At 35.8% G+C, this 43407-nt stretch carries 45 protein-coding genes and 1 pseudogene; 34 read left to right on the plus strand and 12 right to left on the minus strand.

The window, feature by feature from the left end:
- Positions 1 to 238: pseudogene (locus CCZ01_RS10405) on the plus strand (hypothetical protein); the annotation flags it as partial.
- A 136-nt stretch (positions 239 to 374) separates the two neighbouring features.
- On the opposite strand, the gene lgt reads toward CCZ01_RS10405, so the two are convergent.
- From lgt to CCZ01_RS06670, 5 genes are all read right to left on the minus strand, one after another.
- Positions 375 to 1286, minus strand: coding sequence for a prolipoprotein diacylglyceryl transferase (gene lgt / locus CCZ01_RS06650; RefSeq protein WP_112052443.1), 912 nt, complete (start codon positions 1284 to 1286; stop codon positions 375 to 377).
- Entirely contained in the window at positions 1286 to 1594 is a 309-nt protein-coding gene (locus CCZ01_RS06655) for a hypothetical protein (RefSeq protein ID WP_112052444.1), read from the minus strand. Before CCZ01_RS06655 ends, lgt begins: the two co-directional genes overlap by 1 nt.
- Before the next feature lie 18 nt (positions 1595 to 1612).
- Complete coding sequence (locus tag CCZ01_RS06660) at positions 1613 to 3211, minus strand: methyl-accepting chemotaxis protein (protein ID WP_112052445.1); 1599 nt, start codon at positions 3209 to 3211, stop codon at positions 1613 to 1615.
- 67 nt (positions 3212 to 3278) lie between these two features.
- The gene (locus CCZ01_RS10755; protein ID WP_112052446.1) at positions 3279 to 5081 is read right to left on the minus strand and encodes a methyl-accepting chemotaxis protein; all 1803 of its coding nucleotides are present in this window, start codon (positions 5079 to 5081) and stop codon (positions 3279 to 3281) included.
- A complete protein-coding gene (locus CCZ01_RS06670; RefSeq protein ID WP_112052447.1) occupies positions 5065 to 5982 on the minus strand; it encodes a cytochrome-c peroxidase in 918 nt (305 codons plus the stop codon). The genes CCZ01_RS10755 and CCZ01_RS06670 overlap by 17 nt, the downstream gene beginning before the upstream one ends.
- Positions 5983 to 6186: 204 nt before the next feature.
- Between CCZ01_RS06670 and cmoA the strand changes: the two genes are divergently transcribed.
- The 20 genes from cmoA (at position 6187) to CCZ01_RS06770 (ending at position 23485) form a co-directional block, all read left to right on the plus strand.
- Positions 6187 to 6912 (plus strand): carboxy-S-adenosyl-L-methionine synthase CmoA, encoded by a 726-nt coding sequence (gene cmoA, locus CCZ01_RS06675; protein WP_112052448.1) that lies wholly within the window; start codon positions 6187 to 6189, stop codon positions 6910 to 6912.
- 12 nt (positions 6913 to 6924) lie between these two features.
- On the plus strand, positions 6925 to 8040 hold the full coding sequence (dapE, locus tag CCZ01_RS06680) for a succinyl-diaminopimelate desuccinylase (RefSeq protein ID WP_112052449.1): 1116 nt from the start codon (positions 6925 to 6927) through the stop codon (positions 8038 to 8040).
- A complete protein-coding gene (locus CCZ01_RS06685) occupies positions 8040 to 8828 on the plus strand; it encodes a 3'-5' exonuclease (protein ID WP_112052450.1) in 789 nt (262 codons plus the stop codon). The genes dapE and CCZ01_RS06685 overlap by 1 nt, the downstream gene beginning before the upstream one ends.
- Positions 8829 to 8836: 8 nt before the next feature.
- Positions 8837 to 9742, plus strand: a complete 906-nt coding sequence (locus tag CCZ01_RS06690; RefSeq protein WP_112052451.1) for a PDC sensor domain-containing protein — start codon at positions 8837 to 8839, stop codon at positions 9740 to 9742.
- A complete protein-coding gene (gene hisH, locus CCZ01_RS06695) occupies positions 9739 to 10383 on the plus strand; it encodes an imidazole glycerol phosphate synthase subunit HisH (protein WP_112052452.1) in 645 nt (214 codons plus the stop codon). The genes CCZ01_RS06690 and hisH overlap by 4 nt, the downstream gene beginning before the upstream one ends.
- A complete protein-coding gene (gene hisA, locus CCZ01_RS06700) occupies positions 10380 to 11120 on the plus strand; it encodes a 1-(5-phosphoribosyl)-5-[(5-phosphoribosylamino)methylideneamino]imidazole-4-carboxamide isomerase (RefSeq protein ID WP_112052453.1) in 741 nt (246 codons plus the stop codon). The genes hisH and hisA overlap by 4 nt, the downstream gene beginning before the upstream one ends.
- Before the next feature lie 40 nt (positions 11121 to 11160).
- The gene (locus CCZ01_RS06705) at positions 11161 to 11538 is read left to right on the plus strand and encodes a chemotaxis response regulator CheY (protein WP_112052454.1); all 378 of its coding nucleotides are present in this window, start codon (positions 11161 to 11163) and stop codon (positions 11536 to 11538) included.
- A complete protein-coding gene (locus tag CCZ01_RS06710) occupies positions 11528 to 12391 on the plus strand; it encodes a 50S ribosomal protein L11 methyltransferase (protein WP_112052455.1) in 864 nt (287 codons plus the stop codon). Before CCZ01_RS06705 ends, CCZ01_RS06710 begins: the two co-directional genes overlap by 11 nt.
- Positions 12392 to 12401: 10 nt before the next feature.
- A complete protein-coding gene (gene ftsH / locus CCZ01_RS06715; protein WP_112052456.1) occupies positions 12402 to 14339 on the plus strand; it encodes an ATP-dependent zinc metalloprotease FtsH in 1938 nt (645 codons plus the stop codon).
- Positions 14326 to 14958: a phosphatidylserine decarboxylase gene (locus CCZ01_RS06720; protein ID WP_112052457.1), complete on the plus strand. Its 633-nt coding sequence runs from the start codon at positions 14326 to 14328 to the stop codon at positions 14956 to 14958. The genes ftsH and CCZ01_RS06720 overlap by 14 nt, the downstream gene beginning before the upstream one ends.
- Positions 14958 to 15686: a CDP-diacylglycerol--serine O-phosphatidyltransferase gene (gene pssA / locus CCZ01_RS06725; RefSeq protein ID WP_112052458.1), complete on the plus strand. Its 729-nt coding sequence runs from the start codon at positions 14958 to 14960 to the stop codon at positions 15684 to 15686. The genes CCZ01_RS06720 and pssA overlap by 1 nt, the downstream gene beginning before the upstream one ends.
- A gap of 148 nt (positions 15687 to 15834) precedes the next feature.
- Positions 15835 to 17553 (plus strand): hypothetical protein, encoded by a 1719-nt coding sequence (locus CCZ01_RS06730; RefSeq protein ID WP_112052459.1) that lies wholly within the window; start codon positions 15835 to 15837, stop codon positions 17551 to 17553.
- A gap of 264 nt (positions 17554 to 17817) precedes the next feature.
- Positions 17818 to 18120: a type II toxin-antitoxin system RelB/DinJ family antitoxin gene (locus tag CCZ01_RS06735; RefSeq protein ID WP_112052460.1), complete on the plus strand. Its 303-nt coding sequence runs from the start codon at positions 17818 to 17820 to the stop codon at positions 18118 to 18120.
- Positions 18113 to 18349, plus strand: a complete 237-nt coding sequence (locus tag CCZ01_RS06740; RefSeq protein WP_112052461.1) for a Txe/YoeB family addiction module toxin — start codon at positions 18113 to 18115, stop codon at positions 18347 to 18349. The genes CCZ01_RS06735 and CCZ01_RS06740 overlap by 8 nt, the downstream gene beginning before the upstream one ends.
- Positions 18334 to 19770, plus strand: coding sequence for an ATP-binding protein (locus tag CCZ01_RS06745; RefSeq protein WP_112052462.1), 1437 nt, complete (start codon positions 18334 to 18336; stop codon positions 19768 to 19770). Before CCZ01_RS06740 ends, CCZ01_RS06745 begins: the two co-directional genes overlap by 16 nt.
- Positions 19771 to 19934: 164 nt before the next feature.
- Entirely contained in the window at positions 19935 to 20282 is a 348-nt protein-coding gene (locus tag CCZ01_RS06750) for a restriction endonuclease subunit S domain-containing protein (RefSeq protein WP_112052463.1), read from the plus strand.
- Between the two features lie 23 nt (positions 20283 to 20305).
- Positions 20306 to 21067 (plus strand): restriction endonuclease subunit S, encoded by a 762-nt coding sequence (locus tag CCZ01_RS10845; RefSeq protein ID WP_112052464.1) that lies wholly within the window; start codon positions 20306 to 20308, stop codon positions 21065 to 21067.
- A 1-nt stretch (position 21068) separates the two neighbouring features.
- On the plus strand, positions 21069 to 21938 hold the full coding sequence (locus CCZ01_RS06760; protein WP_112052465.1) for a hypothetical protein: 870 nt from the start codon (positions 21069 to 21071) through the stop codon (positions 21936 to 21938).
- 2 nt (positions 21939 to 21940) lie between these two features.
- On the plus strand, positions 21941 to 22390 hold the full coding sequence (locus CCZ01_RS06765) for a hypothetical protein (RefSeq protein ID WP_112052466.1): 450 nt from the start codon (positions 21941 to 21943) through the stop codon (positions 22388 to 22390).
- A gap of 378 nt (positions 22391 to 22768) precedes the next feature.
- Positions 22769 to 23485 carry a sugar O-acetyltransferase gene (locus CCZ01_RS06770; RefSeq protein ID WP_258436943.1) on the plus strand — a complete coding sequence of 239 codons (717 nt, stop codon included), beginning with the start codon at positions 22769 to 22771 and terminating at the stop codon, positions 23483 to 23485.
- A 23-nt stretch (positions 23486 to 23508) separates the two neighbouring features.
- Here the strand turns inward: CCZ01_RS06770 and CCZ01_RS06775 are convergent, their stop codons facing one another.
- Positions 23509 to 24099 (minus strand): hypothetical protein, encoded by a 591-nt coding sequence (locus tag CCZ01_RS06775; protein WP_112052467.1) that lies wholly within the window; start codon positions 24097 to 24099, stop codon positions 23509 to 23511.
- A gap of 259 nt (positions 24100 to 24358) precedes the next feature.
- Between CCZ01_RS06775 and CCZ01_RS06780 the strand changes: the two genes are divergently transcribed.
- The 5 genes from CCZ01_RS06780 (at position 24359) to CCZ01_RS06800 (ending at position 31085) form a co-directional block, all read left to right on the plus strand.
- Positions 24359 to 28513: an N-6 DNA methylase gene (locus CCZ01_RS06780; RefSeq protein WP_112052468.1), complete on the plus strand. Its 4155-nt coding sequence runs from the start codon at positions 24359 to 24361 to the stop codon at positions 28511 to 28513.
- 229 nt (positions 28514 to 28742) lie between these two features.
- Complete coding sequence (locus CCZ01_RS06785) at positions 28743 to 28985, plus strand: hypothetical protein (protein ID WP_112052469.1); 243 nt, start codon at positions 28743 to 28745, stop codon at positions 28983 to 28985.
- Between the two features lie 16 nt (positions 28986 to 29001).
- The gene (locus tag CCZ01_RS06790; protein WP_112052470.1) at positions 29002 to 29391 is read left to right on the plus strand and encodes an HNH endonuclease signature motif containing protein; all 390 of its coding nucleotides are present in this window, start codon (positions 29002 to 29004) and stop codon (positions 29389 to 29391) included.
- Positions 29392 to 29394: 3 nt separating this feature from the next.
- A complete protein-coding gene (locus CCZ01_RS06795) occupies positions 29395 to 30021 on the plus strand; it encodes a hypothetical protein (RefSeq protein WP_112052471.1) in 627 nt (208 codons plus the stop codon).
- Positions 30022 to 30479: 458 nt separating this feature from the next.
- A complete protein-coding gene (locus tag CCZ01_RS06800) occupies positions 30480 to 31085 on the plus strand; it encodes a carboxymuconolactone decarboxylase family protein (RefSeq protein ID WP_112052472.1) in 606 nt (201 codons plus the stop codon).
- Between the two features lie 9 nt (positions 31086 to 31094).
- Here the strand turns inward: CCZ01_RS06800 and CCZ01_RS06805 are convergent, their stop codons facing one another.
- Genes CCZ01_RS06805 through CCZ01_RS06830 form a run of 6 tightly spaced genes read right to left on the minus strand, consistent with a single transcriptional unit; the run spans position 31095 to position 35938 of the window.
- Positions 31095 to 31670: a ComF family protein gene (locus CCZ01_RS06805; protein ID WP_112052473.1), complete on the minus strand. Its 576-nt coding sequence runs from the start codon at positions 31668 to 31670 to the stop codon at positions 31095 to 31097.
- Positions 31671 to 32876 (minus strand): multidrug effflux MFS transporter, encoded by a 1206-nt coding sequence (locus CCZ01_RS06810; RefSeq protein ID WP_112052474.1) that lies wholly within the window; start codon positions 32874 to 32876, stop codon positions 31671 to 31673.
- A 2-nt stretch (positions 32877 to 32878) separates the two neighbouring features.
- The gene (locus CCZ01_RS06815) at positions 32879 to 33856 is read right to left on the minus strand and encodes an NAD(P)-binding domain-containing protein (protein ID WP_112052475.1); all 978 of its coding nucleotides are present in this window, start codon (positions 33854 to 33856) and stop codon (positions 32879 to 32881) included.
- Positions 33840 to 34079, minus strand: coding sequence for a cbb3-type cytochrome oxidase assembly protein CcoS (ccoS, locus tag CCZ01_RS06820; protein WP_112052476.1), 240 nt, complete (start codon positions 34077 to 34079; stop codon positions 33840 to 33842). Before ccoS ends, CCZ01_RS06815 begins: the two co-directional genes overlap by 17 nt.
- A 42-nt stretch (positions 34080 to 34121) precedes the next feature.
- Entirely contained in the window at positions 34122 to 35294 is a 1173-nt protein-coding gene (locus CCZ01_RS06825; RefSeq protein ID WP_112052477.1) for a glutathionylspermidine synthase family protein, read from the minus strand.
- A gap of 2 nt (positions 35295 to 35296) precedes the next feature.
- Positions 35297 to 35938 (minus strand): UPF0323 family lipoprotein, encoded by a 642-nt coding sequence (locus tag CCZ01_RS06830; RefSeq protein ID WP_112052478.1) that lies wholly within the window; start codon positions 35936 to 35938, stop codon positions 35297 to 35299.
- 131 nt (positions 35939 to 36069) lie between these two features.
- On the opposite strand from CCZ01_RS06830, the gene CCZ01_RS06835 reads away from it, so the two are divergent.
- The 8 genes from CCZ01_RS06835 to CCZ01_RS06870 all read left to right on the plus strand — a co-directional run.
- Positions 36070 to 36738: a trimeric intracellular cation channel family protein gene (locus tag CCZ01_RS06835; RefSeq protein WP_112052479.1), complete on the plus strand. Its 669-nt coding sequence runs from the start codon at positions 36070 to 36072 to the stop codon at positions 36736 to 36738.
- 242 nt (positions 36739 to 36980) lie between these two features.
- Positions 36981 to 37328: a ribosome silencing factor gene (rsfS, locus tag CCZ01_RS06840; protein WP_112052480.1), complete on the plus strand. Its 348-nt coding sequence runs from the start codon at positions 36981 to 36983 to the stop codon at positions 37326 to 37328.
- A 13-nt stretch (positions 37329 to 37341) separates the two neighbouring features.
- Positions 37342 to 38358 carry an N-acetyl-gamma-glutamyl-phosphate reductase gene (gene argC, locus CCZ01_RS06845; RefSeq protein WP_181566354.1) on the plus strand — a complete coding sequence of 339 codons (1017 nt, stop codon included), beginning with the start codon at positions 37342 to 37344 and terminating at the stop codon, positions 38356 to 38358.
- On the plus strand, positions 38348 to 39100 hold the full coding sequence (locus CCZ01_RS06850) for a UDP-2,3-diacylglucosamine diphosphatase (RefSeq protein WP_112052481.1): 753 nt from the start codon (positions 38348 to 38350) through the stop codon (positions 39098 to 39100). Before argC ends, CCZ01_RS06850 begins: the two co-directional genes overlap by 11 nt.
- Positions 39101 to 39145: 45 nt before the next feature.
- Positions 39146 to 40042 (plus strand): chemotaxis protein CheV, encoded by an 897-nt coding sequence (locus tag CCZ01_RS06855; RefSeq protein ID WP_181566355.1) that lies wholly within the window; start codon positions 39146 to 39148, stop codon positions 40040 to 40042.
- Positions 40043 to 40059: 17 nt separating this feature from the next.
- A complete protein-coding gene (locus CCZ01_RS06860) occupies positions 40060 to 42435 on the plus strand; it encodes a hybrid sensor histidine kinase/response regulator (protein ID WP_112052483.1) in 2376 nt (791 codons plus the stop codon).
- Positions 42432 to 42923 (plus strand): chemotaxis protein CheW, encoded by a 492-nt coding sequence (locus tag CCZ01_RS06865; protein WP_112052484.1) that lies wholly within the window; start codon positions 42432 to 42434, stop codon positions 42921 to 42923. Before CCZ01_RS06860 ends, CCZ01_RS06865 begins: the two co-directional genes overlap by 4 nt.
- 23 nt (positions 42924 to 42946) lie before the next feature.
- Positions 42947 to 43407, plus strand: a 461-nt coding sequence (locus CCZ01_RS06870) for a chemotaxis protein CheW (protein ID WP_146745227.1), incomplete at its 3' end; no start/stop codon positions are given.

Raw genomic sequence — 43407 nt, forward strand, 5'->3', positions numbered from 1 at the left:
ACTTTCAGCAAAACCATTACCTAAAGATTCTTTGATTGGAAATCTACAAGAAGAACACGAAGAAAATCAAAAACCCTTTAAACCTATTCAAGGAGAAAGCGATAATACAGAAACCTATCAAGATGAATTTAAAAAAACATTCTTTGAACGTTTCTTAAAAGTAGAACAAGAAAAGGGTAATGACATTACAGAAATCTTGGAACAACTTTCTAAAATAGGGTATAAGTTTTCTGGGTAATTCTATAGAAAAGTAAAATGTTTACCTTGATTTATCTCATAAATTTTTTTAAAGATTTATCCTGCAATAAATACACAGATGAGCATAGAAATCTCAAGCCATATGCTAAAGTATTCTATGTGTGAATGTTTTGTATTTATGATGAAGCGGTATGTGGGCAGAAAAAACGTGGATTTTTCATTTGGGCTATCAATAAAATTACCGCAGGAATCGCCATTGCAAGACATAGAATTTGCCCCATAGAAAATTGCACAAATAAGAAACCGATATGTGAATCTGGCTCACGAAAAAATTCCGCACAAAATCGTGCTAAAGAATAAGCAATCATATATAGACTTCCAATTTGTCCACAAAAAGGAATATTCTGCTTGAGCCTATAGCGGTAAAAAGCATATACAATAATAAAAACAAGCGGACCTTCTAAAACTGCCTCATAGAGCTGACTCGGATGTCTGAGTACACCATTCACATAAATCCCCCAACTTACATCTGTTTCTCGTCCAACTAATTCTTGGTTTAAAAAATTTCCAATTCTGCCAAAAACATATCCAACAGGCACACTCAAGCCTACCAAATCCATAATTTTCCAAAAATGAACACCGCGTTTGCGGTGAAATCTTACAAACAGGATAGAGCTAAGCAATGCACCCACTAAAGCACCATGAAAACTCATTCCGCGAATTCCAACAAATTCACCATTCATAAAGGGGTTAAACATTTGCCATGGTGCACTGAGGTAATAGACTAAACTTCCTTCTTCATAGGGGATAATGTAAATTAAAATATAACCAATTCTAGCACCTAAAATAACCCCAATCTCAATCCAGAAAAAATAACTCATCAGCAATTCTTTATCTAAAGAAAAGCGCAAATCTCTAACATTAGCAAGTGTGTTGAGAGCCTTTTTTTCCTGAATAACAAAATGATAGGCAATATATAAAGCACTAAGGAGTGCAGTGATATAGGCAAGAGCATACCAATGAATCTTGAAGCCAAAGAACTCAAATGCAACGGGATTAAATGTGCTATAAATTTGCGACCATTCCATCAATAATCCTCAGGATTCATTAAGGTAACATTAAAAGTGCCTAAAAGTTGTACATCGCGTAAATAGATACCTAATTTTAAACTCATAATATCCATAACAATATTTATTTTTTGCTGGTTGTGGATTTTAATAAGAAAACCAATGATTGATGGGCTAATTTCGTGTGCATCTAAGATATTAAAATGGATTGTTTCTCCATTTTGTAATTGAATTTCCCGTATTAATTTTTTGAAAGTAAGGTAATCCTCTTCCGTATCCATGCTACCCTTAATATCAAAAGAACGTTCTTCTAATTTAATAATTTTCATAAGAATTCCTTTAAGAAACTACGATTTGAAACGCGATAATTCTGTATCCAATTTTTGACTTCTTGTTAATATTTCATGTGAAATTTCGTCAATACGTTTGCTAACTTCTTTGGTTTGCATAGAGAGATCCACAATTTGCTGAATGGATTGGACAAGTTTCTGCGTTTTTTCTTCCGCTTCATCACTTTTTTGTTCTGAATTCATTGAAATTTGTAAGCTGGAATGTAACCTATCCCGCGTTTGTGAAGTGCTTTCAATTAAATTATTTGCTTGGGCTAGAATCTGAATACTATTAGTTGAAGTTTGTGTAATGACTTCATTTACCTCCTTGACACTTTGTGCAATAACGCCAATATTTGATCGAATTTCGCCCAAACTTTTTTGTGTTCGTTCTGAAAGTTTCCTTACTTCATCAGCTACTACTGCAAAGCCTCTCCCGTGTTCTCCAGCTCTAGCAGCTTCAATTGTCGCATTCAAAGCAAGCAAATCGGTCTGTTCTGCCACTTCAGCAATAACACTTAGAACTTCACCTACCTGAGCGGCGTGATTTGAAAGCATTTGGAATTTTTCTAAAAGCTCCTTTTGACGTTCATTGTCGTCTGAAATTAACCGGACAACATCACCAAGCTGAGTGCTAAATTCCTCAAGATTCATACATACTTTATTAATATCATCAGAGGTGCTTTCTGCAGATTGTGCGACAGAATGCAAGTGTTCATTAATATCCCTTGTAAATGCGTAAATGGATTCGATATATTCCTCTTCTTTATTAGCAGATTGTGTGAGAATTTCTGCTTCCTCTTTGAGTTTTTCGCTTTCTGCAACACTGCTTTTAGAGCTGTGTTTAGCAATGGATATTGCACCTTGAATTTTTTCTATGAAAGCATTAATAAGCATAGAAGCTGTGCCAACTTCATCTTCTGTTTTAATTTTTAATCGTTTTGTTAAATCACCATCACCAGTGGTAAGGTCTTTTGCCATCGTTATAAGATGTGTTAATGGAGTGATTAATTCACGCGTGAAAAATATCCAAAGCCCAAGTATGCCCATCAAAACAACTAAAACCATTGCTACTCCAATTGATGTTTTTGTTGTCGCAATTTTTTCATGTGTTTCTTTGAGTGAAAATTCTAAATCCATTACCCCTAAAACCTCTCCTTGTGTGCTGTTTGCGTGACAAAGTAGGCATGTCTCATCAGCCTTTAGAGGTTTCAGGAGACGTAAGCTATCTGTATTGCTTGTGGGGAATTGTATTTGTTCTTCTCCTTTTTTGAATATTTCTAAGATTTCATTATCTTTTGTCATTGTAATTTTCATACCAAACAAATCAATCACGCTTTGTGATTGATACAAATCAAGTCGTGTAACACCATTAATTTTCTTTGCTTCCTCTATTGTGTTATCAATGACTTCTCTTTCACCAATATTCATACTTAAACGTAAGGTTTGAAAAATAGAGCTACTCAACATATGAAGAGAGTTTGTTGCATTATTAACCGCCATTTTCTCATAATCATGGGCTAAAAATGTGTAGAGACTAACAGAGCCAGTGGTGAAAAAAACTAGAAGTGTGATTAATACTTTTGCACGAAACGATTTTAAGAATCTTATGTCCATAACCCCATCTCTCTTTAGTTTTTTAAATTATACATATTTTGCCCTAAATAAATCAAGGGCAATGAGTCTACTTAAAAGAATCTAGCTTTGTTGAAAGATTAGAAGCACCATTGAGAACATCGATTGAAATGTGATTAACTTCTGATGCAAATTGTTGCAAATTGTCTGCAATTTCTGTAACTTTTTGGATATTACTTCCTAATTCTTCCATCTTTTCTTGTGCTTCAGTGCTTTTTTCTTCCATTGTTTCTGTGGATTGAATACCAATTTGTAGTTTTTCGATAGAAGTAACCATCTCTTCTTGCAAAATATTAGCTTTTTGGGTTGTTTCCCCCATTGAAGTGTGAATGCCATGCATTAAAGAAAGATTATTGTTGATTTGTTGTGTGATGGTTGAAACGGTGTGGTTAATATCTGTAAGCGAAGTTGTTGTTTTTTCTGCTAGTTTGCGAATTTCATCAGCTACCACTGCAAAGCCTCTCCCGTGTTCTCCAGCTCTAGCAGCTTCAATAGCGGCGTTTAAAGCAAGTAGGTTTGTTTGGTCTGCAATATCTTTGATGGTGGTTGTAACAAGGATAATGCTATCAGCACTTTGGGTAAGGAGATCCATATTTTGCATAATTGTTTCTTCTTTTTCCTTGTTTTCTGTAATGAGCTGGATTAATTCTTGTAAAGTCATTTTAACTTTATTCATTGTTTCCTCTGTTCCATGCATATCGATAATGGTTTGGTGAGCAAGATTTTGCGTTAGGTCGATATGTTCGTCAAGAATCTTGCTAATTGCACTCATATTATTAATTTGATGATATTGCAAGGAGGCAGATTCTTTGAGCGTATTTGCATTTTGTTGGAGCTTTTGGGAGTTGCTATGGCTTGCTTCAGCTGTTGAAATTGCTTCCATAATGGATTGTTCCACAATTTCAATAAAGCGGTTAATATAGTGTGCACTTTGTCCTAATTCACTTTTTGGGCTAATATTAAGTCTTGCGTGTAGATTGGCATTCTTACCAGCAAGATTTGCACTGAGATGTTCTAATTCTGTAATAGGGATAATGACCTTTTTAAGCGTTATGAAGATAAATGAAACTAAGGCAACAAGGCTAAAAATAAAAACACTAATCGCAAGAAAAAAGCTATTGCGACTATCAAGAGAAATTTGTTCCCTTTTCTCAAGGGAAAAACGTCTAATCTCTTGAGAGAGCGTTTTTTTCAAGAAAAGGTTTGAGTTGAGTTGTAATTGATTTGCTTGAAAAATCATCATATTAAAGTGTGTAAGAAATAAATCTACAAGTTGTGTATCTAGAACATCTTTATTTACTGCGATAATCTGGATAAATTTTTGAAGTCGGCTTTGGGTTGATTCTTCTAAAATATCTTCTGTTGCAATAATTGAAAGAATTGTATTGCTTGCTTCAATACCCGCCAAAGATTGGGGCGTTAAAACTTTATTGCGTAAAGAATCTGCAAGAGATTGATGAATTTTATACAAATAAAGTTTTGAATTCATTGCAATTGCATTTGCTGATTTAAAACGTTCTAGCTCATAAGACTTTTGATGATAGATTGATTCAATGCTTTCTATATCTGTGCCTAAACTTTTTAGGGTATCAAGTGTTTCTTGGAATTTATGGCTAGCTTCAACGCTGGCATCAAAGTTAATGAAAGTGAGGCGATTTTTAAAAAATTCATCTAATCGTGTATCTAAAGTTTCTAAATATTGCAAGTTCTGTAAGACTTTAATGTTTCTGTCTGAAGCAATATAGGTGTTTAGGACAAAAAATACAAGGGATAAAACGAGGAGTAAAACAAGAATGGAGAGACCGATAAATTGTTTAAAAAATGAGAATCTTTTTTTATTGGTGAAGGGCATCTTTGTATTCTCCTGTCAGTGATTGTAAGAAGGCGACTAAATCATTGATTTCATCAGTCTCTAAAATTGTTCCTAATTGATAGAGAGCCATTAATTGGATTGTAGTTTCTAAATTAATGACACTTCCATCGTGGAAATAGGGTGCAGTTTTATCTATATTGCGTAAGCTAGGCACTTTAAAGAAATATTTGTCCTCTTCTTTTTTTGTAACATCATAACGTCCTAATTGTGGGGTATTGTAAGGCGTAAAAATACCCACTTTTTGATACATATTTCCCCCGATACCAATACCATGATGACAAGAAATGCAACCATTTGCCTTAAAAGACTCATAGCCACGTTTTGCTGATTCAGAGATAGCGTTTTGATCGCCTTTTAGGTAACGATCAAAAGGAGAATTTGGTGTTAATAGTGTCTTTTCAAATTCGGCAATGGCATCAGCAATAGTCTCCAAACTAACTTCCCCTTTGTAAAGTTTTTCAAATTCTTCCATATAAGCTTCATCGCTTTGCACGACAGCAATAGCCTCCTCTTCACTAAAAGCCATTTCCTTAGGGTTTGTGATAGGCCCCTTTGCTTGCTCTTTGAGACTATTTGCACGTCCATCCCAGAATTGAGAGAGATTAAAGACGGCATTAAAGGAAGTAGGGGTATTAAAAGGGTCGTCAACAATACCATTCACACCTAATGAAATGGCTTTATTGTCAACGCCATAAGTTGCGAGATTATGACAAGTTGCACAAGCTACCTTTCCATCTTTAGAAAGTCTTGCATCAAGGTAAAGTTTTTTTCCTAGCAATGCTTTTTCTTTCTCATAATGGATAGAATCTGGAATAGGAATAATCATTTCTACCGCAAAAATTGGAATTAAAAAAACACACACTATTATCATAATCCTCATTCAACCACTCCCATTTTTGCTTTTAATTTGTTTTGTAACTATAGTTAAAATTTACTTAAGCTTTGTTAAAGCCATATTTATTTATGTAATATTTTTGTATAGATAAAATCTAACTAAGCTGTGTTATAATTATTGTCAGATATTAAAGTAGGGTGATACAAATTCTTTTTAGATTTTAACTCTTTGCTTTATAGAAGGATGCCGATGAGAGATGAGCTGTTTAAGCAAACAGATATGAAAACCTTTTGTTTTGATGAGCGCGTGAGTGCTGTTTTTGATGATATGGCTGAACGGTCTATTCCTTACTACCATACGACATTAGAATTAATCAGTGAATTTAGCTTAGGATTCTTATCTAAAACTCAAGGGCGTTGTTATGATTTAGGGAGTTCCACAGGCAATATGCTGATTGAAATTGCCCTAAAAACGCAAAATCAACATTATGAGGAACTTCAACTCATTGGGATTGATAATTCAATCGCGATGATTGAACGAGCAAAGTTAAAATCTGCTGCGATTGGCGTTCATGTAGAATTTATTTTGAGCGATATTGTCGATGCAGAATTCTTGGAGGCAGATTTATTTCTTTGTCATTATACTTTGCAATTTATCAATCCCTCTAAGCGATTAATTTTGTTACAAAGGATATTTGATCACTTAAAAACAGGGGGGGCTTTGATTATGAGTGAAAAAATTTATTCAAATCATTCTTTCTTAAATCAAAAGATGATTCAGCAATACTATCGCTTTAAAGAGTCTCAAGGCTATTCTTTGGGGGAAATTGCTAAAAAACGGGAGGCTTTAGAAAATGTCTTAATCCCAAACACACATGAACAAAATATAGAATTGTTAAAAATTGCTGGTTTTCAACATATTGAGAATTTATTTTTATGGTTGAACTTCGAAACTCTTATTGCCATTAAGTTATAAAAAGGAGGGATTATGCAAACAAGTATAGAAATTCTAAGGAATTTGGTGCGTAAAAAAAGTATCACGCCTGATGAAGCTGGGATTTATGATTATATCAAAAGTCTTTTGCCTCATTTCAAGCATCATCATATCAATAAAGAGGGTGTTCAGAATCTTTATAGTTGTTATGATGGTGGAGGCGATGTACATCTATGTTTTGCTGGGCATATTGATGTTGTGAATGAGGGAAGTGGTTGGAGTGTTGATCCTTTTTTGGCTGAACAGAAAGATGGATATATTTATGGACGTGGAACACAAGATATGAAAAGTGGCGTGGCGGCGTTTGTATCTGTGTTGCAAAATGAAGAATTTTTGCGTGATTTCAAGGGTAAAATCAGTATGATTTTGACGAGTGATGAAGAAGGGGATGCTGTTTATGGCACGCAAGAGGTTTTAAAATATTTGAAGATACGCAACGAATTGCCACATTATGCGGTTGTTGCTGAACCAACGGCAGAAAAATGGGTAGGTGATACGATTAAAGTTGGTCGACGTGGTTCTATTAATGGGACATTGGTCATACATGGTATTCAAGGGCATGTTGCATATCCTGGTAAGTGTGATAATCCTGTAGAAAGAATCGCACCCGTCCTTTCTCAAATTGCCGGTTTTAATTTAGATTCTGGAGATGAACATTTTGAGCCTTCAAAGATTGTTGTGACAGATATACGAGGTGGATTAGAGGTTGTCAATGTGACACCAAGTGAACTGAAAGTGATGTTTAATGTGAGAAATTCTACAAAAAGTAATAAGGAAAGTTTGCAAAAACATTTGGAAACAATTCTTGCAGGAATTCCGCACAAACTGACATTAAAGGCAAGCTCTTTTGCATTCTTAACACAAAATGACTCAGAAATTATCCAAACGCTTAAAGAAGTATTGGAAAAGAAATACCAAAAATCTCCCATACTTTCTACAGGTGGTGGAACAAGTGATGCAAAGTATTTTGCGGCTTTTGGTGTGAGTGTTGTTGAATGTGGTGTGTGCAATGACCGCATTCACGCTGTTGATGAGCGAGTAAGCGAAAAGGAAGTTTTGGAGCTAGAAGAGATTTTTTATGCCCTTATTCAGAGAATGGGAGAAAAATAATGTTATGTGTTTTTGATTGCGAGAGTATTCCTGATACGCAGTTATTGCGTAAAATTTATGGCTATGAGGGCGATGATTTAGAGATTTGTGAGCAGGCTTTTAAGGCACAAGAAGAGTTGAGCGGTAGCAGTTTTCTGCCTCATGCTTTTCATAAAATTATCAGTATAGCAGCTTTAATCGCCGATGAATCTGGCAATATGATTAAAATAGGTTGCTTTGAGGAGGGTGGCGGTGAAAAGGCGATTTTAAGCAGTTTTTTGCAGTACCTAAATACGAAGCAACCGCGCTTAGTAAGTTTTAATGGGAGAGGTTTTGATATTCCAACTATCTTATTACGTGCCATGCAATACAATTTGAATGCAGAAGCTTATTTTGAAACAACGAATCCTACCCTTAAGAAAGATAAATGGGAAAATTATCGTCAACGTTATAGCGAACGATTTCATCTTGATTTATTTGATGTTTTAGGGCATTATGGTGCAGCAACAAAAGGATTAAGACTAAATGTTTTAGCTAATATGTGTGGTTTACCCGGAAAATACGATATTTATGGTGACGAAGTCTATCGGCTTTATTTTGAGAATCAACAAGAAAGAATTGATACTTACTGCCAAAGCGATGTTTTAAATACTTATTGGGTTTATCTGAAATATCAGCTTTTAAGTGGGGTGATTCAACTCTCACATTATCGAAAATGTCTTGAAAGTATGGGTGAAAAAATTCCGCAAGATAAAGAATATGCGGATATTTTCTTGGAAGCAATTCAGGCTGAAATTCAAGCTATATAGGAGATTGAATGCTATCAAAAGAGATTGCAACTTTTAAAGATTTGCGTTACGAAGTGCGTGCGTACGCTTGTTTTTTATTTAACCGTAATATCAAAAATCATCTTCCTACCATTGAGTTAAGTAAGGTTTATGAGGGATTGCAAAAAATTTCACGCGAGATTGGGGATATTGATGCTGCCTACATTCTTGATTCACACGGAACACAGGTAATTGAAACTATCACTAAACATTCTGAAAGTAGTTCTGCAAAAGGAAAAAACTTTAACCATCGTGCATATTTTTATCGTGCTGTTGAAGAAAGAAAATGTATTTTGACTGACCCTTATCCTACACGTAATGACGGCGAACTTGTTGTTACAGCGGCATATCCGATTTATGATGAGCATAAGGAGCTTAAATTTGTCGCTTGCATGGATTTTGAGCTTAGCCACGCGATTTCATTAACACAATCTACAACGCTTTCAAAAGGTTTTGGTGGATTCTCGCAGTTAACCTATTTTACGCTTTCTATAATGTTGATGATTGTTGTTTGTTTGTTGTTTTTAAAAGGGGCAGAAAGTATTTACCATGCACTTGTAAATTTTCAAACATTGGATTCAAAGGAGATTTTTCAAGCCACTATTCTTCTTACTCTTTCTTTGGCAATCTTTGATTTAGTAAAGACAATTTTTGAGCAAGAGGTTTTAGGACGTGGCATTGGGGAAGAGCGCAAAATGGTGCATCAAACGATGATTCGCTTTTTGGGTTCTATTATTATTGCCCTTGCGATTGAAGCTTTAATGCTTGTATTTAAATTTACGATGACAGAACCTGATAAGATTATTTATGCAATTTATTTGATTGGTGGCGTCGCTTTGCTTTTGATAGGGCTTGCCGTTTATATTTATTTTACACATAGGATAAAGGAAGAATGAAGCAAGATATTGCGATTATTGATTATGGTGTAGGTAATTATGCAAGCATATTCAATGCTTTGCAGAAAATAGGTGCAAATCCTGTGTTTGTGAAGAATCCTCAAGAATTAAAAAATTTTAGGAAGATTCTTTTGCCAGGCGTTGGAGCATTTGGGCAAGCAATGGAGTCGTTAAAGAAAAATGACATGCATTTAGCCATTCGTGAATATGCAGATAATGCGGAAAAACAGGGCTGTTTTTTGTTGGGTATTTGTTTGGGTATGCAACTTCTTTTTGAAAAAAGCTATGAATTTGGAGTATTTGATGGGCTTGGACTGATTCAAGGGGAAGTACTTCCTTTTGATGTTGAATCTTTTTCGATCTCTCAAAAAGTGCCACATATCGGTTGGAATTCACTAAAGATTCAGCAACAAGATACGCTCTTTGACTCTTTGAAGGATGCAGAATTTTTGTATTTTGTGCATAGCTATCATGTTGTGCCAAGTGATAATCACACAATTTTGGCAACGACGAATTATGGATATGAGTTTGTGAGTATAGTTAGATATGGACATCTTTATGGGATTCAGCCTCACCCAGAAAAAAGTCATAATGTTGGTTTAAGAGTATTAGAAAATTTTTGTAAGAAGGAAGCAAAATGAGTTTTGAAGTAATTCCAGCAATTGATATTAAGCAAGGTGAGGTTGTTAGGTTGACAAAGGGTGTAATGGAGAGTGCAAAAATTTATGACACAAATCCATGTGAGGTGGCAAAACATTTTGAGGAGATAGGTGCAGAATGGGTGCATATTGTCGATTTGGATGGTGCAATTGTCGGAAAGCCTGTTAATTTAGAAATTGTGCAAGAGATTCGCAAGCAAACACACTTAAAAATTGAAGTGGGTGGTGGAATTCGTAATGAAGAAGGCATTAAACGTTATATTGATGCTGGAATAGATAGAATCATTTTAGGGTCAGTTGCGATGCGTGATCCATTATTTACAATTTCTATGGCAGAGAAATATCCCATTGTTGTAGGTATTGATGCAAAGAATGGTTTTGTAAGTGTGAGTGGTTGGGTAGAGCAGGGCAAAATGCAAGCTGCAGAATTAGCTGCTGTTTTTAAAGATGTGCAATTAGAGGCAGTTATTTGCACAGATATTGGACAAGATGGCACATTAAGTGGCATTAATCGCGTTTTTAGTGAGGAAATTGCTAAAGCGAGTGGTCACCGTGTATTTGCAAGCGGAGGATTGGCAAATGAGGGCGAAATTGAAGATATTATGCGGTCTGGTTTGCTTTCTGGAGTCATCGTTGGTAAGGCATTTTACGAAGGTAAAGTAAATTTAGAACAGGTTTTTAAGAAAATTAATAGAATTTCTGATAAAATACGCGAATAAAAAACAAAAATGCTGAAATATTTCGAAATAAAGGAGTCCTGTGAAGCTAGTTGTGGTTGATGATAGTTCAACAATGAGAAGAATTATAAAAAATACCCTTGCAAGATTGGGTTACAATGATGTATTGGAAGGGGAGAATGGTGTAGAAGGCTGGGAGAAGATGGATGGGAATCCTGATGTGAAGGTCTTAATTACGGATTGGAATATGCCGGAAATGAATGGATTGGAGCTTGTTAAAAAAGTGCGTGCCGATTCTCGTTTTGTTGATATTCCTATTATTATGGTCACAACAGAAGGGGGTAAGGCAGAGGTGATTACTGCCCTCAAGGCGGGCGTTAATAATTATATCGTGAAACCTTTTACCCCACAAGTTCTTAAAGAAAAACTTGAGGCCGTACTAGGTGTGAATGAGGGTTAATTGTTTGAAAGAATTCTATTACAAACTTCTTGTTATTCCCTCTTCTGTGGCAGAATTGTTTGCTGATTTTCTTTTAGAATATACGGGTGAGGCGATTGAGGAGATTTGTTATGAACAAAAGGAAGCTTTTGTTGTTTATAGTGAAAATAACTTACAACCCCTTATTGATGCATTGCAGGAGTTTGTACAAAGGCTGAATGCTATGGGCTGTCATGAGGAGGAGGTTACTTGCCGATATTTGCTTTCTTCTGAAAAACAGCAGGATTGGATTTCTCAGTATCAACAGGGGGTTTCTCCTGTTGAGTGTGGAGATTTTTATGTTCGTCCCTCTTGGTATCCGCCCCATTCTTGCTCCTTAGATGAGATTGTTATTGACCCTGCTTTAGCTTTTGGCTCGGGACATCATGAGACGACATCTTCGTGCTTAGAGATTTTGAGTGAATGCGATTTGGAGAATCGAACAATCCTTGATGTAGGGTGTGGGAGTGGGATTTTGTCTATTGCTGCCATGAAAAAAGGGGCGATTGTCAGTGCATGCGATACAGATATGCTTGCCTACGAGGAGAGTCAGAAGAATTTTCAGATAAACAATGTAAAAGCTCAAGAACTTTGGCATGGTTCTTTGAATGATTCTAAAGTAATTTATGATTTTATTTTGGCAAACCTTGTTTCAACCGTTATTATTGCCTTAGCTTTAGAATTTAAAAAGCATACAAAAAAAGGATCGAAACTTTTACTTTCAGGTATTTTAGGTAATGCTAGGACGAATGTCTTAGAATGTTTTAGAGATTTTAGTATTCAGAAAGAATTAGTAAAGCAAGAATGGTTAACGCTTTTGCTTTGCAAGAATTAAAGGATTCAAAATGGCACAAAATAATCAGAACAACAACGACAATGAAAAAAAACCTCGCCCTTTTAACCAAAATCCAATTCTTATTTTTGCAATTCTAGCAATTATTTCTATTATTCTATTTCGTGGTTTTTCAGGCTTTGATTCAGATGGAATGGGTTCTTATTTTGGTGGATCTACAACCACGAAGAATGTTAACTATTATGAGTTGAAAAAGCTCATTGAAAATAAGGGCGTCAGTTATGTTGCGATTGGGCAGACAACAATTAAGGCGGTAAGTGAGAGTGGTGGAAGTAAGACGATTTATATGACCAAGCGGATTATCCCCGATAGCACTCTTATTCCTTTGCTTGATGCAAGTGGTGTGGAATATAATGGCTATAATGAAACGAATTGGTTTATTGATACCCTTTTAGGTTGGGTGCTTCCTATTTTTATCTTTTTCGCAATTTGGATGTTTTTGGCGAATCGTATGCAAAAGAATATGGGTGGCGGAATTTTAGGTATGGGTAGCGCAAAAAAGCTTGTTAACTCTGAGAAGCCTAAGGTAAAGTTTGGTGATATGGCAGGAAATAAAGAGGCAAAAGAAGAAGTTGTTGAAATTGTTGATTTTCTTAAATATCCCGACCGCTACTTGCAATTGGGTGCGAAAATTCCTAAGGGTGTACTTTTGGTTGGACCTCCGGGAACAGGAAAAACACTTTTAGCGAAAGCAGTTGCAGGGGAAGCTGATGTACCTTTTTTCTCCGTAAGTGGAAGTAGCTTTATTGAAATGTTTGTTGGTGTAGGTGCGAGCCGTGTGCGCGATCTTTTCGAAACTGCAAAAAAGGAAGCTCCAGCCATTATTTTTATTGATGAAATTGATGCAATAGGAAAGAGTCGGGCAGCAGGGGGTATGATTAGTGGTAATGACGAAAGAGAGCAGACCCTTAATCAGCTGTTAGCTGAAATGGATGGGTTTAGTTCCGATTCTTCTCCGGTAATTGTGTTAGCGGCAACGAATCGGCCGGAGGTGTTAGACCCAGCACTTTTGAGGCCGGGTAGGTTTGATAGGCAAGTGCTTGTAGATAAACCTGACTTTAATGGACGCGTTGAGGTGTTGAAAGTTCATATTCAGTCGATTAAACTTGCAAGAGATGTGGACTTAGAGGAAATTGCACGTTTGACGGCAGGGTTAGCGGGAGCTGATTTAGCGAATATTATTAATGAAGCGGCGTTGCTTGCAGGACGTGCGAATAAAAAAGAAGTAGAACAAAGCGATTTTAGAGAGGCGGTTGAAAGAGGGATTGCAGGGCTTGAGAAGAAGTCTCGTCGTATTTCTCCTAAAGAAAAGAAAATTGTTGCTTATCATGAGAGTGGGCATGCTTTATTAGCAGAGACAACAAAGGGTGCAAAAAAGGTAAGTAAGGTGTCTATTATTCCGCGTGGGCTTGCAGCTTTAGGTTACACCTTGAATACTCCAGAAGAGAATAAATATCTTATGCAAAAGCATGAGCTGATTGCTGAGGTTGATGTTTTGCTTGGAGGAAGGGCAGCTGAAGATGTTTTTATTGGTGAAATTTCAACAGGTGCAAGCAATGATTTAGAGAGGGCGACAGATATTATTAAAGCAATGATTAGCTACTATGGGATGACAGATATTGTGGGATTGATGGTGCTTGAGAAGCAACGCAATGCTTTCTTGAATGGTGGATTGACGAGTGCACGGGAATTCAGCGATAAAACAGCACAAGAAGTTGATGACTATGTAAAGAGGTTTTTAAAAGAACGTTTTGAGAGCGTAAAAGCAACACTTGAAAGCTATAAGGGTGCGATTGAAGAAATGGTTAAGGATTTATATGATAAGGAAACGATTGATGGGCAGAGGGTAAGAGAGATTATCCGTAATTTTGAAAAACAAAATGAAATGCCTACTCGCTTAGTGAGTGCTGAAGAAAATGACGAAAAATAGACACAGTCGCCATTCTTTCGTCATTATTGATGGCGGTATGAAGTTTATTGTTGCTTTTTCTGTTGTATTATTGCTTGCTATCTTTTGCTATTCTTTGTTTTTTGTTTTTCTTGCAGTTATTTGTCTATTTTTGTCGGTAATGATCTTTTATAATCCGGAAAGAATTCCTTTTGAGCGCGGTAAGGATGTAATTGTCGCACCCATTGATGGGGTGGTGAAAAGCATAGAGCATAATCAAGAAAAAGGAATCAAGGTTGTTATTTCTTCTCCCCCTTGTTTTGTGGGCGTGTTGCGGTGTCCCTTTGAAGGTGATATAGAAATTCAAAAAACAAGTGGTTTGTTTTTCTTTTCTCTTAAATCTGAAGTGGCAAAAAGGCTGAATACCTTTGCACAACTTAATATCCAAAGTGTTCGTGGTCAACTTTCTTTGGTTTATTATCCCCTATTTTTATCGAAATCCTTGAAATTTTTTGAGACTGAATCTTTAGAAAAGGGCGAGCGTTTAGGCTTTTTACCTTTTGGCGTTGTAGAATTTTTCTTACCTGCTAGTGTACATTTAAAAATTTGTGAGGGCGATAAAATTAAGGGTGCAGAAACGACAATAGGGATATTTGCTTAATGAACCCGATAAATCCTCTTTATATATTGCCTAATCTCTTCACGGGCATTAGTGCGTTCTTAGGTATGTTGAGTATTGCCTATGCTTCTTCTCAACGTTTTGAGGCGGCTTGTTGGCTCGTGCTTGTGGCGTTGATTTTTGATGGGCTTGATGGACGTGTTGCAAGACTTACAGGCACAACAAGTAAATTTGGTGTGGAGTTTGATTCGCTTGCTGATGTTATCGCATTTGGAGCTGCTCCCGCCACTTTATTGTATATTTATGTTGGGAGTAGTTTTGAGCGGTTTGGATTCATTGTGTCTGGACTTTTTGTTGTGTTTGGTGCAGTGCGTTTGGCACGATTTAATGTTTCAACAGGAAATAATGAACCTAATGTTTTTATTGGATTACCCATTCCCTCAGCGGCAACTTTTGTTGTAATTTGGATTCTAATGGATATTTACTATAATGATTATTTGCCAAATTTTTTTGGTGTTTTGTTGCTAATTTGTGCGTTGCTAACGGCTATTCTGATGGTGAGCAATATTCGTTATCCTAGTTTTAAAAATTTAACTAAAAATGGAATAAGTATGCGAGGGTTGATTATTTTGTTGATTCTTGTTTTAGCGATTTTATATTTATATGCAACTTTAGGTATTGCTGTTCTTATTACTTCCTATATTTTATTTGGTATTCTACGTGCGTGTTATTATTTGATTGTGCATCGTCTTTTAAGAAAAGGTTTGTAATACATAATAGTTTTATAATATTAATATTATTTATTACTGGAAAATATTATAAATATAGCGTGTAGTGAGGAAAGCGAGATAAAAATATGGGGGCAACGCAGTGGATATTTATGAAGTAGAGTATAAATAGAGATTGCAAGGAAGCAATATGACACGCACAATCACACTTGCATTGCTTGGTTTATCACTCATAGGTTTCATCGCGTGTAGTGATAGCAAAAATAAGACAAATGAAATCAATGAGGCAAAAAATGAGCATAGAGAGAATGTGAGAAATGTAGGAGATTCCCACAAGAATATTGCCTTAGATTCTCATAAAGATTCTAAAAACAATAGAGAATCTAGCGGGGATTCTAAGGCTTCCAATCAAGATTCTATACACAGCAAAGAATCTCATACAGATTCTCCGCGAGATTTAGTGATACACACAAATCAAGAATCAAACAAAGATGTAGCGGGGGATTCTAAGAATTCAAGTCAAGATTTTAGTGGCAATTCACAAGATTCTAAGATACATACAAAGGTGGATTCTGCATTAGAATCCCACGAAAAAGTTTCACAAGATTCCACGCAAGAATCTGCTCACGATTTGAATCAAGATTCTAAACCTACAAAAACTTGGCGTAAAGAGACAGATACGAAGCGTGAAGAGAGGCTCAAAGAGGAGGCGAAATATATCGCAGGCAGTTATGATTTTCGTGCGTATAATGGTAAGGGTGGCTACAATGCGTTTCAAAAGAAAGAGCTTTTCATCGATGAGATAGGCATCGTGCGTCCTGCCGTTACGACACTTTATGAAAATATGTCGCTAGATATTGCTTATCAAAGCTATTTGCAAAATTCAGGGGGAGACCATTATACAAAGCTAGATGATAAGATTCTATGGCTTCCCAAACTCCCCAAAGAAAGCACACACAAAGAAATCCTCTTAGATTTTGCACAACTTCGCCCACAGGGCAATGATAAAACAAGGATTTTGCTCTTTTTTGATTTCATCTATGAGACGCCCAAAAAGCTCCTCATCACCTATCAAGCTTACAGCGTAGGTGAGGAAGTCGAGTATAATATCTCTCCAAAATACTCTATTTTTACCCTACTTTTTGAGGAAAAAGACGATGGGACTTATCTCACACTAAGCTCTACGCCCAAAAATGTAACTTTTTCTTGCACGCAAAGTGGGCTAAGTCAAACAGAGAGTGCGATATGCAAGGCAAATCTCGCACTTGATTTGAAAATGCACTATGCCTATGAGACTTTGCAGCAAGATATAGAGAATCGTGATGGCTATCAAAATCACGAAAATGGCAAAACTAATAGAGATTATAACGCCCTCAAAACCTCACAAAGAGCGTGGGTAAAGTCTCGCAATGCGTGTGGCAAGGATATAGAGTGCATTAAAGATTCTTACACCAAAAGAATCGCCACCTTGCAAGATGAGCTACAACAAAGGCTTATAAATCGGGGCTTTGATAAGACTTGCAAGCTTATGCGTAGCGTAAGTGTCGATGGTGGGTGGAGTCCCGGTGAGGAATACGAGGATTGGTATCAATGCGAGTATAAGAATGCAAATCTTTTAGATATGTATGCCAAATATGCTTTGAAGGAAAATGAGGGCAAAGAGCAATGGAGGCAGTGGCTTGGAGTAGATGAAATAGCAAAGGCGCGTCCAAACGATGAGAGCAGGTGGAAGTATGAGGGAGAGTTTATCAACGATATGAAAACAGGCTTTAGCTCGATTGATTATGAATGGGCGGGGAAAGATACGCTTATCGTCAGTGTGTATTATGAATACAATCCGCAAATCTACACTTTCACTCAAAAAGGCGGTGATGTGATAGTGGATTTTAAGGATATAACGGCACCTTAGGGAAGTGGAGCTTTGGGATTCTAAGTGTTTTGCATATACTTGAAAATCAAGCAATGCGTGGCAATCTATACATCTCATCATCATATTCAAGCAAACAATACTAATAAAGAGCTAAAAGAGAACATTTACGAAGCATCGCAATAAATTTCACATACATTTATATGGTTTTATTATGGAATCTTATAGAAAATAATGTAAAATACCATAATATTTTCATACTACACAAGATGAAAATCAAAAGAATTAAAATGACAAGGAGAACAAATGACAACATTAGTGCAAGTCAAAGTCGATAAGGAGTTAAAAGAGGAGGCGGATAAGCTATTTCACGCTTTAGGGCTTGATACGACTACTGCCTTAAGAATGTTTTTAAAAACAGCGGTGCGAGAGCAAAAAATCCCGCTCAATCTCACGCTAAACAAATCAAAACAAGACCCATTTTATAGTAAGGAGAATATCGCAGAGATAAAACAGCGTATAGAAGAGCTAGATTCAGGTAAAGTCAAGCCAATAATCAAAAGCATAGAGGAGCTAGAAGCCCTACAAAAAGAGGTGATGAATGCGTAAAATCACTTTTGCAGAAAGCTCGTGGAATCAATATACAGGCTTCATCAACGACAAAAAGATATTTGCAAAGATTAATGCCCTCATCAAAGAAATCGCTAGAGACCCGATGAAAGGGACAGGTAAGCCAGAATCTCTACGCGGGGATTTAAGCGGGTGCTATTCTCGCAGGATAGATTCCAAGCATCGCAATGATGAATGTTTCAAGGATAAATTATGCACAATATCTTAAAACAAATCATTGATTTTCCAATGAGAGAAAATGAATATATAGAATTTAAGCATAACAACAAGAATCCTCAAGAAATTGGTGAATATATTTCTGTACTTTCCAGCTCTGCGACTTTATGTAATGTCTCCAAAGCATATTTAATTTATGGCATCAATGATAATCAAGAGATTATAGGAACAGACTTTAAACCAAAGGAATGTAAGAAGGGCAATGAAGAATTAGAAAGTTGGCTGCATAGACTTTTAGAACCAAATATTAATTTTGTTATCAATGAAATTATATATCAAGAAAAACCTATTGTGATATTTGAAATAGACGCGACCACACATACGCCTATAAAATTTAGCGGAAGAGAATACATAAGAATAGGAAGCTACAAGAAACCTCTAAATGATTATCCAGAAAAGGAAAGATTACTTTGGCAAAAGCTCTCTGCCTTTTGTTTTGAAAATGATATAGCAAAGCAAAATCTTAGTAAGAATGATATATTGAATTTGCTTGATACAGAAAGTTTTTTAAAGCTTACCTCATATGGTGAAACAAATCCAGATTTTATCATTGATAAACTTATGGAGTATAAACTCGTAGTAAAACATTATTCATCTTTAGCTATCACTAATCTTGGTGCTATTCTTTTTGCAAAAAACCTTGATAATTTTTCACATTTTCATAGAAAAAGAATGCGTGTTATCAAATACAAAGGGAATAATAAGCTAGAAACAGAATTTGAACAAGAAGGTAGCAAAGGATATGCTACAGGCTTTCAAGGATTGATAAAATTTATTATAAACTCTTTACCAAAGCAAGAAACCATTAAAAATTCGATAAGGCAAAATAATTTATTATATCCAGAGATTGCCATAAGAGAATTGGTAGCCAATGCTTTAATACATCAGGATTTTAGTATGACAGGAACTAATCCTATGGTAGAAATTTTTGATAATAGGATTGAAATTACCAATAATGGCACATCTCTCGTAGAAGTGTTGAGGTTAATTGATTGTATGCCTAAATCTCGCAATGAAACTCTTGCGAGATTAATGAGAATATTAGGTATTTGCGAGGAAAGAGGTTCGGGTATAGACAAGGTTATTTCTTATACAGATAAATATCAACTCCCAGCCCCTATTTTTAGAGCTGAAAAGGATTATTTTAAAGCAATTTTACTTGCTCCTATGCCTTTTGATGATATGGATAAAGAAGAGAGGATTAGAGCGACATATCAGCATTGTTGTTTGAAATTTTTAGAACATAATTGCATGACAAACTCTAGCTTGAGACAACGCTTTAATTTAGGTGATAAACAGCATTCAAAAGCCTCGAAAATTATAAGCGATACTTTGGAAAAAGGGCTCATCAAACCAGCTGATCCTGAAAATAAATCAACAAAACATATCAAATATATTCCATTTTTTGGATAAGTCTATGAATATTTCTTGTGTTATGTTTTCGTCATTTTTCTTTAAATTTTTCTTAATTACAAATCTGTATAGACCTATTTTACGCTATATAGAGCATATCTTCATCAAATTTCTTATATACCTCTCTCGTCATAAAAAATTAAACTATACTTAAAGGAATACAAATGAGTGAATGGAAAACTTGTAGGCTTGGGGAAGCTCCATTAAATATTGTCGATGGCGATAGAGGTAAAAACTACCCAACACAAAATGATTTTCTTAGCGATGGATATTGTCTCTTTCTATCTACTAAAAATGTGCGTTCGAGTGGTTTTGATTTCGCAGAATGCCAATTTATTAGTAAAGACAAAGATTCTATACTAAGAAAGGGCAAGTTAGAAATGAACGATATAGTTTTAACTACGCGTGGCACAATAGGTAATGTCGCTCTTTATAATGAAAAAGTAAAATATCAAAATATGCGTATAAATTCAGGCATGGTTATCCCCTTCGTCCAAATATCAGTGAGCTAGATTCTAGATTTATTTTTTATGCAATGGTAAATTTAAAAAGAGATATTGATAATTTTACTTCAGGCACTGCACAACCTCAACTTCCTATCAAGGATTTATCAACTTTAGAAATAAGCCTTCCACCGCTAGAGGAGCAAAGGAGGATAGCAGAGATTCTAAGCAGTCTTGATGATAAGATAGATTTACTCCATAAGCAAAACAAGACTTTAGAATCCCTAGCCCGACTCCTCTTCCGCCACCACTTCATCGACAACGCCAAAAGCGAATGGCAAATAGGAAAATTAGGAGATTATGTGAGGATTGTATATGGTAAAAATTTACCAACCAAAAACTTATTAAATTCTGGCTATCCTGTTTTCGGTGGAAATGGACAAATAGGATATTTTGATAAATTTCTTTATAAAGAACCACAAGTTTTAGTTTCTTGTAGAGGTGAAGCATCAGGCAAAGTTAATATTTCATATAAAGAATCTTATATAACAAATAATTCTTTGATATTAGAACGAAGTAAAGATAAAGACATAAGTTTTGTATATCTAAAATATTTTTGTCTTTCACAAGATTTTTCTTTATTTGTATCTGGCTCAGCCCAGCCACAAATTACAATACAAAGCTTGCAAGACGCTACTTTTATAAAACCTAATATAAAAGATATTCAATATTTTAGTCAAATTGTCTCAAGTTTTGAAACCAAGCAAGATAATAATTCTCAACAAATCTTGAAGCTAGAGAAAATGCGTGATATAATACTACCAAGATTATTGAGCGGGGAAGTGAGGGTGTGAAGTGAATAAAGAGGCTAGTTTTAATATATATAGGTATCAAATTTTGCCAAGAGATAGGATAGAATTTTCATTGTTTGATGAGATTCAAAATGTTGAACAATTAATAGAAAATAAAAATAAAATACTTCAACAAATTTTAGAATCTTTAGAAACTCGTGATTTTAGGCATCGTCAATATCCTATTAAATTTCAATTAAAGTATAATTTAGATAACTTTTTGATATTTAAATTAGATGTGAAGAGGGTTACAAAGATTGGGAATGAGGACTTGGAAGATACTGAACATGATGATTGGCGATATATTTTTATAATATTTTGGAATCACCCAGATAAGCAATTTTTACTCATTCAAGATAAGGTAAAAGTTTTTAATGATATAAAAGTTTCGCATACGAGGATAATGAAAATTCTTGAACAATCTTTATTGGAAAAACAATTAGTTATCAAATCAGAATCTTTATTTGATAAATCTGAGTTTTGGAATATTGTAAATTTATATCCAGATAAAATTTCTCGTGTTAGATTTAATCTCATTACTCCCAATATGGCTAATATTTCTAGTGCTTTATCTAAAGATTTAAAAAATCTTTTTAAGGCTACAAATACCACAGAAAGTTCGTTAGAAATAAAATCTGCAGAGCAATCTAAATTACATTTACAACAGGGTGATGATTTGGTAGAAGATATGGTTGATTATGCAAGTAATGGTGGAGGGTCTATTAATATTAAAGTAAAAGGCATTAAAAAGGTATTTAAAACAACAGATAAATATAAATCGATAGCTATTGATGAAATAACTTTGAATGCAGACAAACAAGAAAGTATAACAAAAGCTATAAATGACTTAGAAAAATTATTGGATAATTTATAATTATGGAATTCATTAAAAATATTTTTATGTCTCTTGGAATAGGTTTTTTATTTTCAATATTGCAACAAATACTTGATTCTTATTTTTTAATAAAGTTTTTAGAAAATAATCTTATAACTATTCTAGTTGCCCTATTGGCTATAAACTCTGCTACATTAGGTATTATTTTAACAAAAATACGCGAAATTATAGACAAAAATCCAGAAAAAGCTGATTTTTCTAGCACAAAAAAAGAGATGGTTATTTCAATCAATGAGCAGATTGTTTTAATTGTATTTTCTGCCCTTTCTTTGACTTTGCATAATAGTGAATTACACATTATCAAATGTAACCCTTATATCCAATTAAGCTTTGAAACATTGATATTTAGCTGTTTTATCTATGCAATATTAATTTTGTCAGATACAGCAAAAAGTGTTTTTGTGCTTTTAGATTTTAAGCTTAAACAATAAGGACACCACTTGCATACACAGAATCACCCCATAGCTCCCCTCATTATCTATCAAGATGAAAGGGACGATATTCATCTCGAAGTGAAGCTTGAAAATGAGAGTATTTGGGTATAATTAACTTGAAAATTATATTTATCTTTCCTTCGTATAAGACAAATGGAATACCTCCAACTCACCCAATATGATGTTTTCTATAGTTTGTAAAAGTTTTTCATGAATTTTGCAAAACCCCTTGACTTAGAGTAACTCTCATCATTTATAATACTAAAAATTTCAAGTTATAGAATCTCACAGGGCAAAGAAAGATTCAAAACAATACCATTGCACTTTGTGCAGATTCTATAAAAAGAGATTTTGGATAATATGCAAGGAGCGATTATGCAACATAGCGACAAATACACACAAAATATATGCGAAGATTCTAAGCAAGATTCTCAAAAGAGTGAATCTCAATTCGCCTCAAGTATCCCCTCGCCTATCGGGCTTGATAGGAGCAATCCAAAGTGGCGTAGCACACCTGCACCAAGCACAAATAGAGATGTTTTCATACGCGATTTGGAGGGCGAACTCGTAAGTATGGACGATAAAGAATGCGATAGAATCACATCGATTATCAAGCAGACTTTGCAGCTTACAAACAAGCTTAATAACGGCATTCATAGCGATGAGGAAGTGAGGGCGATTTTTAGCGAAATCATCGGGCAAAAAGTCGATGAAAGCGTGTGGATACTGCCGCCATTTTATGTGGATTATGGGCGAAATATCCGCGTGGGCAAGAGGTTTTTTATGAATCAAAACTGCACTTTTATGGATAGGGGTGGGATAACTATCGGTGATGATGTCTTCATCGCGCCAAAATGTAATTTGACGACGATTAATCATGATTTTAATCCCTACAATCGCCGTGCGACATTTTGCAAACCCATTGTGATAGGTGATAGAGTGTGGATAGGGATTGGTGCGACAATTTGTCCGGGTGTAACGATTGGGGAAAATAGTATCATCGCCGCAGGGAGTGTCGTAACAAAAGATATTCCACCAAATGTCATAGTGGGCGGGAATCCAGCAAGAGTGATAAAGAAATTGGATGTATGAGAAGATTCGCAGATTCTATATATTTATAGAATCTCATACGCGTGGCACTCGGAATATATTTCGCCAGATTTATCATAGAAATAATCGCTCCCTAGCCCATCTTCTGTGATGATATGCGTGATTTTTACACCATTTTTAAGAGTGAGATACACCACACCGCCCACACTTGTGCTACCCGGAGTAGCGGCTCTCACTAGAATCTTGCTCCCTTTGGGGAGAGAATGTGCTTCAAAAACTACTTTGCCCATTTCATGCCAATTTGCCCCATTATCCCCGCCATAGCCATGAGGAAACCAATCATCAACACTTGATTTATCATTTTTGTGTCCTAGAATCTGTATACTTTTGATTGTCTCATTCAATTCTATCACTTCATAATCCACTCCCCACGAATTTGCCTTGACATAGGTTGCATCACTATAATACTTCAGCACACCGCTTTCTCCGCCTGCCTCATCACCGCCATATTCCTTGATTATTTTGACTGCATACTGCTTTGCTTCAATCTGTGCTTCAGAGAGACACAAAGGCTCTGCCCACGCATAAAACACCATAATCCCAATAATCCCATAGAGGGCGAATATGAGTTTTAGACACTTTTTGAGAGTTTGCATACTTGCTCCTTGTAATGACTTTAATGACTTACAAAATTGTGATTCTATCACAAAACACGAGGAGAAATTATATCGTTTTTACCACTATGATTGAGTGTCGTATCGTTTGGGCGGTGGTGAGTGAGAGGCTTCAACTTCACTTTTACCCCTACCCAAACGCGAGGCTTCAACAAAACACTTTTATGAATATCTAAGAAAGTAGCATTTAAATAAAATCCTTGTTATAATAGCAACTTGAGTAAATATGTAGGTAGGAATTGTGATTACAAAAGAAAATTTTAAAGCAAGTTTAGAATCTCTAGGATTTCAACACAATAATGATGAGGTGTATATAAAAATATTTGATGATTCAGAATGCGAACTACAAGCTGATTTTAAACACTCAAAGCTTCTTTATCCTAAGGGAATCATCATCAATGACGCGACTACAAGTAATTTTTCTAAACCTGAAAATTTTGTTGTCTTTGAATGTGTGCATAGACTTTTAGAAAAAGGCTACAAACCACAGCATTTAGAGCTAGAGCCAAAATGGCAACTAGGCAGAGAGGCAAAAAGCGGCAAAGCTGATATTTTGGTCAAAGATAATGAGGGAAATTCCTATTTGCTTATTGAGTGCAAAACCACAGATTCTAAAAATAGTGAATTTAAAAAAGAGTGGGAGCGAATGCAAAACAATGGCGGACAGCTTCTCTCATACTATCAGCAAGATAAAAATGTCAAATTCCTTTGTCTTTATACGAGTGATTTTAATGGGGAAAATATTATTTTTGAAAATTATATTTTAAATATGCAAGACAATGAAGATTATTTAAGAAAAAATGATTTTAAAGATTCATACAAAAACGCTAATACGAATGAGGAAGTTTTTAAAGTTTGGAGCGAGATTTATAAATATGATGCTTCAAGCATTGGAATCTTTGAGCGAAATATCAATGCCTATGAAGTAGGAAAAAATGCTCTTTGTTTCGAGGACTTAAAAGAATTGCAATCTTTTAAAGATGATTCTAAAAAACACGAAGATGGCAAATATCACGAATTTGCAAAAATCTTGCGAAAGTATAATATTTCAGGCAAAGAAAATGCCTTTGATAAGCTTGTCAATCTCTTTTTATGTAAAATCTATGATGAGATTCACAATAAAAATAATCTCAAATTTGTTTATCGTGGCGTGATTGCAGATAGCTTTGAGGATATGCAAGATAGATTAATGTTGCTTTATAAAGAGGCGATGAGCGAGTTTTTAAAAGAAGAGGTAACCTTTATCGCAGATGAGACGATAGAAAAGGCTTTTAGTGCGTTAAATCATAATAAAAAGAGCATTTCAAGCTTGGAAAGCGAAGTCAAAGGATTTATTAAAGCATTGAAATTTTATTCAAACAATGATTTTGCATTTTTGGAAGTGCATAATGAGGAGCTTTTTTATCAAAATGCCTTAGTGCTTATATCGGTTGTGAAGCTTTTTGAGAATCTCAAGCTTACCCAAAACAAAACCAATCAATTCTTAGGCAATCTTTTTGAACTCTTTTTACAAAAAGGTATGAAGCAAGATGAGGGGCAGTTTTTTACCCCTGTGCAAATTTGTGAGTTTATAATGTATTCTTTGCCCTTGCAAGATTATATTGATACAAAGATTCCAAAAGTGCTTGATTATGCGTGTGGAGCGGGGCATTTTCTCAATACTTATGCGAATTTTTTGCAAGAGTTCTGCAAAAAAGAAAATGTAAAAGAATATTTTTCTCAAATCTATGGCATAGAAAAAGAATATCGTTTAAGCAAAGTTGCCAAAGTCTCAAGCTGTATGTATGGGCAAAATGAGATAAATATCCTCTATGCAGACGCACTCTCAAGCGATGCGTTAGAATCTAAGATGAATAATTTTAGCTTTGATATACTTGTTGCCAATCCTCCTTATAGTGTGCAAGGCTTTTTAGAGACTTTGAGCGAAAAATCACGCAAAAGCTATACGCTTTTTAGTCAGCAAATAAATTTAGAGACGAATAACAATATCGAATGCTTTTTTATCGAGCGAGCCAATCAGCTTTTAGACGATAAGGCTATCACGGCTATTATTTTACCCTCTTCACTCCTCAATAAAAGCGGGATTTATGAGCAAGCTAGAGAAATTATCCTCCAAAACTTTGATATTATCTCTATTGTGGAGCTAGGGAGCAATACTTTTGGTGCGACAGGGACAAACACGATTATTTTATTTATGCAAAAGCGAATAAGTTTTAAAAATGATAGGTTACATTCACAAAGATTGAAACTCATTCAAGAGAGATTAGACTATGAAAATCTCATCAATAATGATAATTTTAAAGAAAATGATTTATTAGAATCTTATATAAGTTATAGAGGTTTTGAGCCAGAATCTTACAAATCATTTTTAGATTCTATATTGAGCGATGAGATATTAGAAAATGAAAATTTCAAAGAATACAAGCAAGAATTTCTTAAAAGTGCCTCATATAAAAAGCTCAAAGATTCTAAGATTTATAAAGATTGTGAGGATAAAAAAGCCTTAGAGGAGAAAGAATTTGTCCATTTTTGCCTTGAGAGAGAGAAAGAAAAATTGCTTTACTTTGCTTTGAGTATAGAAAATGAAGTGCTGATTATCAAATCTCCTAGTGAAAATAAAGAGCAAAAGAAATTCTTAGGCTATGAATGGAGTGATAGAAAGGGCAGTGAGGGGCTTAAAGAGCTAAACACCCCATATCTCACACCACTTTTTGAAAGGGGCAATCCAGATAATCAAAACAAGCTTAGCTTTCTCATCAAACAAAGCTTTTTGAGAAATGAATTTGAGATTCCAAATGATTTGACACAATACGCAAGTAGGGCAAGGCTTGTAGATATGATAGATTTTAGCAAAGTAGAGTTTGATAAGGCGATAAGTTTAAGTCCTTCGCGGTCATTGCGAGGCGAAGCCGAAGCAATCCATAATCCTTTTGTAAATTATAGGTATCCGTTGGTGAAGTTAGAATCTATTTGTAAAATGTATCAGCCAAAAACTATTACTAGCACAGAAATTTTAGAACAAGGAAAATACAAAGTTTATGGAGCTAACGGAATTATTGGATACTTCAATGAATATAATCACAAAGATTCTGAAGTAGCTATGACTTGTAGAGGTGCAACTTGTGGAACTATTAATTTTACAGAACCAGAGTCTTGGATAACAGGAAATGCTATGGTTATTTCGCCATTAAACTCAAAAGAAGTTTTAAAGAAATTTTTAATTTATATTCTACCTTTATCAAATATTTCACACATTATTACAGGGTCAGCACAGCCACAAATTACAAAAACAAATTTATCACAATTAAAAATCCCCCTTCCACCGCTTGAGATTCAACAACAAATCGTGAGCGAATGCGAAAAGATAGAAGAGCAATACAAAACAATAAGAATGAGCATAGAAGAATATCAAAATCTTATCAAAGCAATCCTCGTAAATTGTGGTGTCATCGCCCAAGACTCTATCGGGGGGGGGGTGGGGAATCCTCCTCGTAGCGTAGATTCTATTGTAGCAAAGTTAGAAAAACTCACCAAAGAGCTTATAGATTTTTCTCTAAAGTCGCTTGAGCTATCATCACAAGATGAAGCCAAAACTTTTTACAATAACACAAACAACGATATTACTGACTCGTCATTGCGAGGCAAAGCCGAAGCAATCCATAATAAAAATATAATATTAGGCGAACGCAAAATATCCGAAAACGCAAACAATGGATTGCCACGATTTGCCAATGCAAATCTCACAATGGCACAAAAACAACAAAAAGACGACTTTAACACCTTAAAAAGCCTCTTAGAATCTCTACCCACTCCACCACCACAAGGCTGGGAGAAACAAAAACTCATAAATCTTTGCAAAATTAATGAAAAAACCTATAATCCAAGCTATGATACAAGCAAAGAATACATTTATATTGATATTGATTCTGTGGAAAAAGGCACAGGAAAATTTTTTACTGACAATAGAATATTAGGCTCAAATTTACCAACAAGGGCTAGACGATTAGCTGATGATGATAGCGTGTTGATTTCAACGGTGCGACCATATCTTAAAGGATTTGCATATATTAAAGAAAATATCAAAGATTCTATTTTCTCAACAGGATTTGCCATTCTTAAGGGCAATGAAAAGTTGGAATCTAAATTCCTCTATATTCTTTTTATGTTTTCAAACGATTTAATGCGACAAATAGAAGAAAAAATGCCAAAAGCTTCATATCCAAGCATTAATGTTGATGATATTAAAACATTTCAAATCCCGCTCCCGCCAAAAGAAGCACAAGATACAATCGTGCAAACTATTGACTTTATAGAATCTCAAGTCTCATATTTACTATCAAATGAAATCCTATTGAGCGAGAAAAAAGAAGAAATATTAAGGGAATTTCTCTATTGAATCTCTTAAGAGATAGTGGGCGATTCTCCCTCCCTTGCGAATGGATTTAGGGAGGGGAGTGAAATAAAGCAATAAGAAGTATAAAATGATATAATGAATGATAAATTTCGGAGGTGAATAATGGGCAATTAGTGTCGGTTCTGGCTATATTGGATATGGCACGGGTGGTGGCTTTTCTAGCTCTATCTCTAAAAGTGTAAATCCATCAGATATAATCTCTGGAATCTTAATGAAAAAAGGCTATCTCATCGTAGATAGTGCAGAAAAAGACGGAACATTTCTTGTAAAATATGGGCAGGGAGACAAGCGGAATGTCTTAGGGGGTATTGGCGGATACACATTAAGTGTAAGTATTCAAATACTTGATGCGAAAACTTATGAGCCATTATTTATGTGTTCAGCTGAAGGACAAGGTTCAACAGAAGCTGATGATGTGAGAGAAGCGATTAGTAGATGTTTGAAAACATTTTAAATGCAGGGAATAAAATATGCCAAATATTGATGATTTTAACGAAGAGCGATTATGTGAATACAAAGACGAGAAATATTCTGTAAGAGATAATGGAGCGATTCTGAGATACCCAAAAGGCACAAAAGCTAGAAAACTTGATAATTATTTCACTTTTGGCAAACCAAAGAAGCATGGCTATTTGGAGTTTGCGGGGGTAAGGGTGCATAGAATCGTAGCGACTGCCTTTCATGGAGAAGCTCCAAGTAAGGATTATGTAATAGACCACATTGATACAAATAAGCAAAATAATAGGGTTGAAAATTTGCGGTGGGTTACGCGTGAAGAAAATGTGCTAAAAAATCCATTGACTATTCATAAAATTGAATATATCATAGGAATGTCTATCAATGAGGTAAGGAAAAATTGAAGTGTGCTAAGAAATCATAAACAAGATACTTCATGGATGCGTCCCACAAACAAGCACGAAGCAAATAATCTCACAAAACGACAAGAACAATGGCTAGAAAAAGAAAATACTTTACAATCAGGCGGAAGTATGGGTGAATGGGCGTTTCATAAGCTAAGAGAATCTGCGAGACACACGACACAATCCTATACAGATGATAGAAAAGATGAGAGCAAGTATAATGTCCTATCTTTAACGCAAGGAGCGGTGCAAAGATATTGGCGAACCCCTGCTTACTTCCCACTTTGTCCGCAAAATCTTAATTTGAAAAACTTAGATTCTAGTGCTATGAATCCTTTAGAATCTTATCAGGCAAACTTGCAAGAGGGTAAAATATTTTCTGAAGATCAATATGGGAGACATTTGATTCTCAAAGCTGAATTATCAAAAGATAAAGACTTTATCATTGTGCAAACCGAAAACAAAGAAGCACTCAAGAAATATTATCTCTGTCAAATCATTTACGAAAAAAATGTATTCGTGCATATTTCTATGGGGAGCTATTTTGACCAAAATGGGGCGGAGAAATACTTTACCTTAGCACTTGGTAAAGAATGGAGTGGTGGAGAAGTATTTGAAGATTCTTGTTAATAACAAAAAAGATGGAAAAATAAATTACACTATACAAAATATTAGCGAAATCGAGTTTTTAGAGGACTTGCAAAAATATATCCTTATGAAAGATAATATTTTTATCTAGTGTTTTGATGAAGAGAGACAAGAAATGAGGAGATTCTATCCAGATTTTGTATTCTCAAGTCTGAGTGCCATAGTGTGTATCGTATTATATTCATCAACCCAAAGGGCTTGAAATATGAAGTAAATGCAAGAAAGAAGTAAGGCACGAGGTTTTGAGAGGATTTTTGCGGGGTAGAATCTACGATATGATGAATACGAGATCCAAGTAAGTTTGGTGTATTATAATAAGGACGGGGTAGGCAAGTTGGGCAAGGTGCGACGAAATCCTAAGCAATGAACAAAATTTGCATTTCTACCTTTGATGAATTTTAGGCTATACTTAATGTATTATTTGGCACAAAGGAAAGATAATGCGTTTTACATTCGATGATACAAAGAATTTTTTTAAATCTTTTGATGAAGCATATATCAAACCACCACAAAAAATGCCCTTATTTCTGCGCTTTGGTGCGTGGTTTTCTAAAAAAATGGTAAAGAAAAACATAATGATTCCTGAACTTCTTGCATGGTATCCAAAAACTGCTATAAGCTCTGGAATTATGGAGAGCCTCGTAGCACATGATGATAGGGAGATTAATAAGCGGCTATTAAAGATTATCCGTGTGCAAGTTTCAGTATTAATTGCCTGTCCTTTTTGTATCGATATGAATGCTTTTGAATACGACAAGGCGGGGTTAAATCGCGAAGAAATAGAGGCGATACAAAGAGGTGATTATAATTTTAAGACTTTTAGTGAGCAAGAAAAGGTGCTAATGGAATATGTTGCTATTGTTACACACACGCCTGTGGTAATACCAAAAGAGATTATCGATAGGCTTCATAGCCATTTTTCTGAACGCGGAATTGTGATTATCGCCTCAAGTATTGCTCAAGTCAATTATTGGGCGAGGCTCATTCGGAGCTTAGGTATCCCTGTGGCTGGCTTTGGCGATATATGTAAGATAGAAGAGAAGTGAGGAGCTGTTTTAAGAAGAATTTGCAAGAGTAATGCCAAAGATAGCCTGAATATTATTCTTTTGTAAAACATTCTTTGCCTCTAGTATTGTTGTGCCTGTGGTGATAAGGTCATCATATAAGATAACAAATGGAGGCTTTTTCTTATGAATCCACTGAAAATGACGCGGATTATTCTTGCGAAACTCCAAAGTTTTACCCGCGTATTGGATTGTATTTTTTGCATGTAATGCACTATATAGGGGCTTAATTCCCAAAATTTGATAAAATGTGTGTGCAATAATTGCGGTGTGAGAAAAGCTATGTTTTGGCTTATCGTCTATCCCAACACCATAAACATTTTCAAGTAATGACGACTCATAAGAATCTTTGAAATAGTTTGCAGCTTTTATTGTTAGAATGCGTATCAATCGGCTTCCTAGAGTGCTATATTTGCTATGTAGAATCATTGAGGAATCATCATAAGAAAAAAAGCTATAAATTTTAAACCCATCTATTTCACGAATTTTTGGAGTAATTTTAATCCACTTGAGACAACAATCACAAATCGCTTTAAAAGAAAAACGATGGCATAAAAAGCATTTCATTTATATTTTTCTTTGTGCAACAAAAAATAACATAGCTGCTATTGTGTTGCATAGTAGAAATAAGATTCCCATTGGTAGAGCATTACTTTCACCTGCAACTCCAACTAAGGGTGCAATTAAACCTGCAAGAGTAAAGCTGACAACACCAAAAAGTCCAGAGGCAACACCGGCATTTCCGCTAATTGCATTCATACCTTCTGCTAAACTTGTGCTAGAGATTGCACCAAAACCACTCACAACAAAAAATAAAGGAATTTCTAATAGAAGCAAGGAATTAGGTGTAAAAAATAATGCAAAGAGGACACCAATACTTCCTAAGAGTGTTGCATAAATTCCATATTTTAGGATATTCTTTGCTTGAAAATAAGTCGCCAATTTTGCAACGCTTGAGGCAACAATCATCACACCTAATGCATTGAAAGCAAATAGATAGCTATATTGTGTTTTATCAAGATGGTAAATGTTTTGGAACACAAAAGAAGAGGCAGAAATGTATGCAAAGAGTGAACCGAATGCAAAACTATTAATGAATAGGTAAAGTGTGAATTGTTGATTAGTTAATAATGATTTAAAGTTATTTAAAACTTCCTTGAAACTACCTTTATTTCTTGATGAAGCAGGTAAGGTTTCAGTAAGAAAAAACCATGAGCTTAATCCGAGCAACAATCCTAGAATTGCTAGAGTAACAAACAAACTCTGCCATTCTGCTGTAATAAATTCTAATAAAAATGCACCAAAGAGTGGACTAAGAATAGGTGCAAGCCCAAATACGAGCATAAGCATAGCTGTGAAACGCAATAAAGATTCACCTTTAAATAGGTCATAGCCCATTGCACGCGAAATCACAACTCCGGCAGCAGCACTTACGCCCTGCAAAAAACGCCACAAAATTAATTCAAAAATATGATTACTAACGCTACACAAATAAGAGCTAAGTACAAAGAAAAAAAGTGAAATCAGCAAAACATTCTTGCGTCCATAACGATCACTTAAATACCCAATCAAAATCTGCCCCCAAGCAATGCCAAACATCGAACCCGCAAGGGTAAGATTGACTAAGGAGGCTGATGAAAAGTGTATACCCAAAATATAATAATCTTGGTTGAAAGCCTTTTGGATGCTAGGTAAGGCGGGTAGGTACAAGTCTGTGCAAAACGGTCCTAAACCCGACAAAAGACCTAGAATTAAAATTAGACGCAAGGGCATATCTAACTCTTTTGAATCTTAGAGTATCCATTCTTGAAAATATGTTGACTGATTTGAAATCCGTGATTAAGAGCGGCTGCGATTGAACCACCACTTTTAAACAAAATATCTCCAGCGATATAAATGTTTTGTTGAGAGCTTTGATGGTTTTCATCGACAATAGGAACGCCTGATTCATCGATTTGAACACCACATTTCTTTAAAAAATCAATGGGTGCAACGCCACCAATTGCATAAATTGCACGATCGAAAATGTCTTCACTTCCATCTTTAAAAATAATCTTTACTTTGCCTTCGCTATCTTCTACGCGCTCAATATCAACGCCCAATCTTGTTTTGAGACGTCTTGATGCAATGTATTCATTTAAAATCTTTGCATTCACATCATTAATGCGTGAGAAAGTGCGTTGGCGATAATTGAGCGTAACCTGATTATTATCGGCTAGAAAATAAGCATATTCAACGGCAGAATTTCCTCCTCCAACGACAATTATTTTTTCATTCTTAGAACAAGCAGAGGTGTTGAAGTTGATTATATTTTTTAGTGAGGAGGGTAGGGGGTAGCTAGGTTTGTTTGGTTGTCCCATTTTGCCAATTGAGATGACAACGAAATACGCCTTAAATACTCCACCACCCGTTGTGGATACCTCAAAAATATCACCTTGTTTTTTGATGGATTCTACCTCCGTTTTAAAATGGCTTTCAATGTGATGTCCTTTGAGCATTTCATCAAATAAATCAAGAGTGCTTTCTTTTGTTCCATCAGCAAAAAAAATATTACCACTTAACTCAACTTTTTGTCCTTTGTAATCTTTGTCTACACGTTTGTTGTCTTTGTAGAACTTCCGCAAAGTTGTAGAGTGATTTTCTCCCTTTTCTAGTAAAACAATGTCTTTAATGCCAAGAATCATTGCTTCTACAGCAGACGCGATACCGCCAGGTCCGCCACCTACAATCGCTAAATTATATATTTTTTCCATCTATTTTTCCTGTTCTCTGAGATTGTTGTTCAAATTTTTTCTTACGTTCTTCCAATGCAATGGCTTCTTGCAAATCTTTTACACTATCAAAAAGAACGCCTTGAGTCATTTTTTTTTCATCATCAAACTGCCCTCTTTTAAGTCCCCACAAAAACCCGATTAACCCGATTAATCCAATCACGATTGAAGTGGCGAGCATAACGGCAACCATACCATTATTCATTAATAGCTCCTTTAGCAATCCCACAATGGCTGATTTTGAGTGCTATTTGATAAAATGTGAAACAAATTTAGAATAATTATCAAGAATTTCTCCCCCTTGTCTAAAACCTAAAGCACAAGCTTCAAAAGCATAAAAAACATTTGCCTGATAATGCTTGTCTTGGTATTGATTCAAAGGTGTGAAAGATTGATAAATCGCTGGAAGGTTACCATAACTTCCCCCATTTTGTGCTAAAATTTCTCCATTTGCTCCGATAATTTGGATATTTTCTCCCTCGCGCGAAAATGCGTGTTTTTTAACCTGCTTTTGGTTAGGGAGAGGTTCAAAGGAAGTTTCTAGCAATAACGGGTGATTTGGAAATAAATCCCAAAGAATCTTTAAGATTCTTTTTGACTGAAAGAGAAGTGTATAAGCGGGATTTAGAAAAATTGTATTTTTGTTTCTCATCATTTCAGTTATCATAGAAGCCATATCCGGTTCATCAACTGCAATACTCTCCCAAGGGATAAGCTTAAACCAAAATTCATAATTCAAATTTTGATAAAAAAGCCCCTCTTCCTGACTTAAATGGGCTTCATGTGCATAGCAAAATTGTGTATTAAACCCCGCCTCCTTTGCGATATGTTCCAAAAGTCTTACCGTTTGTTCTTCCTCGATATTCCCTTGTACGCTTGAAAAGAGAATTCTCCAGCCTTCGTACAAAGATTCAAAGTCTGATGTGTTTTCCTCAAGTGTAATAAGTCGCTTAAAATTCTCTCTTAGCGATTCATAAGCATTATTGAATTGTAGACTTTCGTCCATTCCATTTGCTTTTAGTAAAGCCCATTGAATAATAGTGCTTTCAAAAAGCATTGTTGGCGTATCAGCGTTGAATTCTAAAAGCTTAATTGGTGTTCCATCAAGCCCACCAGCAAAGTCAAAACGTCCATACAAGTGCCAATGAATGTCTTCTTCCCAGCTCATTTTAATCATATCAATTGCATTGAAAGGAATTCCAATTTCAAAGAACAAATTATGATCAATCACATATTGTGCTGCCTCAATAAACATATCGTAAAGTTCATTTGCCGCTGCATAATAATTTTCCGCCTCTTCCTCTTTTAAAGCAATTGCCTCATTGGCGATGTAGGAGCTAGAATCTGGGTCGGTATGCCATTCAAAGCCAATCTCTTCTAAAATATCTTTAGAAATGGGCTGAAGTTTTGTAATTTCCATTCTTAACCTCCAAATCCGCTATTATTTGTTTGACGCGTTGTCGATGTTGCTGCTGGTGAATTGTTGTTGGCAGGACTATAAAAACCACTCCGCCCACTAGCAGGTCCTGCTCCTCTTGCGGCTTGTGTACCTTGCCTAACATTTTGACTTCTCTCATAAGCTTGTGGGGAAGAATATGCCCCCCTTTGCTGATTTGCAAAATTGTTATTGTTGAATAGCTTGCTACCAATCCAACTTCCAATCAATGCCCCTGCAGCTGAGGCAAGAATCGTTTCACCTAAAGAGAGTCCGCCACCAGTAGGGTTTGTCAGCTGGCTCGTCCCTGCATCAATTTTTTTAGATTCTTCTTGCAAGAGAGCATCAATCTCTGCTTGTGTTAGCATTTTTTCTGTGCCATCAGGTTTTTTAAGAAGAATTCTTGTTGTTTCGCTTGGGTGTTCTTCTAAAATCTTGTAGCTTCCATCCGCATTTTCTTCAATAATAACAAAAGCACCTTGTTTTGCTGCTTGGGCAATAGCTGTTTTATCATCGGTTGCTTCGCTACTGCATGCACTCATCACTACAAGCACAAATGCACTCATTGTTCCAATCATCGCACAATCTGATATTTTGCGTAAATGCTTGAATTTATGTTGAAGTTTCATGGTTTTCTCCTGTTTGTTTTTTCAATTGTGTATTTTAGCATAAACCTTATTTGTATTTCTCTTTATTTCTTAAAAAAGTATATGCTACAATGTCTAAAAGATGACATAGGGTTTAAAGGAATTTTCTTTATATGTTGACAACACTTTATATTATTGCCATTAGTGCAGAAGCAATGACTGGTGCGTTAGCGGCTGGTCGTCATCGTATGGATTTATTTGGTGTAATTTTTATTGCGGCAGTAACTGCTATTGGCGGTGGCTCGATTCGTGATATTTTGTTTGGGCATTATCCTCTTACTTGGGTAAAACATCCTGAATATATTATTCTTATTGCAATTTGTGCCTTAATTGCCACAAAAATTCCTGACTTTATTGATAACTCCAAACGTATTTTTTTAACCCTTGATGCGTTAGGGTTGGTTACTTTTAGCGTTATTGGTGCACAAGTTGCACTTGATATGCAGTACGGGGAAATTATTGCGATTGCAGGAGCTGTAATTACAGGGGTTTTTGGAGGAATTTTGAGGGATATTTTATGTAACCGTATTCCGCTTGTTTTTCAAAAAGAAATTTATGCTGGAATTTCGATTATTACGGGTGCTTTATATGTGGTTTTATTAAAAACGAATTTACCTCTCATTGTTGTAACAATTATTTCCTTAATCGTTGGATTTGGTTTTCGTATGTATGCAATCTATCGACATTTGAATTTACCTGTTTTTTCTTTTAAGGCGAAGAATGTAGATGAATCTAATGAAGAGAAACAAGAAGATGACCATAAAAAATTTTTGACTAAGTAAGGATGGATATTTTGGGTGTAAAATTGCATTTATATTGAGTACTTATTAAAGTAGTGCTACAAGCTTTTCCACCCTCTCATTGCATTTTAGGATTCAATGGAGAGTCGGTAATTCATTATTTTTTAAATTTGATTTTTGTTGTTATAGCTCTTTTTATCTCACAATTATGCTTTTTCTGTGTGAGCGTTAATTCATATTGATTCACTTTTTTGCTATAATCGTTACCAAAAAATGGAGTGAGAATGGATATACAAGCACGTGTTGAACGTATTGTGGGTATTTTGGACGACAAGAAAGCAGAAAATATTGAATCTTTTGATTTGAGGGATAGTGGGTATTTTGTAGATTTTGTTGTGATTGCAACTGCATTAATTGACCGTCACGCCCTTTCTTTATTAGATACTTTAAAGCAAGAATTGAAGCCGTTAGGTGAAGAGTTTTTGAGTGTTGAGGAAGGGCAAGATTGGATTGTTGTTGATATGAATGATATTTTGGTGCATATTTTTACAGAAAATCATCGTAAAAAATTTAATCTTGAAGAATTCTTGTTGGAATTTTGCCATTCAAAATGTGACCATACTAAAGAATAATGAAAGGAAAAATATGCAAAAGATTCCTGTTGGTATTGTAGGGGTAAGCGGTTATACGGGCTTGGAATTATTAAAGATTCTTCTTTCTCACCCTGTTTTTGAAATAGCATATCTGGCTAATCAAGAAGGCACAGAGGATGTGAGCCATATTCACCCTTCTTTGGTGAATGTTTGCCATCAGCCCGTGCATAAAGCAGACCCTAAAGTTGCTAAACAATGTTGCAAATTGATTTTTTTAGCCCTACCTCACCAAAAGGCGATGGAATTTGCTAAAGAAGCGTTAGAATTAGGTTTACAAGTAGTTGATTTATCGGCTGATTATAGATTAAGTCAAGAATCTTATGAGCGATTTTATACAAGACATATTGATGTGGAGAATCTCCAACATGCTATCTATGGGCTTGTTGAATGGCAAAGAGGGTTAATTAAAAAGGCTAGAATTGTTGCTAATCCGGGTTGTTACCCTACAGCTTCACTGCTTGGTTTATTACCCTTTACACCTTATATTGATTCGCAAATTTCAGTTTTTATTGACGCAAAAAGTGGTGTAAGTGGTGCTGGAAAAACTTTGAGTGAAAATACACATTATACAACAATTAATGAAAATATGTTTGCCTATTCTCCAATGAAACACCGCCATTCAGGAGAAATTATAGAAAAGTTAAATCGTTTTGGGCGATGTGACTTAAAGGTGCAATTTGTTCCGCACTTAACTCCACTTACGCGTGGAATGTTAGTTTCAGCATTTGTGCATTTAAAATCAGCAAATATTGATACATTGGCGATTTTAAAGGATTGTTATAAGGGCGAAAGGAGTATCCGTATCGCCACAGAACCTGTGCGGATTAAAGATGTTGTAGGTACGCATTTTTGTAATATTTACATTCAGCAAGATGGTAAGGATTTATGGATTAATGTAGCGATTGATAATTTATTACGCGGTGCTAGTTCTCAAGCTATCGTGAATGCAAATTTAATGTGTGGAATTGAGGAGCTAACAGCAATTCCAATGTTTGCCTATGTGCCTTAAGCTAGGGGAAATTGGGAATCATCTCATTTTTGTTGCGGATGCCCACCAAAATCGTTTTCATAATCCGTTACCTGGATTATTTGCATTTCTTGAAAATGAGATTCGTCTTCAAAATGATTTCACATTGATTTTAATGGGGGATATTTTTGATATGCTTTTTGGTGGTGTTGAATATAGTATTAAGCCTCATCAAAATGCAATTAACCAACTCAAAAAAATTGCACAAAAGCGACGAGTGTATTATTTAGAAGGTAACCATGATTTCAATTTACAACCGATTTTTTCAAATATGGTGGTGATTCGTCGTGAAAATCAACCCGCCATCGCAGAATGTGGTGGAGTAAGAATTGCCTTGGCACATGGTGATTTTGCGGTGAATCGTTTTTATCATTTCTATGCAACATGTATTCGTAATCCTTATTTACTGAATTTTCTGGGGGGCTTAGATGTGTGTTGTAAAGGAAAAATTTTTGAGCAGGTGGAAAAAAGACTACAAAAACAGAAAATTTCTTATTTTTATGGTTTGCAAAAAGAGTTTATTGAGCATAGAATGCAACTTTATGATTCTTATGAAGTTGAATGGATTTTTGAGGGGCATTACCATATGCAAGGGGGTTTTTTGCAAAAAAATGAAAAAAAGTATGTTGGACTTCCTGTATTTTATTGCATTCAAGACTGTTTTATAGTAAAATCCTATAATCGTCTGTTTTTTATTTACAGCCCAATCGCACAAGGAGAATAAGTGTCAACAGTTAGAAGCGATGGATTAAAGGTCGGCAACAATGAGATGGAGTTAGTAGATTTTCGTATTATGAAATTAGAAGATGGGAAAGTCTATGAAGGCGTGTATGGCATTAATGTAGCAAAAGTTAATGAGATTATTCGCTTGCCTAAACTCACAGAATTACCCGGTGCTCCAGATTTTGTCGAAGGTGTTTTTGATTTAAGAGGGACCGTCATCCCCATAATTAATTTAGCAAACTGGATGGGCGTTGAAGTGCCTACAAATTATAAAATTAAGCCACGCGTGATTATTACAGAATTTAATAATGTACTTATTGGTTTTGTTGTCCATGAAGCAAAAAGGATTCGTCGAGTTAGCTGGAAGAATATTGAACCAGCCCATTTTAGTTCTAATTATGGAAATCTTGATCGCAATAAAATCACAGGGACAACGCGCATTGAGGGTGATCATGTTTTGTTGATTTTAGATCTTGAAAGTATTGTAGAGGAGCTTGGATTCTATAAGCCAGAAGTTACTTCAGAACGGCAGGGGGTAAAATTTGATGGTTTAGCTTTAGTGCTTGATGATAGTGCAATTGCTAGGAAAATTGTGCGTGAAACTTTAGAAAATATGGGCTTTACTGTTGTAGAAGCCATCGATGGAGAAGCAGGAATTGAAAGATTAGAGAATCTTTATGAGGCGTATGGTGATCGTTTAAATCATGAATTAAAAGTGATTATCTCTGATGTTGAAATGCCCCAAATGGACGGCTTTCATTTTGCAACTAAAGTTAAAGAAGATAAAAGGTTTGCTAAAATTCCGATTATTTTTAATTCTTCGATTAGTGATCAGTTTAGTGCTGAAAGAGGAAGAGAGGCTGGTGGAGAAGCGTATTTGGTCAAATATGATGCAAATTCGTTTTATGAAGAGATTGCACGCGTTGTCGGCGGAAAACAATAGAGTAAAAGGGGTATATAATGGATGAATTACAAGAAATACTAGAAGATTTTTTGATTGAGGCTTTTGAGATGATTGAGCAGCTTGACCAAGATTTGGTGGAGCTTGAAAGTAATCCTGAGGATTTAGAGTTATTAAATAGAATATTTCGTGTTGCACATACGGTTAAAGGTTCAAGCTCTTTTTTAAATTTTGATGTTTTAACACATTTGACACACCACATGGAAGATGTGCTAAATAAAGCAAGACATGGGGATTTGAAGCTTACGCCAGATGTGATGGATGTTGTACTTGAATCTATTGACTTAATGAAATCTCTTTTGAATGCGATTCGTGATTCTGGAAGTGATGCAAACACAGGTTTAGCGATTGAAGATGTTGTACAACGTTTAGATGCTATTTCTAATGGACGTGCAGCACCAGCGGCAGAAGCAGCCCCAGCACCGGTTGAAGCACCTCCGCCACCGGTTGAGGAAGAGCCAGAGCCAGATTATGCTAATATGAGTCCAGAGGAAGTGGAGGCAGAAATTGAAAGATTGCTGAAGAAGCGACAAGAGGAGGATCGTGCAAGGCGAGAAGCGAAAAAAGCTTCAGGTGGAGATACTTCTGTGCAAGCTCCTGTTGAATCAGCTCCAGCAACTCCACCACCGGCTCCAGCAACTCCACCACCCCCTAAACCAGCCCCCAAAGCAGCGGAAGCCCCCAAAGCAGCGGCAGGTGGTGGGGCAGCTCCTAAAGCACCCGCTGCAGCGGTGGAACAAACAATTAGGGTAGATGTTAAGCGACTTGACCATTTGATGAGCTTAATTGGTGAGCTTGTTTTAGGAAAGAATCGTTTGATTAAGATTTATGACGATGTAGAGGAACGTTATGAAGGGGAAAAATTCTTAGAAGAACTAAATCAAGTTGTGTCATCAGTCTCAACTGTTACAACAGATTTGCAGCTTGCTGTAATGAAGACAAGAATGATACCTGTTGGGAAGGTGTTTAATAAATTTCCTCGCATGGTGCGTGATCTCTCCCGTGAATTGGGCAAGAATATTGAATTAGAAATTTCAGGTGAGGAGACAGAATTAGATAAGTCTATTGTTGAAGAGATTGGTGACCCTTTGGTGCATATTATTCGTAATTCTTGCGACCATGGTGTGGAAATGCCTCAAGATCGTGCAAAAGTCGGTAAACCTGAGGCAGGAACGATTAAACTTAAAGCTTACAATGAAGGTAATCATATTGTTATCGAAGTTGCAGATGATGGCAAAGGTTTGAATGCGGATGCATTAAAGCAAAAAGGTATTGAAAAGGGCGTAATTAGTGAGAGAGAAGCAGATTCTATGACAGATAAGGAAGCCTTTGGAATTATCTTTAAAGCAGGTTTTTCAACCGCAAAGCAAGTGAGTAACCTATCTGGACGTGGTGTGGGTATGGATGTTGTGAAGACAAACATTGAAAAACTTAACGGAATTATTGATGTGGATAGTGAATGGGGCAAGGGTATGGTATTGAAGCTTAAAATTCCTTTGACATTGGCTATTATCCAGGCTTTGCTTGTCGGGGTGCAGGAGGAGTATTACGCGATCCCCCTTGCATCTGTGCTTGAAACCGTTCGTGTTGGGCAAGATGAGATTTACTCTGTTGAAGGAAAGAGTGTCTTGCGTTTACGTAATGAAGTGCTTTCTTTGGTGCGTTTGGGTGATATTTTTGGTGTGGATAGTGTGTTCCAAAATACAGAAGAAGCTTATGTTGTTGTTATTGGACTTGCAGAGAATAAGATTGGTGTGATTGTCGATTTCTTGGTTGGGCAAGAAGAGATTGTAATTAAATCATTGGGCTATTATTTAAGTGGGACAGATGGTATTGCAGGTGCAACTGTACGTGGTGATGGTAAGGTTACATTGATTGTTGATGTAGCAGCGATGATGCAGATGGCAAAGCATATTAAGGTGAATGTTAGTCAAAAAGGGGAAAGTGAAAGTCAGTCCGTGAAGCAAAAAACCTCACCTAGTGATTATGTGATTTTAGCTGTTGATGATAGTAAGGTAGATAGGGCAATTATCCAAAAATCTTTGAAGCCTTTGGGTATTACTGTTGTTGAGGCAGTTGATGGATTGCAGGCATTAGAAATTGTTAAGAATGGTGATAAGCAATTTGATGCAATTTTGATTGATATTGAAATGCCTAAAATGGACGGATATACGCTTGCGACGGAGATTCGAAAATACAATAAATTCAAGAATCTTCCATTGATTGCTGTAACAAGTAGGACAAGCAAAACAGATAGAATGCGTGGTGTTGAGGCAGGTATGACGGAATATATCACTAAACCTTACTCTCCTGAATATTTAATGAATGTTGTTAAACGAAACATCAATCTTGATGTTGAGGTAGAGAGTGTATGAATGAACAATTAAAAGAGGTTATGCAAAGGCAACAAGAAAGTAAGCAACCCCCTGCAGAGTTGGATAGCATCGTCCAGCTTGTAGGTTTTATGGTGGGGAGCGAAGAATTTGCTGTTCCCATTCTTAGTATTAAAGAGATTATTAAACCTATTGAGCATACCCGTGTTCCGGGTTCTCCTAATTATGTGCTTGGGGTGTTTAATTTGCGTGGAAGTGTGATACCACTCATTAATTTGCGTTTGAAATTTGGTTTACCTGCTGAAAAGCAAGGACCAGATACGCGCTATATCGTTATGCAACACAATGACCAAATGGCTAGTTTTGTCATTGATAGCTTAACAGAAGCCATTCGCCTAAGAGAAAGTAGTATTGATGCAGCACCAGAGACGATTCAAGAGGGTGAGAATATCATCTATGGCGTGGGTAAAAAAGATGATCGTATTATTACGATTTTGAAGGCTGAAGGATTATTGAAGAGAACATTCTAATTCTAAAATAAAAGGATAACAATATGAATGAACAATTAAAAGAGGTTATGCAAAGGCAACAAGAAAGTAAGCAACCCCCTGCAGAGTTGGATAGCATCGTCCAGCTTGTAGGTTTTATGGTGGGGAGCGAAGAATTTGCTGTTCCCATTCTTAGTATTAAAGAGATTATTAAACCTATTGAGCATACCCGTGTTCCGGGTTCTCCTAATTATGTGCTTGGGGTGTTTAATTTGCGTGGAAGTGTGATACCACTCATTAATTTGCGTTTGAAATTTGGTTTACCTGCTGAAAAGCAAGGACCAGATACGCGCTATATCGTTATGCAACACAATGACCAAATGGCTAGTTTTGTCATTGATAGCTTAACAGAAGCCATTCGCCTAAGAGAAAGTAGTATTGATGCAGCGCCAGAGACGATTCAAGAGGGTGAGAATATCATCTATGGCGTGGGTAAAAAAGATGATCGTATTATTACGATTTTGAA

This window comes from Helicobacter monodelphidis (genome assembly GCF_003288845.1).
GTDB lineage: Bacteria > Campylobacterota > Campylobacteria > Campylobacterales > Helicobacteraceae > NHYN01.

What these genes read in the sequence shown, in the direction of transcription:
- lgt (WP_112052443.1), bottom strand. Translation starts at nt 1,286, where the DNA reads ATGGAATGGTCGCAAATTTATAGCACATTTAATCCCGTTGCATTTGAG.
- CCZ01_RS06655 (WP_112052444.1), bottom strand. Translation starts at nt 1,594, where the DNA reads ATGAAAATTATTAAATTAGAAGAACGTTCTTTTGATATTAAGGGTAGC.
- CCZ01_RS06660 (WP_112052445.1), bottom strand. Translation starts at nt 3,211, where the DNA reads ATGGACATAAGATTCTTAAAATCGTTTCGTGCAAAAGTATTAATCACA.
- CCZ01_RS10755 (WP_112052446.1), bottom strand. Translation starts at nt 5,081, where the DNA reads ATGCCCTTCACCAATAAAAAAAGATTCTCATTTTTTAAACAATTTATC.
- CCZ01_RS06670 (WP_112052447.1), bottom strand. Translation starts at nt 5,982, where the DNA reads ATGAGGATTATGATAATAGTGTGTGTTTTTTTAATTCCAATTTTTGCG.
- cmoA (WP_112052448.1), top strand. Translation starts at nt 6,187, where the DNA reads ATGAGAGATGAGCTGTTTAAGCAAACAGATATGAAAACCTTTTGTTTT.
- dapE (WP_112052449.1), top strand. Translation starts at nt 6,925, where the DNA reads ATGCAAACAAGTATAGAAATTCTAAGGAATTTGGTGCGTAAAAAAAGT.
- CCZ01_RS06685 (WP_112052450.1), top strand. Translation starts at nt 8,040, where the DNA reads ATGTTATGTGTTTTTGATTGCGAGAGTATTCCTGATACGCAGTTATTG.
- CCZ01_RS06690 (WP_112052451.1), top strand. Translation starts at nt 8,837, where the DNA reads ATGCTATCAAAAGAGATTGCAACTTTTAAAGATTTGCGTTACGAAGTG.
- hisH (WP_112052452.1), top strand. Translation starts at nt 9,739, where the DNA reads ATGAAGCAAGATATTGCGATTATTGATTATGGTGTAGGTAATTATGCA.
- hisA (WP_112052453.1), top strand. Translation starts at nt 10,380, where the DNA reads ATGAGTTTTGAAGTAATTCCAGCAATTGATATTAAGCAAGGTGAGGTT.
- CCZ01_RS06710 (WP_112052455.1), top strand. Translation starts at nt 11,528, where the DNA reads ATGAGGGTTAATTGTTTGAAAGAATTCTATTACAAACTTCTTGTTATT.
- ftsH (WP_112052456.1), top strand. Translation starts at nt 12,402, where the DNA reads ATGGCACAAAATAATCAGAACAACAACGACAATGAAAAAAAACCTCGC.
- CCZ01_RS06720 (WP_112052457.1), top strand. Translation starts at nt 14,326, where the DNA reads ATGACGAAAAATAGACACAGTCGCCATTCTTTCGTCATTATTGATGGC.
- pssA (WP_112052458.1), top strand. Translation starts at nt 14,958, where the DNA reads ATGAACCCGATAAATCCTCTTTATATATTGCCTAATCTCTTCACGGGC.
- CCZ01_RS06730 (WP_112052459.1), top strand. Translation starts at nt 15,835, where the DNA reads ATGACACGCACAATCACACTTGCATTGCTTGGTTTATCACTCATAGGT.
- CCZ01_RS06735 (WP_112052460.1), top strand. Translation starts at nt 17,818, where the DNA reads ATGACAACATTAGTGCAAGTCAAAGTCGATAAGGAGTTAAAAGAGGAG.
- CCZ01_RS06740 (WP_112052461.1), top strand. Translation starts at nt 18,113, where the DNA reads ATGCGTAAAATCACTTTTGCAGAAAGCTCGTGGAATCAATATACAGGC.
- CCZ01_RS06745 (WP_112052462.1), top strand. Translation starts at nt 18,334, where the DNA reads ATGCACAATATCTTAAAACAAATCATTGATTTTCCAATGAGAGAAAAT.
- CCZ01_RS06750 (WP_112052463.1), top strand. Translation starts at nt 19,935, where the DNA reads ATGAGTGAATGGAAAACTTGTAGGCTTGGGGAAGCTCCATTAAATATT.
- CCZ01_RS10845 (WP_112052464.1), top strand. Translation starts at nt 20,306, where the DNA reads ATGGTAAATTTAAAAAGAGATATTGATAATTTTACTTCAGGCACTGCA.
- CCZ01_RS06765 (WP_112052466.1), top strand. Translation starts at nt 21,941, where the DNA reads ATGGAATTCATTAAAAATATTTTTATGTCTCTTGGAATAGGTTTTTTA.
- CCZ01_RS06770 (WP_258436943.1), top strand. Translation starts at nt 22,769, where the DNA reads ATGCAACATAGCGACAAATACACACAAAATATATGCGAAGATTCTAAG.
- CCZ01_RS06775 (WP_112052467.1), bottom strand. Translation starts at nt 24,099, where the DNA reads ATGCAAACTCTCAAAAAGTGTCTAAAACTCATATTCGCCCTCTATGGG.
- CCZ01_RS06785 (WP_112052469.1), top strand. Translation starts at nt 28,743, where the DNA reads ATGAAAAAAGGCTATCTCATCGTAGATAGTGCAGAAAAAGACGGAACA.
- CCZ01_RS06790 (WP_112052470.1), top strand. Translation starts at nt 29,002, where the DNA reads ATGCCAAATATTGATGATTTTAACGAAGAGCGATTATGTGAATACAAA.
- CCZ01_RS06800 (WP_112052472.1), top strand. Translation starts at nt 30,480, where the DNA reads ATGCGTTTTACATTCGATGATACAAAGAATTTTTTTAAATCTTTTGAT.
- CCZ01_RS06805 (WP_112052473.1), bottom strand. Translation starts at nt 31,670, where the DNA reads ATGAAATGCTTTTTATGCCATCGTTTTTCTTTTAAAGCGATTTGTGAT.
- CCZ01_RS06810 (WP_112052474.1), bottom strand. Translation starts at nt 32,876, where the DNA reads ATGCCCTTGCGTCTAATTTTAATTCTAGGTCTTTTGTCGGGTTTAGGA.
- CCZ01_RS06815 (WP_112052475.1), bottom strand. Translation starts at nt 33,856, where the DNA reads ATGGAAAAAATATATAATTTAGCGATTGTAGGTGGCGGACCTGGCGGT.
- ccoS (WP_112052476.1), bottom strand. Translation starts at nt 34,079, where the DNA reads ATGAATAATGGTATGGTTGCCGTTATGCTCGCCACTTCAATCGTGATT.
- CCZ01_RS06825 (WP_112052477.1), bottom strand. Translation starts at nt 35,294, where the DNA reads ATGGAAATTACAAAACTTCAGCCCATTTCTAAAGATATTTTAGAAGAG.
- CCZ01_RS06830 (WP_112052478.1), bottom strand. Translation starts at nt 35,938, where the DNA reads ATGAAACTTCAACATAAATTCAAGCATTTACGCAAAATATCAGATTGT.
- CCZ01_RS06835 (WP_112052479.1), top strand. Translation starts at nt 36,070, where the DNA reads ATGTTGACAACACTTTATATTATTGCCATTAGTGCAGAAGCAATGACT.
- rsfS (WP_112052480.1), top strand. Translation starts at nt 36,981, where the DNA reads ATGGATATACAAGCACGTGTTGAACGTATTGTGGGTATTTTGGACGAC.
- argC (WP_181566354.1), top strand. Translation starts at nt 37,342, where the DNA reads ATGCAAAAGATTCCTGTTGGTATTGTAGGGGTAAGCGGTTATACGGGC.
- CCZ01_RS06850 (WP_112052481.1), top strand. Translation starts at nt 38,348, where the DNA reads ATGTGCCTTAAGCTAGGGGAAATTGGGAATCATCTCATTTTTGTTGCG.
- CCZ01_RS06855 (WP_181566355.1), top strand. Translation starts at nt 39,146, where the DNA reads ATGGAGTTAGTAGATTTTCGTATTATGAAATTAGAAGATGGGAAAGTC.
- CCZ01_RS06860 (WP_112052483.1), top strand. Translation starts at nt 40,060, where the DNA reads ATGGATGAATTACAAGAAATACTAGAAGATTTTTTGATTGAGGCTTTT.
- CCZ01_RS06865 (WP_112052484.1), top strand. Translation starts at nt 42,432, where the DNA reads ATGAATGAACAATTAAAAGAGGTTATGCAAAGGCAACAAGAAAGTAAG.